51 protein-coding genes and 1 tRNA gene are annotated in these 57,671 nt (G+C 42.0%); 32 read left to right on the forward strand and 20 right to left on the reverse strand.

Translation table 11 applies throughout. The features are described from left to right. Positions 1-349: 349 nt before the first annotated feature. Both QA601_11845 and QA601_11850 read right to left on the reverse strand, forming a co-directional pair. Positions 350-434, reverse strand: a tRNA-Ser gene (locus QA601_11845). A gap of 59 nt (positions 435-493) precedes the next feature. Beyond that, positions 494-2,221, reverse strand: coding sequence for an Ig-like domain-containing protein (locus tag QA601_11850; protein ID MDG5815774.1), 1,728 nt, complete (start codon positions 2,219-2,221; stop codon positions 494-496). A 364-nt stretch (positions 2,222-2,585) separates the two neighbouring features. Between QA601_11850 and QA601_11855 the strand changes: the two genes are divergently transcribed. From QA601_11855 to QA601_11865, 3 genes are all read left to right on the forward strand, one after another. Further along, a complete protein-coding gene (locus QA601_11855; protein ID MDG5815775.1) occupies positions 2,586-3,911 on the forward strand; it encodes an ATP-dependent 6-phosphofructokinase in 1,326 nt (441 codons plus the stop codon). 35 nt (positions 3,912-3,946) lie between these two features. Then, on the forward strand, positions 3,947-4,186 hold the full coding sequence (locus QA601_11860; protein ID MDG5815776.1) for a hypothetical protein: 240 nt from the start codon (positions 3,947-3,949) through the stop codon (positions 4,184-4,186). 144 nt (positions 4,187-4,330) lie between these two features. Then, positions 4,331-5,374 (forward strand): hypothetical protein, encoded by a 1,044-nt coding sequence (locus QA601_11865; protein ID MDG5815777.1) that lies wholly within the window; start codon positions 4,331-4,333, stop codon positions 5,372-5,374. Between the two features lie 46 nt (positions 5,375-5,420). On the opposite strand, the gene QA601_11870 is transcribed toward QA601_11865, so the two are convergent. Beyond that, positions 5,421-7,211, reverse strand: coding sequence for a response regulator (locus QA601_11870; GenBank protein ID MDG5815778.1), 1,791 nt, complete (start codon positions 7,209-7,211; stop codon positions 5,421-5,423). A 145-nt stretch (positions 7,212-7,356) separates the two neighbouring features. On the opposite strand from QA601_11870, the gene QA601_11875 reads away from it, so the two are divergent. The 10 genes from QA601_11875 (at position 7,357) to QA601_11920 (ending at position 16,252) form a co-directional block, all read left to right on the forward strand. Further along, positions 7,357-7,866 (forward strand): hypothetical protein, encoded by a 510-nt coding sequence (locus QA601_11875; GenBank protein ID MDG5815779.1) that lies wholly within the window; start codon positions 7,357-7,359, stop codon positions 7,864-7,866. Next, positions 7,847-8,044, forward strand: coding sequence for a hypothetical protein (locus QA601_11880; protein ID MDG5815780.1), 198 nt, complete (start codon positions 7,847-7,849; stop codon positions 8,042-8,044). The genes QA601_11875 and QA601_11880 overlap by 20 nt, the downstream gene beginning before the upstream one ends. Before the next feature lie 197 nt (positions 8,045-8,241). Beyond that, positions 8,242-8,517: a (2Fe-2S) ferredoxin domain-containing protein gene (locus QA601_11885; GenBank protein MDG5815781.1), complete on the forward strand. Its 276-nt coding sequence runs from the start codon at positions 8,242-8,244 to the stop codon at positions 8,515-8,517. Position 8,518: 1 nt separating this feature from the next. After that, entirely contained in the window at positions 8,519-10,213 is a 1,695-nt protein-coding gene (locus tag QA601_11890) for a [Fe-Fe] hydrogenase large subunit C-terminal domain-containing protein (GenBank protein MDG5815782.1), read from the forward strand. Positions 10,214-10,221: 8 nt separating this feature from the next. Then, positions 10,222-11,397 carry a SpoIIE family protein phosphatase gene (locus tag QA601_11895; protein ID MDG5815783.1) on the forward strand — a complete coding sequence of 392 codons (1,176 nt, stop codon included), beginning with the start codon at positions 10,222-10,224 and terminating at the stop codon, positions 11,395-11,397. A 12-nt stretch (positions 11,398-11,409) separates the two neighbouring features. Continuing rightward, complete coding sequence (locus QA601_11900) at positions 11,410-11,661, forward strand: NAD(P)H-dependent oxidoreductase subunit E (protein ID MDG5815784.1); 252 nt, start codon at positions 11,410-11,412, stop codon at positions 11,659-11,661. A gap of 18 nt (positions 11,662-11,679) precedes the next feature. Then, entirely contained in the window at positions 11,680-13,125 is a 1,446-nt protein-coding gene (locus tag QA601_11905; GenBank protein ID MDG5815785.1) for a monomeric [FeFe] hydrogenase, read from the forward strand. A 780-nt stretch (positions 13,126-13,905) separates the two neighbouring features. Then, the gene (locus QA601_11910; protein ID MDG5815786.1) at positions 13,906-14,853 is read left to right on the forward strand and encodes a hypothetical protein; all 948 of its coding nucleotides are present in this window, start codon (positions 13,906-13,908) and stop codon (positions 14,851-14,853) included. A gap of 8 nt (positions 14,854-14,861) precedes the next feature. Further along, positions 14,862-15,614: a hypothetical protein gene (locus tag QA601_11915; GenBank protein MDG5815787.1), complete on the forward strand. Its 753-nt coding sequence runs from the start codon at positions 14,862-14,864 to the stop codon at positions 15,612-15,614. 146 nt (positions 15,615-15,760) lie between these two features. Continuing rightward, positions 15,761-16,252: a YchJ family protein gene (locus tag QA601_11920; protein MDG5815788.1), complete on the forward strand. Its 492-nt coding sequence runs from the start codon at positions 15,761-15,763 to the stop codon at positions 16,250-16,252. A gap of 55 nt (positions 16,253-16,307) precedes the next feature. Here the strand turns inward: QA601_11920 and QA601_11925 are convergent, their stop codons facing one another. Next, entirely contained in the window at positions 16,308-16,478 is a 171-nt protein-coding gene (locus QA601_11925; protein ID MDG5815789.1) for a 4Fe-4S binding protein, read from the reverse strand. Between the two features lie 272 nt (positions 16,479-16,750). Here QA601_11925 and QA601_11930 point away from each other — a divergent pair, with 272 nt between their 5' ends. The 4 genes from QA601_11930 (at position 16,751) to QA601_11945 (ending at position 22,664) form a co-directional block, all read left to right on the forward strand. Beyond that, positions 16,751-19,411, forward strand: a complete 2,661-nt coding sequence (locus tag QA601_11930) for a valine--tRNA ligase (protein MDG5815790.1) — start codon at positions 16,751-16,753, stop codon at positions 19,409-19,411. 107 nt (positions 19,412-19,518) lie between these two features. Then, positions 19,519-20,733, forward strand: a complete 1,215-nt coding sequence (locus QA601_11935) for a hypothetical protein (GenBank protein ID MDG5815791.1) — start codon at positions 19,519-19,521, stop codon at positions 20,731-20,733. Positions 20,734-20,836: 103 nt separating this feature from the next. Then, the gene (locus QA601_11940) at positions 20,837-21,613 is read left to right on the forward strand and encodes an HAD-IIA family hydrolase (GenBank protein ID MDG5815792.1); all 777 of its coding nucleotides are present in this window, start codon (positions 20,837-20,839) and stop codon (positions 21,611-21,613) included. Position 21,614: 1 nt separating this feature from the next. Then, positions 21,615-22,664, forward strand: coding sequence for an iron-containing alcohol dehydrogenase family protein (locus QA601_11945; GenBank protein ID MDG5815793.1), 1,050 nt, complete (start codon positions 21,615-21,617; stop codon positions 22,662-22,664). Positions 22,665-22,724: 60 nt separating this feature from the next. On the opposite strand, the gene QA601_11950 is transcribed toward QA601_11945, so the two are convergent. Continuing rightward, a complete protein-coding gene (locus QA601_11950) occupies positions 22,725-23,669 on the reverse strand; it encodes an OmpA family protein (protein MDG5815794.1) in 945 nt (314 codons plus the stop codon). Beyond that, the gene (locus tag QA601_11955) at positions 23,666-24,064 is read right to left on the reverse strand and encodes a hypothetical protein (GenBank protein MDG5815795.1); all 399 of its coding nucleotides are present in this window, start codon (positions 24,062-24,064) and stop codon (positions 23,666-23,668) included. Before QA601_11955 ends, QA601_11950 begins: the two co-directional genes overlap by 4 nt. A gap of 259 nt (positions 24,065-24,323) precedes the next feature. Between QA601_11955 and QA601_11960 the strand changes: the two genes are divergently transcribed. Genes QA601_11960 through QA601_11980 form a run of 5 tightly spaced genes read left to right on the forward strand, consistent with a single transcriptional unit; the run spans position 24,324 to position 29,968 of the window. Further along, positions 24,324-25,007, forward strand: coding sequence for a DUF4956 domain-containing protein (locus tag QA601_11960; GenBank protein MDG5815796.1), 684 nt, complete (start codon positions 24,324-24,326; stop codon positions 25,005-25,007). A 35-nt stretch (positions 25,008-25,042) separates the two neighbouring features. Next, positions 25,043-26,053, forward strand: a complete 1,011-nt coding sequence (locus QA601_11965) for an efflux RND transporter periplasmic adaptor subunit (GenBank protein ID MDG5815797.1) — start codon at positions 25,043-25,045, stop codon at positions 26,051-26,053. A 32-nt stretch (positions 26,054-26,085) separates the two neighbouring features. Then, positions 26,086-27,381: a hypothetical protein gene (locus QA601_11970; protein MDG5815798.1), complete on the forward strand. Its 1,296-nt coding sequence runs from the start codon at positions 26,086-26,088 to the stop codon at positions 27,379-27,381. Beyond that, complete coding sequence (locus QA601_11975) at positions 27,378-28,175, forward strand: polyphosphate polymerase domain-containing protein (protein MDG5815799.1); 798 nt, start codon at positions 27,378-27,380, stop codon at positions 28,173-28,175. The genes QA601_11970 and QA601_11975 overlap by 4 nt, the downstream gene beginning before the upstream one ends. Positions 28,176-28,192: 17 nt before the next feature. After that, on the forward strand, positions 28,193-29,968 hold the full coding sequence (locus tag QA601_11980; GenBank protein MDG5815800.1) for a lamin tail domain-containing protein: 1,776 nt from the start codon (positions 28,193-28,195) through the stop codon (positions 29,966-29,968). Positions 29,969-30,246: 278 nt separating this feature from the next. On the opposite strand, the gene QA601_11985 is transcribed toward QA601_11980, so the two are convergent. Continuing rightward, positions 30,247-31,257, reverse strand: a complete 1,011-nt coding sequence (locus tag QA601_11985; GenBank protein MDG5815801.1) for a transposase — start codon at positions 31,255-31,257, stop codon at positions 30,247-30,249. Between the two features lie 243 nt (positions 31,258-31,500). On the opposite strand from QA601_11985, the gene recF reads away from it, so the two are divergent. The 5 genes from recF to gyrA all read left to right on the forward strand — a co-directional run bounded on the left by recF (position 31,501) and on the right by gyrA (position 38,267). Further along, on the forward strand, positions 31,501-32,595 hold the full coding sequence (gene recF, locus QA601_11990; protein ID MDG5815802.1) for a DNA replication and repair protein RecF: 1,095 nt from the start codon (positions 31,501-31,503) through the stop codon (positions 32,593-32,595). Next, positions 32,592-32,885 (forward strand): DUF721 domain-containing protein, encoded by a 294-nt coding sequence (locus QA601_11995; protein MDG5815803.1) that lies wholly within the window; start codon positions 32,592-32,594, stop codon positions 32,883-32,885. The genes recF and QA601_11995 overlap by 4 nt, the downstream gene beginning before the upstream one ends. 70 nt (positions 32,886-32,955) lie before the next feature. After that, positions 32,956-34,875: a DNA topoisomerase (ATP-hydrolyzing) subunit B gene (gene gyrB / locus QA601_12000; protein ID MDG5815804.1), complete on the forward strand. Its 1,920-nt coding sequence runs from the start codon at positions 32,956-32,958 to the stop codon at positions 34,873-34,875. Positions 34,876-34,905: 30 nt separating this feature from the next. Then, entirely contained in the window at positions 34,906-35,694 is a 789-nt protein-coding gene (gene surE / locus QA601_12005) for a 5'/3'-nucleotidase SurE (GenBank protein ID MDG5815805.1), read from the forward strand. 11 nt (positions 35,695-35,705) lie between these two features. Continuing rightward, entirely contained in the window at positions 35,706-38,267 is a 2,562-nt protein-coding gene (gyrA, locus tag QA601_12010) for a DNA gyrase subunit A (GenBank protein ID MDG5815806.1), read from the forward strand. Between the two features lie 88 nt (positions 38,268-38,355). Here the strand turns inward: gyrA and QA601_12015 are convergent, their stop codons facing one another. Continuing rightward, positions 38,356-39,204 carry an RNA polymerase sigma factor RpoD/SigA gene (locus QA601_12015; protein MDG5815807.1) on the reverse strand — a complete coding sequence of 283 codons (849 nt, stop codon included), beginning with the start codon at positions 39,202-39,204 and terminating at the stop codon, positions 38,356-38,358. Positions 39,205-39,753: 549 nt separating this feature from the next. Between QA601_12015 and clpB the strand changes: the two genes are divergently transcribed. Beyond that, on the forward strand, positions 39,754-42,339 hold the full coding sequence (clpB, locus tag QA601_12020; GenBank protein MDG5815808.1) for an ATP-dependent chaperone ClpB: 2,586 nt from the start codon (positions 39,754-39,756) through the stop codon (positions 42,337-42,339). 108 nt (positions 42,340-42,447) lie between these two features. Beyond that, entirely contained in the window at positions 42,448-42,732 is a 285-nt protein-coding gene (locus QA601_12025) for a hypothetical protein (GenBank protein MDG5815809.1), read from the forward strand. A 7-nt stretch (positions 42,733-42,739) separates the two neighbouring features. Here QA601_12025 and QA601_12030 read toward each other — a convergent pair whose 3' ends face one another. Next, a complete protein-coding gene (locus QA601_12030; protein ID MDG5815810.1) occupies positions 42,740-43,816 on the reverse strand; it encodes a hypothetical protein in 1,077 nt (358 codons plus the stop codon). Further along, positions 43,800-44,567 carry an HD domain-containing protein gene (locus QA601_12035; GenBank protein MDG5815811.1) on the reverse strand — a complete coding sequence of 256 codons (768 nt, stop codon included), beginning with the start codon at positions 44,565-44,567 and terminating at the stop codon, positions 43,800-43,802. Before QA601_12035 ends, QA601_12030 begins: the two co-directional genes overlap by 17 nt. A gap of 125 nt (positions 44,568-44,692) precedes the next feature. Between QA601_12035 and QA601_12040 the strand changes: the two genes are divergently transcribed. Further along, entirely contained in the window at positions 44,693-45,568 is an 876-nt protein-coding gene (locus tag QA601_12040; GenBank protein MDG5815812.1) for a M23 family metallopeptidase, read from the forward strand. 22 nt (positions 45,569-45,590) lie between these two features. On the opposite strand, the gene mutS is transcribed toward QA601_12040, so the two are convergent. The 5 genes from mutS to glmS all read right to left on the reverse strand — a co-directional run bounded on the left by mutS (position 45,591) and on the right by glmS (position 52,155). Beyond that, positions 45,591-48,272 (reverse strand): DNA mismatch repair protein MutS, encoded by a 2,682-nt coding sequence (gene mutS, locus QA601_12045; GenBank protein MDG5815813.1) that lies wholly within the window; start codon positions 48,270-48,272, stop codon positions 45,591-45,593. 8 nt (positions 48,273-48,280) lie between these two features. Continuing rightward, complete coding sequence (gene scpB / locus QA601_12050) at positions 48,281-49,048, reverse strand: SMC-Scp complex subunit ScpB (protein MDG5815814.1); 768 nt, start codon at positions 49,046-49,048, stop codon at positions 48,281-48,283. Further along, positions 49,045-49,869, reverse strand: a complete 825-nt coding sequence (locus QA601_12055; protein MDG5815815.1) for a segregation/condensation protein A — start codon at positions 49,867-49,869, stop codon at positions 49,045-49,047. Before QA601_12055 ends, scpB begins: the two co-directional genes overlap by 4 nt. Next, on the reverse strand, positions 49,860-50,240 hold the full coding sequence (locus tag QA601_12060; GenBank protein MDG5815816.1) for a Rid family detoxifying hydrolase: 381 nt from the start codon (positions 50,238-50,240) through the stop codon (positions 49,860-49,862). Before QA601_12060 ends, QA601_12055 begins: the two co-directional genes overlap by 10 nt. A gap of 79 nt (positions 50,241-50,319) precedes the next feature. Continuing rightward, positions 50,320-52,155 carry a glutamine--fructose-6-phosphate transaminase (isomerizing) gene (gene glmS, locus QA601_12065; protein ID MDG5815817.1) on the reverse strand — a complete coding sequence of 612 codons (1,836 nt, stop codon included), beginning with the start codon at positions 52,153-52,155 and terminating at the stop codon, positions 50,320-50,322. A gap of 362 nt (positions 52,156-52,517) precedes the next feature. On the opposite strand from glmS, the gene QA601_12070 reads away from it, so the two are divergent. Continuing rightward, positions 52,518-53,219: a YecA family protein gene (locus QA601_12070; GenBank protein ID MDG5815818.1), complete on the forward strand. Its 702-nt coding sequence runs from the start codon at positions 52,518-52,520 to the stop codon at positions 53,217-53,219. Between the two features lie 7 nt (positions 53,220-53,226). On the opposite strand, the gene rimI is transcribed toward QA601_12070, so the two are convergent. The 4 genes from rimI to QA601_12090 all read right to left on the reverse strand — a co-directional run bounded on the left by rimI (position 53,227) and on the right by QA601_12090 (position 56,287). Continuing rightward, on the reverse strand, positions 53,227-53,673 hold the full coding sequence (gene rimI / locus QA601_12075; GenBank protein ID MDG5815819.1) for a ribosomal protein S18-alanine N-acetyltransferase: 447 nt from the start codon (positions 53,671-53,673) through the stop codon (positions 53,227-53,229). An 8-nt stretch (positions 53,674-53,681) separates the two neighbouring features. Continuing rightward, positions 53,682-55,100 (reverse strand): MATE family efflux transporter, encoded by a 1,419-nt coding sequence (locus QA601_12080; protein ID MDG5815820.1) that lies wholly within the window; start codon positions 55,098-55,100, stop codon positions 53,682-53,684. Between the two features lie 273 nt (positions 55,101-55,373). Further along, positions 55,374-55,700 (reverse strand): 4a-hydroxytetrahydrobiopterin dehydratase, encoded by a 327-nt coding sequence (locus tag QA601_12085; protein MDG5815821.1) that lies wholly within the window; start codon positions 55,698-55,700, stop codon positions 55,374-55,376. Positions 55,701-55,783: 83 nt separating this feature from the next. Beyond that, positions 55,784-56,287, reverse strand: coding sequence for a hypothetical protein (locus QA601_12090; protein ID MDG5815822.1), 504 nt, complete (start codon positions 56,285-56,287; stop codon positions 55,784-55,786). Between the two features lie 210 nt (positions 56,288-56,497). Between QA601_12090 and QA601_12095 the strand changes: the two genes are divergently transcribed. Then, positions 56,498-56,686, forward strand: coding sequence for a hypothetical protein (locus QA601_12095; GenBank protein MDG5815823.1), 189 nt, complete (start codon positions 56,498-56,500; stop codon positions 56,684-56,686). Here QA601_12095 and QA601_12100 read toward each other — a convergent pair. Continuing rightward, positions 56,677-57,429: an SDR family oxidoreductase gene (locus tag QA601_12100; GenBank protein ID MDG5815824.1), complete on the reverse strand. Its 753-nt coding sequence runs from the start codon at positions 57,427-57,429 to the stop codon at positions 56,677-56,679. The two genes, QA601_12095 and QA601_12100, sit on opposite strands and share 10 nt — an antisense overlap. Between the last annotated feature and the right edge of the window lie 242 nt (positions 57,430-57,671).

Consider the following 57,671-nt stretch of genomic DNA (forward strand, 5'->3'; position numbering starts at 1 on the left):
ATCAAGGCCGCATTTCTATCTCCCTTCCTTCCCGCGATAATAGCCCAAGGGTCCCCCCAAACGGATCCTCCCACGCTTTCACCATTGACGCCCGGGGGTGACCCAGTCAATCGCCTTTAGCCCCATAAAAATCCTTCTATTCACATCCTAGTCCGGGCACCACAAAGCCTGCTCATATAATAAAGGGACACCCTAAAAAGACAGGGTATCCCTTTATTATACGGAGAGGCAGGGATAGGCTGCGCCGCTGCCTCACTGCCGTTCGGCGGTCGAAAGGTCCGGGCACCACAAAGCCTACTCATATAATAAAGGGACACCCTATAAAAAGATCGGGTGTCCCTTTATTATACGGAGAGGCAGGGATTCGAACCCTGGGTACCTTACGGCACAACGGTTTTCGAGACCGCCCCCTTCAACCACTCGGGCACCTCTCCTGAATATCTATTTTGCTGCCCGGTCTTTTAGCCGCCCAACGGCAGTGCTGTAACCATCATCAATCAACACTTTCCACGTCATCCTCAATTTTCATAAACTGCTCTATCGGTACTTCTTCGGGGGGACATACAGTGCACGCATCAACCGGGATGTTTTCTACTTCCCAGCGCGCCCGTGCTTCAATGGTATCCCGCAGCTCAAACAGTGGCTCCGGTGCTCGCCAGGGAGAAAGCTTTCCGGCATCATGCTTACTATTGTCATTATTATCGATAAAAAAGGAGATGGTGCCCCTTGACGCGGGCAGGGAATCGAAACTGAAAAACCCTGCAGAATCGGCTGAATAGTACTTTTGGCTGCTGTTTAAGGGGCTGTAGATCCAGATTCTGTTACTGTCGGGATCAAGACAGGGAGAACCACCATGCATCTTAAAAGCGATACTGTCTGAATGAATCGAATTGAAAGTAACGATCACTGTACTGTCGTTTTCTTCATCACCGCTATCAAGGAGATTACCGGAAAGATCCCTGACCGATGAAACCGGTAAGGTGAGAGTATATTCGGCAGATGGTTTCAGATTTCGGGTCGTTGTGAGCTCATGTGTTCTGGCTACATCATACAATAGCTTCAATCCAACCGTATCCTCAAGGGTCGAATCAATGAGCGTAAGGCCTGAGGGTTCAATCCTGACGGGTTTGCTAAACGTAAGTGATAGGGCAGGGCTTAGATCTGCCTGTTCCTGTGGTGCTGTTCTTTGGAGTACAGGGTTAACTGTGTCAGGGCGTGTTACACCATTAAATCGTACAGAATCTTCAACTTGTCCATAGGAATAGGTAAGCTGATACGCTGCGTTGGTGAGCGAATCCTTTAGTTTGATGATGAAATTCTTCTTATCCTGCATCATATATACCGACTCTATCGCTATCTCCTCTATTGATGAATCGGTGGCCGTTTGGATTTTAAAGCTGGGCTGATAGCTTTGGGTATTAAAGGGGCGGTTCCATGCGCCCTGAATAATTGAGGTGGAAAGAGCGGTGACAGAGGGAATCTGTGCAGATGCTGTATCTGAAGAGACAGGAAAGAGCAGGTGATAGGGTTGCGTATCGTTGGATAGATAGATTATTGAATCAACCGGAGCGTAGGTTTTCTGCTCAGGAATAAGCCTGCCTGTGTTGTTTCTGTCCTCAAAAGCCAAAAGTCTGTATGAACCGGACTGCAGGTGAGACAGTGAGAACCGGCCCGCACTGTCGGCCTGGGTCAGGTAGTCAGGGGCAGAGAAGAAGAGTGAATCGTGCCATTCTTCATTGACCCTAAACAGTCCAATTTTGGGGAAGGTTCCCCAAACATTTGGTTCGATGATACACCCTGAAACCGTGGCACTGTCCAGTTGTGCGCCGGTTGAGAAGATGAGGTTGTAGGCGTTGGAGAGATTATTGCCTCGGATACACCGAAGGGTATTGTTGATTACTACATGATAGGTTGTAGAATCTTTGAGCGGCTCGGGTAAAGCGATCTCTAATCTCTGACGGTTGGTATTTACTCTGATGTTTTCTGAAAGGGGTGGATAGATCGAAACGCTTCGGGGCGCACTTGCCGGGGCGATCCATTTGGAAAAATCGATGTGTATCGTTTTGAGCTCACCTACGGCAGTTTGTCCCTGAGCCGGGTAGGTGGAAATGATTACCGGTGGTGTAAGGTCTTCGGGACCACCACCCGGGGCACTCTGATGGGCACAGGAGACGATTAAAAGCGTACATAGAAGGAGAAATCTAAGAAAAAAAGAGATCACAGGGTTCAATTTTTAGGTCCTTTAAAGGTTATGGAATAAAAAGAGAAAAATACTGTCAGGGATAGTTATATTCAAGGAAACGGGATCTTTAAGCTTTTTAATGAATCCCTTTGAGAATAAGTGCTGGTGTAAACAGAGCCGATTTTTCATACAGATTTTTTGTTACCAGTAACCCTGTTATATTTTGTACATAAGTACCTTTGCTTGTATTTAAAACGAAACAAGAAGCAGTGATCTATGGCATGGTGGTGATGTTCGATCCCGAAATGCAAAAAAATTTAATTCTGATGTTGTCTTTGGGTGCGTTCAGTAAAAGAAATGAAACAGAATACTCAATCTCCAAAAAAACTAAAGGGGAGTATAGATGAGACAGGAGTTTGATTTCACGGTAACCAGACTTGGTGAGTGTCGTTACAAATCACCTGTGATGCTTTCAAAGAGAATTGGTGATTTGGTGGCCAATTATGTCAGAGATGATGAGTATTTGATATTCGATACCACCATTCATCCCGGTGAGACAATAACCTTTAAAAAAGAGCAGCTTATTGAGAAGGCCGGGCCCAGAGAGCATATCTATTTTGATCCAACGGCGGTACATGCTGCGATAGTTACCTGTGGAGGGTTGTGTCCCGGGCTAAATGATGTAATACGTTCGATTGTGATGTCGTTGTGGTATCAGTATGGTGTGCGCAGAATATCGGGGGTGCGTTATGGTTACCGGGGGTTTATGCCAGAGTACAGTGATCCCTTCATGGAGCTGACTCCCGAGAAGGTGAGCTACATTCACCGTATGGGCGGGACAATCCTTGGCTCATCACGGGGGCATGGTCAAAGAACCGGTGAAATAGTGGATTCTCTTGAGAGAAACGGTATCAACATGCTTTTTACCATAGGGGGGGACGGAACCCAGAAAGGGTCTTTGAGTATTGCAGAGGAGGCCCGGCGCAGAGGACTCGAGATCTCCATAATGGGGATTCCAAAGACTATCGACAATGATCTGAGCTTTATACAAAAGTCGTTTGGATTTGAAACTGCAGTGAGTGAAGCAGTAAAAGCGGTTCATGGCGCGCATGTTGAGGCCTATGATGCCCCAAACGGGGTGGGGCTGGTTAAATTGATGGGCAGGGAGTCTGGTTTTATCTCCGCATACACCGCTTTGGCTTCAAATGATGTGAACTTTGTACTTATTCCGGAAGTGCCGTTTGACCTTGAAGGCGAAAAGGGACTGTTAAATCAGATAAGAAATCGCCTCGAAAGGAGGAGCCATGCACTTATTGTGGTTGCTGAGGGGGCAGGGCAGGATCATCTTAAAGCTGCTACTCAAAAGGATGCTTCGGGGAACATAAAGCTGGGTGATATAGGGGTATTTTTAAAGGATAGGATCAAGGGGTATTTTGATACCCTTGGGTGGGATATTAATCTTAAGTACATAGACCCAAGCTATATAATTCGCAGCACACCGGCAAATCCCATCGACTCTGTTTATTGCACCCGGCTTGGTACCAATGCTGTTCATGCAGCGATGGCCGGTAGAAGCGAGATGCTCATAAGTCTGGTCAATAATAACTTTGTGCATATACCTATCACTCTGGCCGTTGCTGAGCGAAATCGGATAGATCCGGAAAGTCCGTTGTGGCGTGATGTGATAGAAACAACCGGCCAACCACCGTTGATGAAAAACGTTAGCTGAATCAGAGTAATCAAAAACACTTTCGGAGGATATGGGTGAAAAAATCCGGGGTACTAAAACTATTTAAACCTTTGCTATCACTGCTGGTTAAGGCAGGATCTGTTTTTCTTACTGCGTTACTCATTTTCAGAAAAAGAGAGAAATTACGAACCTTTTTCAGTCACAGGAATGTAATAGTTGCAAGCATGTACGGGATTCTTGTTTTTCTGATAGCATTTTGTTTCAGAATCATTTTGGCTCTTAACTGGATTCTTCAGCAGGCTGCAGGGCGTTAGGATACTCTGCACCTATTGGTAGTGATTTGAGAGATTAGAAAAAGGTTGTACACTATCTCTATTCCCTGAGTATAATGTAGTATAGGTACTTTTATGGAGTATTGAACAGGTGTAATACGTTTAATCTGAAACGAGAATCAGAAGATGCATACAGAACAGTTACGACCAAAGCGGAAGTCTCAAAGCGATCCGTTTGCCTCTTTTGAACCGGTTAAATGGAGGGTAACGCGGCACGGGGATGCTGCCTTGGGCGATGAAATCTACTCTCTTAAGCGTAACCATGGAATCCCGGGCGCTTATAAGCTTCATAACCTCAATGACGCGATAAATGATGATCGTAACCCGTTTGAAAAAGTGCTGGTAGAGTATCTGATAAATGATTGCAGGTATGAGGTTTTTACCGTTTCTGATCTGCTTAATTCTCCCTATCCTTTCGATAAAGCTGCTTCAGGTAATATACTGGGTGAAATTGCAGAGAGGATCGCCCGCAGAATCACCAAGTATTTTCTTAAGCACTGGAGCAAAAAGGGACGTACCGGAGGGATCTTTGACAAAAGCTTTGACCCTCAAAACAGAGATGATTTCATTGTTGCAAATACCGATAACTATGTTTTAAAGATTCAGCACTACCCTAATCTCATTATTCTGAGATGTTCGGGAAGGGGAAAGTATGGGTACGAGAACATAAAGGAGTTGGATGGTTTTTTCGATTACAGGTATATGGGGCAGCGTCACATCCTTGTTCTGGAGAGTAAGCTTGAAAAGATAAATGTAAACTGTGATGACCTGACAAACAATCTGTTTTCACCGTTGGCTCAATTGTTTCCTGAAGCAAAATTTTCGTATGTGTTATTTACCGACAGACATTCTGTTTTAACCAGAAATTGTCCTTGTAAGCGTCAAATTAAGCATATGCCATTAAAGATCTACGAGCACCTAAAAGCCCATGGAATCGGTACTCTGTTTTTCACTTTCAATGAAACACGGGATGACTTCGAGCGTATAAAGGATTTTTTAATCACTCAGTACAGAGCTATCATGAACCTTGGAGTGACTTTCAGGGGGAAAACCGTACTTACGGACAGAGAGCTTATGGTTTTTGATGGAGGGGAGACACCACACATAAAGCTGCTTAAAGATTTGGAAACGGGTATGTGGAGAGAGGTGCCACTACGTCATAAACGCTGACAGGCCTAATGAAACAACTTTTTTCTGTACCGCTGTCTTCTGTTTATCAAGAACCAACTTTCCCAAAAAAGGTATCAAGGGTGTGGATCAGAATTCTAAGATCAAGATTGTTTCGCTTCATAAAAACCATATCAGAAAGATTAAGGTCCTGATTGTACTTTGCTTCAGAATCCAAAGGGACAAGAAAAATTTTCAGGGTTTTATCACTCTCTTCATCACTTAAATCATCTTCATAGAGCATTATCTCCGGTGGCAGGCCTTTTTGCGGGATTGAAATGATTACTTTTGCATCGGTTTTAGATTCGGGCAGCTTTGCTGTCACTTTCACATCAAAACCGTTGCTGCGCAGGGCCGTTACTACCGGATGAAAAACCCTGGTGTCCTGATATACCACAAGAACCTGATGAGGTTTGTCATTTTCATGCACTGGAAGATTTCTGCTGAAGTGGAGATTCATAAACTGACAGAATTTTTTGACCTCATTAAAAACCGCGTGAATGAATCGTTCGGTCGGGCCAACATTTAACTTCAGAGCTCGTGTGATTTCCGTTGGAACCTCCTCAATCACTTCATCACAACTATGGCCGATTCCTATGGCTTTTGCAAGGATATTAGCAACAAACACCGAACTCTGTATCAGGCGCTCTTCACTACTTGAACTTTGGAGAATTCTGTCGCTTTCGTGATGATTCAATATCGCTCCGGTGATAATTGAGGGAAGATTCCACTTTGTTGTAAGGTAATGTCCAAGCTGTGCGTGTGTAAAACCCATCAGGCGCTCTTCTGTGCGGCAAAAAGGACCAAAGCAGGAGATGGTTTCATCAAGGAGACGGGGAAAAACGTCTTCGAAGTTATTGTCAATAGGAATTTTACCCAAATCATGCAGCAGTCCGGAAATAAAGGCATATTCTGGTTTCCTGAATTTGCACTCTACACTTAGCCTTTCTGCTATCAGTGCTACAGCAAGGGAATGAAGCCAGAATTCCCTGCGCTCAAATCCACTCAGTTTATGAACCCCAGGCGTAAGATTGATAAGCGTCAAGCAAGCCATTATATTTCTTGTTTCTCTGAAACCAAGTCGCACAACGGCATCTTTTATATGGTTGATACGCCCGTGCCTGCCTGCGTAAAATACTGTGTTTACCACCTTTAACACTGCAGATGATACTGCCGGATCACTTGAAATGCACTTGCCAAGTTCACCGCAGCAGCTCTTATTTGATTCAAGAATTTCAAATGCTTTAACCACGGTAAAGGGAAATGCCCATTGTTTGTGGATAAGAGAGTCTATCTCTTCAAGTTTTTGAGATGCCGGTATGGAGAGATCAAAGATCCGCGCGGCTATCCCTCTATTTGTGTCTGGTAGCGCGTTTTTTGTTGCGGTATCCTTAGGCTCATCAGATGGAGCAAGCACCTTTACTGACTCCAAAAAGTCCGAAAAAGAAAAGGGGTAGCCAATGGTGCAGATTCTTTTTTGAGGAAAGAGTAAATTTTCGTGCTCAAGCTCTGCAATACATTGAATTATGAATTGGTGGGGGTTTTTAGGCAGTATTACAAGTATAGCGATATCCTGAGTTCTCTGAGATTTGCGTAATCGCCTGGTAAGAATGATATCTGCAGGATTTCCTTCAGCCAGATCTGCCACTACGAGGTCTGGCAATATCTGCGTGGCTTTGAAAGTTGCAAGAAACGATGTTGATGCCTGAATTACACGATAATTACATTGAACCAGACCGACTGAGAGGATCTCTCTGACCTTTTCCCGGCAGGAAAAAAGAAGAACCAGCGGACCATCATTGCTGCCCCCAAGGACACCTGGTACTCTTTTTTCGTTCACTCTATGCTCCAATGCGGCTTTTTGTTTACCATCTATTATACCACCACTTTCTACATTATTCAATCTTTGGGTGCTAGTGATCGGTGAGAAGGCGAAGGTGGTTTGGGGCAAGTTTGGGGGGAGAAGGCACGCCTGTGGGGGGGGGTTGTTTAATAATGTCTGGGGAGAGTTATTAAGTCATGGCTGGGGAGAGTTATTAAGTCATGCCTGGGGAGAGTTATTAAGTCATGGCTGGGGAGAGTTATTAAGTCATGGCTGGGGCAAGTTGTTAAGTCATGCCTGGGGCAGGTTATTAAGTTATGGCTGGGGAGAGTTATTAAGTCATGCCCGGGGAGAGTTATTAAGTCATGCCCGGGGCAGGTTATTAAGTCACGCCCGGGGCAGGTTATTAAGTTATGCCGCGGGCAGGTTATTAAGTTATGGCTGGGGAGAGTTATTAAGTTATGGCTGGGGAGAGTTATTAAGTCATGGCTGGGGCAGGTTATTAAGTTATGCCTGGGGCAGGTTATTAAGTTATGGCTGGGGAGAGTTATTAAGTCATGGCCGGGGAGAGTTATTAAGTCATGCCTGGGGCAGGTTATTAAGTTATGCCTGGGGCAGGTTATTAAGTTATGCCTGGGGCAGGTTATTAAGTCATGCCTGGGAGAGTTATTAAGTCATGCCTGGGAGAGTTATTAAGTCACGCCTGGGGCAAGTTATTAAGTCACGCCTGGGGCAAGTTATTAAGTCACGCCTGGGGAGAGTTATCAAGTCACGCCTGGGGAGAGTTATCAAGTCACGCCTGGGGAGAGTTATCAAGTCACGCCTGGGGAGAGTTATCAAGTCTGCCCTGAAGTATACCTCAATTGACTCAATATCTATCCTTCTTAAAAAACTATTTGCAAACATAGTAAAAGGGGGTTATATTTAGAGTATCTTTTATCGATAAAAAAATAACGATTGAGTGTGCTGCTATCCAGGCGGATTGGCAATCTGCTCTGTGTCTGTTTAAAAACAGTACAAGCTTAAAAAGCGGAGAACATAATCAGAGATGGAAAAAGAAAAAATGTGCAGTATTGATATAACTATTTGCATGGGCAGCTCCTGTTATTCCAGGGGTAATGGGAAAAACTATGAGGTGATCAGGGAGTTTTTTGCTGAAAAGGGTATTGAAGAAGAGGTGAAAATTAAGGGATGCCGGTGTGGTGGACAATGTATGAATGGGCCAAATATATGGGTTAATGGTGAACATTATTCAAACATTGACCGGGGAAGTGTACTGGATATTCTCGATTACAGTCTCACTAAAGCTACTAATGGAGAGTAATATGCATTATTTAAACCCCATATACAGCGAAGAGACGCACTGCAGGGACTGTTACAAGTGTATAAGGGAATGTCCGGTGAAGGCTATCAGGGTTGTAAATGGTGAAGCAGAGGTGATACCCGAATCCTGTATTTTGTGTGGTCATTGCGTGGATGCCTGTCCTGTAGGGGCCAAAAAGGTAAGGGATGATCTGCGTCGCTCTATTCACTTAACAAAAAGAAAGAAAAAAAGCATACTTTCCCTTGCTCCATCGTTTGCGGGTGAATTCACCAATACAACTACAGGGCAGCTTATACATGCAATAAAGCGTCTGGGGTTTTATGGCGTAAGTGAAACAGCACTGGGGGCACAGGAGGTCTCTTACGCAGTTGGTGATATGATTAATAAAGAGAGCGGGCTCATCCTTTCCTCTGCATGTCCAGCTGCAGTAGATCTTATCACTAAGCATTTGACCAAATTTTCGCAATATATATCACCTGTTTTATCGCCGCTTCTTGCTCACAGTATCATGCTTCGTCACCTGTATGGACAGGAGCTCGGTATTGTATTCGCAGGGCCCTGTATTGCAAAAAAGCAAGAAGCGGATAAATTCTCTGATTTACTTGATATTGCAATAACTTTTGAGGATCTTAAAAAGTGGTTCGATGCCAACGGAATCAGGTCATCAGAGCAGGAGTGTGATGAAACAGATGTTTTCATTCCACGAAGTGCTCAAAACGGATCGGTCTATCCGGTTGAGGGTGGTATGATTTCAACAATCAGGAACAGAGTGCGGGATAGTGATGCGGTATACCTGACATTATCGGGGGTGAGTAACATTCGCACTGCACTTGAGACGCTCGATGATAAACTTACAGGTCGAAAGATGTTTGTTGAGCTACTTGCGTGTGAGAATGGATGTGTAGCCGGACCGAAAGCAACCAACAGGGCCACAATCGATTCCCGCCTGTCTGTTCTTGATTATGCATCCACTAAATCAGAATCATGTACGGGGGATTTTCGGGAAAAAATTGGTTACACTTTTGGTGCAAAACAGATTGCTGCGAGTAATGTGACACATGAACAAATTTGTGATACTCTTGCATCTGTAGGTAAATCAAATCCTGAAGATGAGCTAAACTGCGGATCTTGTGGATACGGCACTTGCAGGGAATTTGCCATTGCTATGATAGAAAAAAAAGCTGAGCAGTGCATGTGTGTTTCCTTTATGAGATCACTTGCTCAGAAAAAAGCAAATGCACTCTTAAAAACTATTCCCTATGGGGTTGTGATAGTAGATAGAGAGCTTAGAATTATTGAGTGTAATGATAATTTTGCAAAGGCTCTGGGTGATGATGTGTGTGATGTATTTAAAATTTGTCCGGGGCTTCGTAATGCTGATCTTAAGAAAGTTTTACCATTTCATGGTTTGTTTTCGCAGGTTCTGACAACGGGTAATGATATAACGCAACATTTTGTGAAAACTCAGGAGAAAACGTTTGCACTTACGATTTTTACCGTCGAGCTTCATCAGGTCGCCGGTGCTTTGATACGTGATGCCACAAAAACTGAATTACGACGGGAACAAATAATAGAAAAAGCACAGGAAGTGATTCGCAATACCTCTGCTACGGCGCAGGAGATCGCCTTTTTGATGGGTAAGAATGCAGCACAATCGGAGAAAATTTTAAACTCTTTAACTGAAAGTTTCTCCTGAGGTGCAAAATGATACAAAACCAGGAAGTGTTTATTGAGATTGGTAGTCTACATTATTCAAAGCACAAAAAAAAAGCATCGGGAGATGTTCAACTTACAAGAAAACTTGAGCAGGGAAGGGTGGTGTCGATTCTTTGCGACGGGCTTGGAAGCGGTGTAGAGGCAAACGTATTGGCCAGTTTTACTGCTTCTATGGGGCTTGAATACATGGCCTCTGATCTTAAAATAAAGCGGGCCGCTGAGATCATTATGGATGCGTTGCCCCTGTGTCCTTCACGCAAAATAAGTTACTCAACATTCAGTATTGCGGATGTAAGTCTTGCTGGTGAGATGCGTATCATTGGTCATGGCAATCCACCATTTCTTTTCTTTAGAGGAGCACAAGCCATAGAGCGTGAGCAGACCGAACTTTTAAGGCCACGGTGGAAAAACAGATCACTTCATTATGCCCGTTTTGGTGTAGAAGTAGGTGACAGATTAATAATGATGTCTGATGGAGTAACGCAGTCGGGAATGGGGAGTGACAGCTGGCCAATGGGCTTTGGGATAGAGCGGGTGAATATAATTGTAGAAGAAGCTGTGCGTAAGAACAGGGAAATCTCTGCAGATGAGCTTGCAGAGATAATCTGCAATGTCGCTCTTGCCAATGATGGAAACAGGGCCGGTGATGATATCTCCTGTACCGTTATTTATATGAGAAATCCAAGGCGAATGCGTGTGCTTACGGGACCACCGTTTGATCCTAAAAGAGATCAGGAGTATGCATCACTTATAAAGAATTTTTCTGGAAAATGTGTGTTGTGTGGAGGTACTACTTCCACTATCGTTGAGCGGGAACTTGGACTTGAAGCAGTGATGGATTTCTCATACATGGATCCGGTTGTACCAGCGGTTTCCCATATGAAAGGTGTTGATTTAATCACCGAAGGTTGTATCACACTCAGTAATCTTGCCGGCCTGCTTGAAAAAGGTGAGCGGGGAGGGCGAAAAAACGGAGCTACAATGCTTAGAGATCTGATGTTGAGCTGCGATATAATCGACTTTTATGTGGGTACCAGAGTCAATCAGTCTCACCAGGATCCGGCTTTACCTATAGAACTTGACATAAGAAGGAATGTGATAAAAAAAATAGCGTCTCTGCTTGAAACTAAATATCTTAAAGAAACCACAGTCCGATATTATTAGAAAGAGAAAAATATGGAAAAGGCAATTGTAAAGGTATGTCTGGGAACAACATGTCACCTGATGGGATCATCACATCTTCAGACTCTTGAACAGGACCTCCCTGAGCACCTGGCTACCAGAACTACTGTCAAGTGGTCGCGTTGTCTGGGGCTTTGCAAGGATGATAATTACGGAAAAGCGCCTTACGTGATAGTAGGTGATAAAGTCATAAGCGAAGCAACAATTTTTAAAATTGTTGATGCACTTGAAGCTGTGCTTAACTGAAAATAGGTGGGGTAAAAGATGCAGTATGATAATAACGCTACACGTACCAGAAGAACTATCTTAGTTCGTATCGCCCGCCTCTTCATGGAGGATAAGCTGGAGGGGTTAGCTGATAGGATACCACTTGAGATGAGACCCAAAGGGAGCAGTTCATTTAGATGCTGTGTATATAAAGACAGAGCGTTAATTAAATACAGAATTATGGCAGCTCTTGGTTTCAGTATGGATGAAGAAACTGATGAGCTTGAAAAGCTTGAAAGCTACAGCATCCGGAGTATAAAAAGAGCGGCGGCACCCCAAGGCGAACCGCTGCTTCTTCTCGATGAAGCATGCAGTGCCTGTGTAAAGAGCAAATATTTTGTGACAAATGCTTGCAGGGGTTGTATGGCGCGTCCCTGTATGTTAAACTGCCCCAAAAAAGCTATCGCAATAGATGAAAAGGGGCAGGCGGTTATAAATAGCTCAAAATGTGTTAACTGTGGAATATGCATGAAAGTATGCCCATACCATGCGATCATTAGAATCCCTGTTCCGTGTGAAGAAGCCTGTCCTACAGGGGCAATTGTAAAAGATGGTGAAGGAAGAGCTCAGATAGATTTCGATAAGTGTATCTATTGCGGAAAATGTATGCGTCAGTGCCCGTTTGGAGCGATTATGGAGCGCTCACAAATGATAGATGTGTTAAAAGCGTTAAAGAGCAAAAAGCGGGTAGTGGCAATAATTGCGCCCGCTTCTGCCGCACAATTTGTAGCAGGATATCCACAGGTAGTTACAGCTCTAAAAACGCTTGGCTTTGAAGATGTACTTGAGGTTGCATCCGGTGCGCTCACCACAGCAAAGATGGAAGCTGCTGAATTTGAGCAGCGTATCTCTGAAGGCGCTTCCTTTATGACAAGTTCATGCTGCCCATCATTTGTTATGGCTGTAGAGAAGCATGTGCCTAAATTAAAGGAAAAAGTATCTCATACCCCAACTCCAATGCATTTCACTGCAGAGGCAATAAAGAAGGAGGATTCAGATACAGTGGTGGTGTTTGTCGGGCCATGTGTAGCAAAGAGAAAAGAAGCAGAGAATGATCCACTGGTTGATTATGTGCTGACCAGTGAAGAGATTGCTTCCATGATGGCTGCGGCACAGTTAGATGTTTCACAGTGTGATGAAGACCTTTGCTACCAGCAGGCGGATCCAAGTGGGCGTAGGTTTCCTCTGATTGGTGGTGTAACAAATGCGGTGGCAGCGCAAATGGAAAGCCCTGAAACTGTAGAAAGAGTGTTAATTGACGGCTTAAGTAGAAAATCAATGAAAATACTTAAAATGTATGCAAGTAAGGGGATCCCCGGGAACTTTCTGGAAGCAATGGCCTGTGAGCGGGGATGTATTAATGGACCTTGTACAACCGAAAATGTCGCACCTGCAACTGCCAGAATAAAAAATATGGCCGATTCTTTAATCAGTACCCCTTGAAGAGCGCCGTAAGCAGTAGATTAGTAAAAGAACTTCTTCTGTGAGAAATCAGGACAGTGTTGGTTAAAGCCATTACTACTGTCCTGATTTTGTGGCTTAAAGATTGCGGCAAAGTGTTTCTTACCAGATAAAGAAGGGCTCTAACCAGTTCAGTTCTGCGTGTATCCTTTAGGTCATCATAAATGCCCGTCTCGCTGATAGGTGACCGAATATGGTTTTATTGATAGCATAAGAATAGGTTTTTTTTCTACTATTGGGGACAATGAGAGGTTTTTTGAATAGTCCCAACTATTGTATTCTTGGGAAATACTATCTTAAAACCTTAACATCCCCCAAAAAAAGAGCATACTAGCACAAAGTAGATCAACTCCTTAGAATAGGAAAAGCTAAATACTGCTCGGGAGTAAAACCGCTTAAACAGTGGTAAGTATTAGGTTTGCTAAATTCTAGATTAAAAACTAAGTCTGTTTCTTTTCAATTTTGCCGGTGACTATTCACTTTTAGAGCGTATGTTAGTATTTTTCTTTGAGTTACTGTTCAAAATTGTTTAAACAGGGTATAATAGGTTAAAGGAAGTTTTTTCAGAAAAAAAGAAATATGTTAATTGAGTTACTATATCAGCATACAGGTATTTTCCTTCTAAACAGTCGTTTGTTCGCCACCAGTATGGCGACCTTGATCTCATTTATTTTGGCGATTCTTCTATTTCCTAAATATATACGGTTTTTGCAGAAATTTCAGGTTTCATCGGAATTTGAAAAAGGCTCAGGTGGCCCGGTGATGCCAGCAGGTGTTCTTTTCATGTTTATAATCGTCTTTACTACTTTAGTTGCAGTAAGGATGAACAGTTATGTGATTTCGGCACTTATAATTTATGTCTTTTTCAGCATCATTGGTGCAGTTGATGACATAGCAAAGGTAATAAATCAGAGAAAAATTGCTAAGGGATTGATATCAAAACAGGATTATCAATACAAGGCAGACGGGATATCTGCCGGGTTGCGATTGTTTCTTTATATGACTATATCGTTACTGGTAGCTATGGCTGCGTACAAATATATCCCCAATATTAATGGTGATATTAATCTGCCCTTCATTAGCATAGTGAAGCGATTCCCATCATTGCCTTTTTGGCTTTTTATACCCTTTATGACATTTACCATAGCAATTTTTGCCAATGGAGTAAATTTCACCGATGGTTTTGATACTCTTGCAACGGTTCCTTCAATATGCTGTTTTGTTTTTGTGGGAATTATCTCTTTTATTTCCAGTAACAGTATCTGGAGTAATTACCTTCTTATACCCCATATTGTTGGGCTTCAGGAGATATTACCTCTTATCGGTGCGGTAATTGGAACACTTCTGGCTTATTTGTGGTTTAATTCACCACCTTCTACGATTATAATGGGTGATTCTGGTTCTGTTGGGTTAGGTGGATTAATCGGTATTCTCTTTATTTTCACCAAAGCTGGCTTTTACCTGCCGCTTGTAGGATTTATCTTTTTTATGGAATTTGCTTCCGTAGCTATTCAGATCGGATACTTTAAACTAACGGGTAAGCGAGTGTTTCTTATGGCACCGATACACCACCATTTTCAGATAATGATGCGTAAAAGCGGGCTCTATAAAGGCGAATTTCAGATAAAATCGAAAATAGCCTGGCGCTTTCATATCCTCTCAGTTGTTTGCCTTGTTTTAGGGCTGGCTCTCTTTTTAAAGATTAGGTAAGAAATGATATGCTTATTACAGGGATAGAAGGGCTTAACAATATGGTAACGGATCGTAGTTACAACTATCCCTCTCCCTCCGGAACTGAGATGATACTGGCTGCAGGACGCTTTGCTGGTATCAATCCCGGAAGCACGGTACTGGATTTCGGTAGTGCATTCGGTGAGGGGCCATGCGTTTTAGCGTCGCACTTTAGATGCAAAGTTATGGCATTTGAAACTGCATATGATAAACTCTCCAGTGCCATTACCTTATCGGTTAATAGAACTGTAAGCCATTTGATCGATTATCATAACGAAGATCTGCTTAAATCGCCTCCCGAAGAAAATCTCTTTGATTTGGCCATAATTGAAGGGGGTTCGTTAAAAAGCAGGATTGCAGAGCCATTGTTTATAAAAATGTGGGATTTGCTCCAGGATAGGGGGTGGTTTTCTTTTAGTGCGCCTGTTTTGCTTCAGCAATCCTTACCACCCAAACTTCTCTCTGTGTATGAAGCTGAAGGGTTACTGGTGGCCAATGAAGAGGAATTACGGGATCTTGCCCATCGCTGTGGTTTTGATGTACAATTCACTGCCCTTATTCCAAGAAGCGGATGGGATAACTACTTTGCGCACCTTGCTATGCACCTTGAAGATTCTTCCGGATATTACGCAGATTCGCAGAAAAAAATGGCATCACACAACCAAATAGATCTATTTTACAGGCTTGATGCTTTCAGGTATATTGGCTACCTCTTCTGCATTACCAGAAAAAGAGATTGATATTTTCGGGAATTTACCATCAACCTTTTTAATATTATTTGAGCTTTGTTGTTTCACATAAAATATTTTTTTTACCACTTCATAATATTCGATGAAGTTGAGAAAAAGAGCTAATTTGTAGAGAAGGGGTACTACAAGGAGGATAGATGGAGAAGTGTTCGTGTAATTCCGGACTTGAGTATAAAGATTGTTGTGAACCATGTATAAAGGGAACGGGACCAGCCCAGACTGCAGAAGCGATAATAAGGGCACGGTATACAGCTTATGTAAGAGGGGCTGTGGATTTTATCCTTTCCTCAACCCATCCTGACAGGCGCAGTGAGTGTGATGAAAAAGCTATCAAAGAATGGTCAGCTAATTCTCAGTGGGAGGGACTAAAAATCATCTCCACTAGTAAGGGAGGGGTAAATGATGAGGAAGGTGAAGTAGAGTTTATTGCAAGTTTTTCCGAAAACAGGATCAAAAAGGACCTGCATGAAACAGGCATGTTTAAACGTATCGATGGAGCCTGGTACTATTTAGATGGCAAAATTCACCCCCAAAAACCCTTTATTCGCAAGGAATCTAAAGTTATGCGCAATGATCCTTGTACTTGTGGCAGTGGAAAAAAATTCAAGAAGTGCTGTATGGTGGAATAAAAAAAGGGCCTCTGAAACCAGGGCCCTTTAAAAGCTAAAAAATGTGGTGCATTTCTTATGCTGGTTTGATAGCATCCGTTGGGCAGGAATCAACACAAGCACCGCAGTCAGAACATTTTTCTGCATCAATTGTATAAACATCATCTCCTTCAGCGATTGCGTCTACCGGGCATTCGGGAAGGCATGAGCCGCAAGCGAGACATTCATCTGTGATTTTATGAGACATAACTCCTCCTGTGAAAAAAATCGATATGGTACAAGAAATTTATTTTCCAACAACACAATTATAATATTCGCACCTCCTTCTCAACCAGTCCTTTTGAAAAAAAAACAAAAAAGAACTGAGTAATTGAGTGATGGTAAAAGTGAGAATCATTCTCATGCACAGTATCACTAACAAAAGCGATGAAAACAGAAGGTTACTGCGGTGTTCAAATTGTATATTAATGGGCTTGGTTAATTATTGTAAGTCGGATATGATTTTGACAGAAAGAGATTATGGAAAAACAGTATAATCCAAAACAGGTTGAAGATAAGTGGTATAAAAACTGGATGGAAGCGGGCTACTTTCACGCTGATGAAAAGAGTGATAGGCCCAGATACTCAATTGTAATACCCCCGCCTAACGTTACAGGTGTGTTGCACATGGGTCATGCTCTTAATAATACTATTCAGGATATTCTTATCCGTTATAAGCGGATGAGTGGTTTTGAGGCATTATGGATGCCGGGTACAGATCATGCTGGTATAGCAACCCAGAATGTGGTTGAGAAGCGTTTAGCCAAAAGTGGAAAGAGCAGATATGATCTTGGCAGGGAAGCTTTTTTAAATGAGGTGTGGAAGTGGAAGGATGAGTATCACAAAACAATATCTACCCAGCTTAAAAAGCTTGGGTCATCCTGTGACTGGGCACGTGAGCGTTTCACCATGGATGAGGGCCTTTCTCTTGCGGTTCGCCGGGTTTTTGTAAAACTGTACGAGGAAGGTTTGGTCTACAGGGGCAAATATATTATTAACTGGTGCCCAAGGTGTAAAACTGCTCTTTCTGATGAAGAGGCAGAGCATAAGGAACTCAATGGTAAGCTATATCACTTTCGCTATCCCTTCTCTGATGGATCGGGTTATGTGACTGTTGCTACAACCAGACCTGAGACTATGCTGGGAGATACGGCCGTTGCGGTGAATCCAACAGACCAGCGGTATAAAGACTTACTGAAAAAGTTGATTAAACTGCCTCTTGTGAACAGAGAGATACCACTAATAACCGATGAGTTTGTTGACAGTGAATTTGGAACAGGGGCAGTAAAGGTTACTCCCGCTCATGATCCAAATGACTTTGCCATGGGTCAGAGACACTCTCTTGAGCCTGTCGTTATAATGGATGAGACAGGACATATGACCGGGCCTATTCCGGAGAAGTATATCGGTATGGATCGTTTTGCCTGCAGAAAGGCAATTGTTGAAGATCTGGATGCTTTGGGGCTTTTGGAAAAGGTTGAGGATCATTCTCATTCGGTAGGCCACTGCTACCGGTGCCATACGGTTGTTGAGCCTTATTATTCTGATCAGTGGTTTGTAAAAATGAAACCATTGGCTCAGCCGGCACTAAAAGCTGCTTATGAGGATAAAATACGGTTCTATCCCCAGCGCTGGAAAAAAACGTATATCGAGTGGATGGAAAACATAAGAGACTGGTGTATATCCCGTCAGATTTGGTGGGGACATAGAATACCGGTCTGGTATTGTGAGTGTGGTGAAATAATTGTTGCGGAAAATACACCTGAAGTGTGTTCAAAGTGTAAATCTTCCTCTTTGCAGCAGGATGAAGATGTTCTTGATACATGGTTTTCATCCTGGCTTTGGCCTTTTTCAACAATGGGCTGGCCGGAAGATAGTGAATTGATGGACAAGTTTTACCCTACAGATACTTTGGCCACAGCACCTGAAATTCTATTTTTCTGGGTTGCACGTATGGTTATGGCGGGCGTTCATTTTACAGGGAAGCTTCCCTTTACAGATATAATTTTACATGGAACCGTCAGGGATAAGAGTGGCAGGAAAATGAGTAAGTCTCTTGGTAACTCCATAGATCCTCTTGAAATTATTCCGGTATATGGTGCTGATGCTCTTAGGTTTTCGATGATTATGATAACAGCACAGGGTGCTGATGTTTACCTTGGTAAGGATACTTTTGATATTGGAAGAAACTTTGCAAACAAGCTGTGGAACGCTTCAAGGTTTCTTCTTGGAACCGTAAGCGAAAAGATAAATTTTAACTCACTTCCTGCAAAAAACAGGCTAAAGGCTGAGGATCTATGGATTTTAAGCAGACTTCAGCAGCTAACTGAATCAATGAATGATGCGATTAGCTCTTTTAGATTCAACGAATCCTGCCATCTTATGTATGATTTTACCTGGCATGAGTTCTGTGACTGGTATATAGAGGCTAAAAAGGCAGATCTTTATCAAGATGAAGATTCGCAAAGAAGAGAAGACGCAATAGCTGTATCAACCTATGTACTCTCTTCTGTCTTAAAACTTCTTCATCCGATCATGCCTTTTATTACTGAGGAGATATGGTCTTATATACAGCAAAAGATCGACTTTCCCGAAATAATTGATCAAACTTCAATAATGGTATCAAACTACCCGAAACCAAAGAAAGAACTATTGGATGAATCGGTAACAGAAAAGTTTGATTTACTTCGGGAGGTCATTACTGCTCTTCGTACGATTCGGTCCGAAAACAATGTACCACCGGACAAAATAGGTACAGCAGTTATCGTTCCTTCAGATAAACAGAGTGAAGAATGGTTAAAGTCACAAACATCACTTATAAACCAGTTTGTAAAACTTTCAGATACAGTGGTGAGCAGTGATGCTTCAAAGCCGGACTTTGCTGGCTCCGCAGTTGTGCTTGGCAATCAGGTCTATATAAGCCTTGAAGGGCTTATAGACAGGGAGGTTGAGATAGAAAGACTTACAAAAGAGATGAAAAGAATTCGCTCTCTTGTTGAAAATACAGAAAGGCGCCTTTCAAATGAAAAATTTATTTCAAAGGCACCTTCCCATGTTGTAGAAAAAGAGAAAGAAAAGCTGGATGGATTAAAGCTTAACCTTGAGAAGCTTGAAAAAGATCTCACAGAATATTCAAAATAACATCTACTCAGTTATTTTTACCTTTTTGGAGGCAGGGGATCTTCTATTCACCTGCCTCTAAACTATTTCTCGATAAAAACTATATAACACTCCAAACTACCTTAAATATGCCCAAGTTCAAAAGCGAATCGCGTCTTCTTTATTTTAATGCACTCTTTGATCTTAACCTTGGTGAGCACAAAACGGAGAGATTAAAGAGGGCAACAGATGAAATGAGTTTGCTTTTCCTTCCCTTTGGGAGAGAAAATGATTCGGTTATTATAAAGGTCGGTATTGAGGATCATTACTTAGACTACCTTAAGGAGTGTGGGTTAACTGTCCCTCAGATAGCAAACAAAAAAACTATAACCGGCGAAAAAACTATTGGTGAACCCTGGGGCTGGGATAAGGATGCGGTAGCTACTTTTAGTTCCATGGGGGCTCTTAGGGCCGGTCCATCTTTAGAAAGTGTAAAGATGGTAAACTCACGTAGTTTTTGTAATGCGTTATCTCTGGATCTAAACTGTGGAGTTCCTGGCTCAAAGTTTATCAGTAATTATGTTCAGTTTCAAAATCTGATAAAACGTGGTGCACAAAACTTTCCTGCAGTAATTAAACCTGCATTTGGAAGTAGCGGGTATGGTTTTGTTCATCTAAAGACTCCTGTCATTAATAAGGAATTGTCTTTAAGGCTGGAGAAAATGATAAATAAGGGTGGGGCAATAATAGAGCCATGGTACAGAAGAGTGGCTGACATTTCAAGTACTTTTGAGATAGACAGTGCAGGGGCTGTTATAAGGAAAAATCATTATCAGTGCTCTGTAAACTCAAAAGGTACTTTCAGTGGAGTATATTTGCCGCCTCAAGGTTATGAATGCTACGAAGAGTATGAACTTCAGTTATCTGAAATTGTAGACAAGGTTTCATCCAGACTTTTTAATGCAGGTTATTTTGGCCCTGCAGGTATAGATTCCTTTATATATAAAAGGGATGATGATGAGGAACAACTTGCTGCTGTTATAGAGATTAATGCCCGCCATGTGATAAGTGATATAGCCAGGAGCATTCAAGAGAAAGTAGCTTCCCACAAGCATTGTTTTTTCAGACTTGCAAGCAGTAAGAAGGTAATATTACCCGAAAATTATCCTGAGCTTATTAAGAAACTCGGTCAGTTGTCATACTCTCCTGTAAATAAAAAAGGGGTCATTGTTATAACACCACTGAGGGTTGGTACGAAAAATATGATTCAGCCTTTCAGGAGTGCGTTTTTTCTCTGCGCAGATTCCAAAGATGATCTTTTCAGGCTTGACTCAAAAGTCATAAAACTATTATCACGCGCTTAGTTTCAATAAATACCCGTTCTGATTTTTTAGGGACATTAGTTATATTTAACGATATACTTTTAGCTGAACCAGGTACTTGAAACCATGGAGATGGTAAGAAACAATGGCTATTAAGAGTATTATTTCAGATATGGATGGTGTTATTTATAGAGGAAAAGAGCTTGTTCCCGGGGCACTTGAATTCGTTGCTCAGTTACTTGAAACCAGAACACCGTTTCTTTTTTTGACTAATAATTCAGAGCAGACACCACTTGATTTAAAGCGAAAGCTTGAAGGATTTGGAATACATGGGGTTGAGGAGAGAAACTTTATCACCTCAGCAATGGCCACTGCAGAGTTTTTGAAGCAGCAAAAACCGGCAGGTACAGCGTATGTTTTGGGTGGTGGTGGTATCATAAGTGAGCTTTACAAAGCAGGGTTTTCTATCACTGAGACTAATCCTGATTATGTTGTGGTTGGTAAAACCAGAACGCTAAACTATGACATGCTTAAAAAATCGATCTCTTTAATAATGAATGGAGCAAAATTCATTGGAACGAATCCCGATGTAATAGATCCTGCAGAAACAGGGTTTGAGCCTGCGTGCGGAAGCTTTCTGGCCGCTATAGAGATTGCTACCGCAAAGAGTCCTTATGTCATAGGAAAGCCTAACTCTTTGATGATGACTATAGCATTAAAGCAGCTTGGGGTACTTGCCAACGAGACTCTCATGATAGGGGACAGGATGGATACTGACATAGTTGCTGGAATGGAGGCAGGCATGAAAACCTGTTTGGTGTTATCTGGAGTGAGCGATGAGGCAAAGATAAGTGAATTTCCCTATAAACCAGATTATGTATATAAAAATGTAGGAGAACTACAACTCAACAGGTTGGATTAATATGGAGATATCGATTCCCACACTTTTACGTATAAAGCCAAATGCGCTTCATAAGATTGGTAAATACCTGCGCAAAGAAAATTTTACGCGTATAGCCATATTTTACGGTACAGGGCTTAAGGAAATTTTTAATGTGCAGCTAACTATTTCATTTGAGTCTTCTGAAATATCGGTATTACATCAGGAAACGGTAGCAACAAATGAAGTAGAATCGATTTATAAGAGTGCGTATAAAATCCCTGACAGAGTACAGGCAATTATTGCTATTGGTGGAGGAAAGGCTATAGACTATTGTAAATATGTTGCTTTTATTCTTCAGTTGCCCATAATAAGTGTTCCAACGTCTATATCAAACGATGGGTTTGCTTCTCCAGGGGCTTCTCTTCTTATCAATGGAAGGAGAAAGTCGCAAAAAGCAAAGATCCCTTATGGGGTAGTTATAGATACCGAAGTAATACGTAAGTCACCTGATATGTTTACCTACTCTGGAATCGGAGACCTGCTCTCCAAATACACAGCAATATACGACTGGAAACTAGCGTTTAGAGTTAATCAGGTACCGGTAAATGACTTTGCTGTTCTCATTTCAAGTAATGCGGTAGAAATACTTGTAAATTACAAAAATAAAAATGTGAAAGATCTTGAGTTTTTAAGAATGATATGCGGCAGTCTTGTTATGAGCGGTATTGCAATGGAAGTAAGTGGTTCAAGCAGACCTGCAAGCGGAAGTGAACATTTAATTTCTCACGCTTACGATATGGTTGCAAAAAAACCATCACTTCATGGAATTCAGGTTGGTGTTGCTACCTACGCAGTCAGTTGGCTTCAAAACAATAAGGCACATAACACCATAAAAGAAGTTATGGAGCAGACCGGTTTTGTTGAGTATGTTTCTAATAACCCACTGAACAGAGATGATTTCATTGAAGCGATCCTTCAGGCACCGACCATTAAGGATAACTATTACACTATACTTTCCGAAAAGAAAAACATCGATCTTTTAATTGATTATGTGAACAATGATTCGTATTTGGGGCAATTTTTAAAATAGGAGTTTTTGGTAACAACCATTCTCAAATAGGATAAATGAGAATGGTTGCTTTTAGTAAGGTTAATTTAATCTTGAGTCCTGAATGATAAGATCGACTCTGCGATTCTTTGCCCTGCCTTCTTCTGTTGAATTGTCTGCTACAGGCCTGTGAAATGCATGGCCAACATAGTCAAGTCGGCTTTCATCAACACCCTGTGTTACTAAAAACACTTTCACATTTTGTGCTCTTTCTTCTGAGAGTTTTTGATTGAATTCTTCGCTTCCAACATTATCAGTATGTCCTTCAACGATAACATCGATATCCCTGTATATTGCAAGGATTCCGGCGATTCTCGCCAGGTTGGTCTTAAGGTTGGATGTAAGGGTCGATTCACCAGTATCAAAGAGTATATCAGACATGGAAATGATGGTCCCCCGGGCATCCTCTCTGACGTCGATAAGTTCGCTTTGCAGCTCAGAAAATCGTTGCTGGGCTTCTTCCATTAATTTTTGAGCAGCTTCGCGTTCCTCATCAAGTAGTCTTTGTGTTTCTTCCAACTGATCCCTAAGGTGATAGGCTCGACTTCTTTCGAGGCCATTAATAGTTTCGTGCAAATTATGAAGATGGATCAGCAGGGAATCTTTGATATATTCAACAGAATCGGCTCTGTATAGATTTGTAGCCGTTTGCATCTCTATCAACGCTATTTGAGTAAGTAGTGAGCAGATATCAAAAGCAGAATGGGCGCTAAAGCTAAGTGAGTCTTCTTTAAAGAGATGTTGGGCAGATTCTATTGAAGAGAGCGCTCTGTTAAGAGTGGGAATAAGAGTTTCTGATCCCAGGTTGGTTAGTTGAGAGTGATTATCTTTCAGGTCTGAGCGAAAACTTTCAAGTTTTTGGGTTCTGCTAAGGGGCACAGGGGTACTTGGATTTTGCTCTTCTTCCCACACACTTTGGGCTGAATTGTTAGCCAATAAGGGTAAGGCAAAACAAAGAGCTATATAAATAGTGAGTTTTAAGTTCATGGATTCCTCGACTTTCTAATATCAGAGAGAATTTGTTCATACATTTCGACCTTTTGCTCTGCATTGTTTTTTCCGTCGATGGTTTTATTGAGTTTGGTTCGGCTGGCGAAAAACTCTTCTCGTACCAGAGTCAGATGATATCGTGCAGCTGCCATATTGGCGTGCATAATAGCGCTTTTATCTTCACCTTCTGAGGATAGCCGCTGCGCTATCGAAAGAAGTGAATCTGCCTCACTGATACTTGGATCCTGGATATTTCTCCTGCTACACTCTTCCTTAAGCAGGACTGCTTCGCTAATGGCAGTGTTTCTGATAAAAAAGAAATTTGGGCCTCCACAGGAGAAGACAAAAAATGCTATGATTATAAGAATCAATGACCTTGTTAGTTTGATCATAAAAACTCCTTAGAGCGGCAATGGAACGAAGAACACAGTACTGAACCATAAAATAGTATTGTTCACTATATAAATAATATAGAATGAGAGAAAAAAATAACGATAAAAAGAATAAAACACTAAAGAGAGCAGGTAGTACTCGGTTTTGTTTTCTGTAGTGAACGTATTTTATTTAAATTCTTTGATTGCACAAGATAATGAGGTAGTTTAAAAACACCTCCGAAATTAGTTAGACGCTTAAATTGGAAAGGTATATACTGTGCTGGATTTTTTTACACTCCAAACAGCCTCTAGTGTTCCTACAGTGATGACGGTTTTTTACACCCTTATCCTCGCTATAGTACTATCGACAGCTATAGGTATTACCTATGTAAAAACATTCAAGGGGCTGTCTTATTCAAAAAACTATGTTCAGGCTTTGATTTTAAGCTCTGTTGTTGCGGCAATTATCATGCAGTCGATAGGAGACAGTCTTGCACGAGGCCTTGGTATGATTGGGGCTTTGGCAATTATTCGGTTTCGAACTAATTTCAAGGATCCAAGGGATATAATTTTCATGTTTGCTGCTCTTTCGGCGGGTATTTCAAGCGGTGTTTACTCCTATGCAGTAGGGGTATTTGGAACGATTATGTTTTGTGCACTTAGCTTTGTTCTCTATTATTCACCAGTCGGTCAGGCAGGTTTTTTTGATGGAATGCTGCGTTTTAATGTATCTGTGAATTCAAAAGATAAGGTTCATATTGAAAAGTATTTAAAAGAGCACTGCAGGCATTTTGCGCTCATTACTTTACGTGAAATGGCGCAGGGGCTTAGGTTTGATTATGCTTATCATGTTAAATTGAAAGATGTAAAAAATCGTGCATCCCTTCTTGAATCTCTTCGCACCGTTGATACCATCGAAGGGGTCAGTCTTATGCTTCAAGAATCTACTATTGAACTTTAATTTGTGAAAATAGAAAAGGTGTGGTTGATCAAGGTATGAGAAATCTTTATTTATTATTTATAGCTGGTGTAATTCTTCTGTTTATAATATCTGTATCATTGAATCGTGAAGTGGTTTTTTTCTATGGGGTTGCTGATTCAAGAGAGATTGTTGTCAATAGAGAGAAGCCGGTAGAGATTGGTGCAATCCATGTAGTGCCTGGGCAGAGTGTGATGGTCGGAGAGATCATGGTTGAGCTGCACAGAACAGATCTTGAGATGCGTATAAAAGAGATCGGCTACAGGCTTAAGGAGCTCAAAGCACAGAGAGAAGCAGATTCTTCCTATGCCCTGTCTCAGGTTCGTCAGCTGAGAGCACAACGAGCAGCAAGGGTAAACAGTATCAATTCTGAAATTCAGGAACTAATGGCAACCTATACATTTAATACAGAGCTGACCTCTGAGCTTAAGAGTATACGTCCGGTACTTGCTGAAAATCCAAGAAATACAGGTATTATGCAGCTTCGCATTGATAACCTTAATAAGGCATTAAATTTAGTGAATAATGAGTATAACTTACGTATAGCTCATTACAATGGTTTATCACAAGAGCCTATCTTTATGCAGATAAGAAGTCTTGAAGAGGAGATAAAATATCTTGAAAAGGAGAGGGAAAAACTTTTAATTACTGCTCCTATAGAGGGCATTGTAGGCGAGGTAAATTTCATAAGCGGTGAAAAGGTTGCTCCATTTAGTCCCGTTATGACCCTGCATACCAAAGCGCCTTCTTATGTCAGTGGTTTTATATATGAGAATAATCATAACGAGATAAAAGTTGGTGATAGCGTTGATGTGAAATCGATTGCGGATAAAAGAAATATTATTAAGGGTGAAGTTGTGGGTGTTGGATCAAGAATAGTGGAATTTCCCGAGCGGCTTAGGAGAAGACCAGATGTGAAACTTTGGGGAAGGGAGGTTCAGATTCGTATTCCGGATAGTAACCACCTACTCTTAGGTGAAAAGGTTTTTATCTCTTCATCCGGTTCAGGTCTCTTAAACTGGTGGTAAAAAGGATTATACAAATTGTGTTAGGAAAGAAAATGGTTAAGGTTTTAGTGGTAATCATAACTTTTGCCTGGTCTAAGGGATATTCAGATCCTATTCCAATTAATGCGTTTCTGTCTACAGTAAGAAATGATTATAACCTTGAATCTCAAAAAGAAGGAATATCGTTTCTGGAAAGCTCGCCAGTTAGGGCCTCTATACTGGATAACGTTGAGTTTAGAATAGATGACAGGGCACTTTTTTCTGATCAGAAATCATTTCCTGAACGGCTGCGTTATTCTTTACGATTAAGACCTACAGGAATCCGTAATGCATTTGCTGCACGCCAAGTACATAATACACTGCTTGATTACAATGTTCACAGAAAGAAAATAGTTGTTAACCAATTATTAAAAGAAAGATATATGCTTATTTTTGAGCTTCTGTATCAAAGAGCTCGCCTTGAAAACTATCTGAGATTATCAGATCTATATCAGGACAGAATTCGAATTCTTAAAAGAAAAATTAATTACATAGATTTTGACTATAACGCTCTTATAAAATCTGAAAGAGAGTATACAGATGTACAATTATCTATCGTGGAGCAGCGCAGTAAAATAGAACTAATAGAGAACAAAATTCGCAACCTTTTCCCGGGTGCGATTCAAATTGAGTTTGATACCACTAATATAGTAAGTATCGAAACAGTGTACGAAATGATGAGCGGATCTTCTATTCACATTGATTCCACTAATATGTATCTTATGGAAAGTAGATTAAAACTTCGCTCTGAGGAAAACAGGTATCGTTATGAAAGTGGATCAAACAAGCCACATATACGATTCATTGAATTTACCTTTGCCCAGGATCACTTTCATGATCAATTAGATAACAGAAGGGCAGATCAAACATATGATTTCTCTAACGCATTTCAACTTGAAGTTGGCCTATCCTTTCCTACCGGAGGGCCAAACAGATTAACTGAAAATCGAAGAAAAATGGCACTAATCAGTGAAAGAAACCGGTATGGAGAGATTAAAAAAGCTCTTGAAGACAGGGTCTCGGACTTGAAAGCAGATGTAAAATCTCTCTTGGCTCAGTATACTATTCTCACAAGGAGAAACGAGGAAATAGCAGCCGAATCATCTCTAAGGCATTTTACGCGTTTTGAGGGTGAGAATCCTATATATCTGCTACAAATTAAGGAAAGCATAATTAAGAATGAAATACAAGTAGAAAATTTAAAGTATCGTATCTTTAAAATGTTTATCGAAACTATGGACCTTACCGGTAAACTTTCTGAAAAACCATTGAGAAATGTAATTTCTGTAAACCAGGAGCTGATACCATGAATCAGGATCCAATTGCTCCGGTATTGTGCAGATATGAGCTTAAGTTTGTTATACATGAATCTCTGATAGAGCCTATCTCCAGGTTTGTTTCATGTTATTGTTCTTTGGATAAGTATTCGGAGATAAAAAGCGATAATTTTTACATGATTAACAGCTTGTACCTGGATACGCCCGATTACCTGTTTTTAAGACGTAGAATAGCCGATGAAGACGGCAGATATAATATGAGAGTAAGAATGTACTCCGAAGACCCTGCAGACTTAAATTTTCTTGAAATTAAATACAAAACCGGAAGTATTTTGAAAAAAATCAGAGCAAAAATACATGGCAACGACTGGCCAGCCGTAATTCTTGATCCTTCGTATGAACCGGATCTGGCACTTGGAATACAGGAATCGGAAAACGCGGATAAATTTATACGCCTTGCTATAACAAACAATATAGAACCTAAAGTGATCATAAGATACAGAAGAAAAGCCTATATTTCAGACTATGATGACTATGCCAGAGTGACTTTTGATAGAGAAATACGTTGTGCTGTTCCTCATAACTGGGGTACCGTACCTCAACCCGGTTCACTTCATTACCTAGATCATGAAAATCTTTTTGCAGATGATTCTAATGTCGTTCTTGAGCTGAAGTGTTATACTAACAGTGTACCACTGTGGATGATCGACCTTATAAGAACATTTGATCTCCACAGATGCAGTTTTTCAAAGTACCTTTCCGGTATCAGGGAAGCAAATACATTGATTGATTATGACTGTAATGATAGAAAATCTATTTTAGTGTAAAGAGAGGAGGGTGCCTTGTGGGGTTGAAAAAATCAGATAATTTAATTGTTAGCTTTCTGTTTTGCTTCCTGTTGGTATTTGCGGCTTCCGGCGCAAACGTTATTGTTTCAGAAATTCACTATCACCCACTTGAAGGTGATCCTGATGTAGACAGAAATGATTATGAGTTCATAGAAATCTACAATCGAGGTTCATCACCAATATGTCTTACCGGGGTTGCTTTTACCGATGGGATCGGAGGGGGATTTCAGGAAGGAGACACTCTCCACCCTGAGGAGTTTCGTGTTCTTGCAAGTGATTTAGATCTGTTTAGAGAACGCTATGGTTTCGATGCTGACGGTGTCTTTGAGAGACGGTTAAGTAACAGTGGTGAGCGGGTAACACTGGAAGATACCCTGAGAGGTGAAGAACTTTTTTCCGTCAGATACAGAACACACCATCCCTGGCCTGTAATTGCAGATGGTTCAGGACACTCGCTGGTTCCTGTAAATATGTACTCCGAAGAAGATCCCGATGATCCCTTATGGTGGAGGGCATCAGCAGAGGTACATGGATCACCGGGAAGAGAAGATCCTGAAGCCATGCAGATTGACCCTATTTACATTAATGAGGTTCTTGCCACTACTAGTTATCCTGAAGTGGATTGGGTGGAGATCTATAACCCCAATGAATTTCCTGTGGATATAAGCTACTGGTTTATTACTGATCAAAAACGCAGGCCCAGGCGGTATCAGATTCCCGCAGGTACAATCATTGAGGCCCATGGCTACATGATTTTTGATGAATATGATTTTGAAGACGGTGCAGATCCATTCGCTTATAGCAGAAATGGTGAAGAACCCTATATCTTTTCCGGAAATGAAGCCGGTGAGCTTACAGGCTACAGCCATGGCTTTGAATATGGACCTATTGAGGAGTTTGTTACCTACGGACGTTATGTTACTTCCACAGGACAAGAGCACTTTGTACCTATGGCTGAACCTACTCCAGGAGCCCCAAACAGTGCCCCAAGAAGCGGCCCTCTTGTTATCACCGAACTCCACTACCAGACACAGGCAGGTGTGCGCTATATTGAGATCAGGAATATTAGCAATGAAGCTGTGCGATTGTATAATCCCGATAGTCCCGAAGACACCTGGCGGGTAAGCGGGGTAGGGAGTTTTGAATTTCCTGATATGACGGTTGCTTCAATAGGGCAGATTATTTATCTGGTAGATGAGGTGGTTGATACCACTACCTTTAGAGTGCTTTATAATATTCCCGATGATGCTATGGTGTTCAATTTTGAAGGAACACTTTCCAGAAATGGAGAACTAATACGTATAAGAAAGCCGATAGAGAATGATGATGGTGATGTTTATCGTCAGCTGATAGATGCTGTAGACTACCAAACAGAGGACCCCTGGCCGGTAGTCGAGGACAACTGGTCAATAGTTCGAATCGATCCTACAGCCTATGGTAATGACCCAATAAACTGGGAAGCCAGGCCTGGTCGGGGCAGCTCTGCTTCTGTTGCACGCAGAAACGTCTTCTCCGGCGCAAGTATGTTAGGAGCTATTCGTAACGGGACTGATTTAAGGGTAAGCTTTTCGGTAAAATCGGGTGAGGAGCTGCGCTTTAATCTGTACGATCTTCGTGGTCGGTTAGTGTTTAGCAGGGACAAGCAATTTTTTGATAAGGGTAACCACGTTGTGGATATGAATTTGGATATTCTGAGTTCTGGTAAGCATGTATTGGAGATGGTAAATGCTAGAGGTAAGAGTTATGAGATCGGGGTAGGAGTTGTGAAGTAGGGTCCTTTTGGTGCCCCGGGGGTGAATTAATGCCTTCGGGGTTTTTACTGTTTTTACCAAGCTGTTTCAATTTTTTTATTCTCCCCAGGCGTGACTTAATTCTTGAGAAAAAAAATGGGGTACGAATGCCAATTTTTGCATAGGTTACAATATTTTTAAGGAAAACTTTTTTGGAGAGGGATTTTTTTCATAAAAGATTTTTAAGATGTCAGCAAAAAAATAATGAGGCATGTATACCTTAGATTTTATCAATAAGGGTGGAGTACCAGACTCTAAGATTAGATTACAATAGCGGTTTCTATGGGACCTGCTCGGACCTCTATATTACATAATTTGCTCACAATGGCATCTTTTTTATCGTTGCCATTGGCTTTCCATACCAATTTGGAAACAGAAGAGCTGCTTACGTTCAGATAATCAGCTATAGACTTGCAAGAGAAGTCGAAAAACATCTTTCCTATATGTGCAAAAAACTGTCGAGCTTGGCTTCTTGAGTTAAGCCTACCCTTAAAAAAGAGCTCCTCATCTGAAAGTTGCATACAATTCTCTATGCTTTTCCTTAACAATTCTAAACTCATGTTTCCGTTTGCATGTCTGGCTAGTCGCAACTTTCTCAGTCGATCTTTTTTTAATACAGATTGAATGAATTGTGAATCTCCAATGATCCAGGGAAGAGCATTCGAAAAGGATTGTTTACCATTGTTTGCTTCTCTAAGCAGTTTTATAAATTGATTACTGCCCGTCGTATTCTGAGTGGATGTAATAAAACTTTCATAGGCTTCTGTTTTGTTAGGTTCACTAAAATAGCTTAAAACTTTGTCTTTATTGATTAAGGGCTCAGATTTGTTGCCCAGAATATCGCCATGCCCGCTCCACTTATAGGTGTTTAGCCTCTCAAGACTGCATTCTCCTGATCGTACCGGATTGAGGTGGATGTGTCTGATAAGCTCTTTAAGGTTGTTCTCCTGCACGATCACAGAGGAAAAACGGGTTTTTAGAACAACACCTTCTCGTTTATTTATTCGGTTATAATTTTTAGCTAAAACGGTATTTAGCCTATGCATGAAAGTAGAAATAGAGAAGTGGCTTGATAATAAAACCAGGTGATAGTGGTTATCTACAATAGACCAACTGAATAAGCTGTAAGAATATTTTTGCAAATTTTTTCTTAGTTCCTGGAGAAAAAAATCTCTGAAAGTTTCATCCCCAAAAACCCTTAACTCAGGAAGGCACCTTGTGGTGACTTCATAGATAACATCCTGGGCAATAACTCGGGGCTTGGTGCACATAAGCATACCTTATTTCAGTGTAGGGGAGAGATATAGAAGGTACAGAAGCAAATATCGGGCCCATGACAGGTGGTGTTAGAATGATAAAGAAAGCCCGGGGCATTTAAAAGATCCTTTCAACGGGCATAAAGTCATCCCCGGGGACCACCCCAAAAACACTCACCCTCAATCCAAACTAAAACCAAAACAATTTCCTACCTTATCCGTAATACCTATTCATTATATATAGTATATTATCTCTCTATGCATTTAAGTTACTTAAGACTAAATAACTTCAGAAACTATCCCTTTCTGGAATTAGAGATACCTCAAACAGGAGCCCTTCTGGAAGGGCCAAATGGCGCAGGAAAAACTAATCTCCTAGAAAGTATACATCTGTTATGCATCGGAAAATCCCAAAGAAAAGCAAAGCGTAGCGCTATGATCAAACACGGGCAAAATGAAGCTTTCATAGAAGGGGTATTCCAGTATCCAGATTCAGACTCAGTTAAGGCTTCTCTGGGCTTTGGACGTGATAAAAGAGTCTCTATGATCATTAATGAGTGTACTGTTAACAGCTTCTCGCAGTGGTTTGGTCAAAGGCCTGTTATTTCGTTTGGAATTAATGATCTGGAAATAGCATATGGCGCACCTGAAAACAGGCGCAGATTTATTGATATGCTGATCTCACAGCTCGACAGGGACTACTTTCAGGCCCTTGGGATCTACAAACACTCTATGCTTTGCAGAAACAGCCTGATGAGAGAAACAACCGATCCTATTCAGTATGAAATTTACGAGCAAAGGATGGCTGAGAGTGCAGCCGTAATGGTTTTTAAACGTAAGGAAATAGTAGATCAGCTAAATGAATTGGTGTGCTCTTTTTACAGGGAAATTAGTGATGATAAAGAGTGTGCGGAGCTTATATATCAACCTTCTGCAGGTAGCGAATATAGTAGAATAGATGAGTGGAAAAATGTATTTTATGAGGCTCTGGCAGCGCGCAGGAAAAAGGATATAGAGGCAGGGTTTACCTGCACAGGGCCTCATAGAGATGAACTGGTATTTCTCCTTGATAAAAAAGTTGCCAAAGTATTTGGATCACAGGGACAATGTCGCTCCTTTGTTCTCTCGCTGAAGCTTGGTTCTATACTTTTAATAGAGCGTTACAGAAATCAGGGGATGATTTTTCTAATAGATGATGCACTGTCAGAACTTGATAACAAGAGAACTTCTAGAGTTTACCCGCTCTTAGAGGATAAGGGGCAGGTCTTCATTGCAACACCTTCACTTGATGTCCCTCTCAATGGTCCGGTTTTACACTGTAGGGTTTGTGATGGAAAGGTTAGTGTGCAGTGAAAAAAAGAAAAGAACTGGAACAACTGGGAAATATTCTTGGTTCTTTTTTAAAAGAAAAAGGGTATGCTACTATATGCGCAGAGTATGATGTTGTGGCGAGGTGGAATAGTATTGTTGGTGAACGCATAGCGGCCCAAACTGAATGCTGCCGCGCAGAAGAAGGTAAATTATATGTTAAAGTATCCTGTGCTGCCTGGAGACAGGAGCTTACATATATGAAAAAAAATCTTATTAAAACAATCCGGAAAGATACCGGATGCAAAACAATTTGCGATATAATTTTCTATTAAGTGGGGATTATCGACTTACAGCCATTAGTATGGCACTGTCTGTTTTATCCTGTAACGGAGAAAAAATAGTATGAATGAACAGCAATACACCGCTAACAGTATAAAGACCCTAAAGGGTTTGGAAGCGGTTCGTAAACGTCCGGCTATGTACATTGGAAGCACAGGTTCTCCGGGGCTTCATCACCTTGTATATGAAGTGGTGGATAACTCTATTGATGAAGCATTGGCTGGACACTGCACAAAGATAGATGTAGCTATCCATAAAGATAACTCAATCACTGTCTCTGATGATGGTCGTGGTATCCCGGTTGATTATCATGAAGAAGAACAAATGTCTGCATTACAGCTTGTAATGACTACGTTACATGCGGGAGGAAAATTTGACAACTCCTCATATAAAGTCTCAGGCGGACTCCATGGTGTTGGTGTTTCATGCGTTAATGCGCTTTCGACTTATCTGAAGGTGAATGTATACCGCGAAGGAAAAAAACACTACCTGGAATTCAATAAAGGGGTTCCGCTGGGTGATGTACAAATGCTTGGTACTACAGAAAAACAAGGCACAGAGGTTACGTTTCTTCCAGACCCAGATGTCTTTGAAACCGTTGAATATAGCTTTGATATACTCTCAAAAAGGCTTCGGGAATTAGCCTTTTTAAATAAAGGGATAACTATAACCATAACTGATGAAAGAACGGAAGGAAAATTTCACGAATTCTGTTACCCTGGAGGACTTTCTTCATTTATACTTTATCTGGATGAAAATAAAACACCACTGCATGCTGACCCAATCTGTTTTTCGCAGAATAAAGAAGGGGTTGAAGTTGAAATTGCAATGCAGTACAATGATTCCTATAATGAAAACCTGTTTACGTTTGCCAATAACATAAATACTGTTGATGGTGGAACACATCTTTCAGGTTTTAAAAAAGGACTTACCCGTTCGATAAACTCCTATATTTCAAAAAATAATCTATTGAAAAATAACAAGGTGGAAATAAAGGGAGATGATCTCCGAGAAGGCCTAACTGCTGTAGTAAGTGTTAAACTGTCCAATCCGCAGTTTGAAGGGCAGACCAAAGCTAAACTTGGAAATTCTGAGATAATGAGTATCGTTGAGTCCTCAGTTGTTGAGATGCTTGGAGACTTCCTTGAAGAAAACCCTTCAACTTCTAAAAAGATAGTAGAAAAATGCATCAATTCGGCGATTGCAAGGGAAGCTGCAAGGAAAGCCAGATTGCTTGCAAGACGGAAAACTGTTATGGATGGCGGCGGTCTTCCCGGTAAGCTGGCTGACTGCTCGGAGCATGATCCTGATAAATGCGAGCTGTTTTTGGTTGAGGGTGACAGTGCGGGTGGAAGTGCTAAGATGGGCAGAGATCGTACTTTTCAGGCTATCTTACCTCTAAAGGGAAAAATTCTAAATGTCGAAAAAGCACGAATAGATAAAGTAATATCCCACGAAGAAATTCAAATCATAGTTCAGGCTCTGGGAACTGGGTTTGGCTCCTCTGACAGTGAAGAGGAAGGATTCAACCTTTCTAAATTACGCTACAGTAAGATAATTATTATGACTGATGCTGATGTGGATGGATCGCATATCAGAACCCTGCTGCTTACTTTTCTTTTCCGTCATATGCCTGGACTCGTTGAAAACGGTAACGTTTATATCGCTCAACCACCACTTTATAAACTAAAGGCTGGTAAGGAAGAGAGATATGTTTTTAATGACGAACAAAGAGATGAAGTGCTTAAAGAATGGGCCGGCCGAAAAATAGGTATTCAGCGTTATAAGGGTCTTGGTGAAATGAACCCGGATCAGCTTGCAGAAACAACTATGAATCCTGAATCCAGAAGAATGCTTCAGGTTAAACTAGAAGATGTAGTTGAGGCTGATAGAATTTTTACTATGCTTATGGGTGAAGAGGTTGAGCCCAGAAGGCGCTTTATCGAAGATAACGCAAAAAAGGTTAAAAACCTTGATGTCTAAAATTGTTTTATTCAGGGTGGAAAATTACTAATGAAAAATGTGCTACTTACAAATGATGACGGATATTTTGCTCCCGGTATCAGAGCTCTTCAAGAAGAATTGAGAGCTCACTACAATGTTGTAGTAGTTGCTCCCGAAAAGGAGCAAAGCGGAGTAGGGCATGCCTTCACATTCCATAACCCTCTTCATTACAGAAAATTTGGTGAAGAAGAAGGTGCGGAGGGGTTTTCTGTAAGTGGGTCACCGGCTGACTGTGTCAAATTTTCATTAAGTTATCTGCTTTCTTCAAAACCAGATATCATTGTCTCAGGAATGAATATTGGAGAAAATTCCGGTCTCTCTGCCTTCTATTCAGGCACCGTTGCAGCTGCACGGGAAGGTGCATTTTGGGGAATACCAAGCTTTGCCTTCTCTTTGTGTTCGCAAGCCAAAGAGTATGCTAAAGAGTATGCTAAAATGGTACCTTCAATAATAAACAAAGTATTAGATTCAGAACACCAGCAAATACCTTTGGATACAAAGGTGTTTTATAATGTGAATTTCCCCCCTTGCTCCCCGACTGAGATTAAGGGGACAAGGGTAACTTACCAGAGTATGGCTTTCTTTGATGACAGGTATGAAAAAGTTGAAGTCCTGACTCATCATACCAAAGAAGGTTATATGATTTATGGAGAAAAAAAGGATATCGAAACCTGGAATACCTATGACTCCAGGGCTCTTATGAATAAATATATCACTATTACACCTCTAACTTTCGATTCAACAGCACATTGGTCCATGCCACATTTGCGCTGGCTCGAAGATTCCGGAAGTAAATAAAGGGAAGAGTAATGAACGAAAATGAAAAAATACTGCCGGTCTTTATTGAAGATGAGATGCAGAAGTCTTACCTTGATTATTCCATGAGTATGATAACATCCCGTGCATTACCAGATGTAAGGGATGGACTTAAACCGGTTCACAGGCGTGTGTTGTTTGGTATGGATGAACTTGGTGTCCACCATAACAGGCAACCCAAAAAGTGTGCTCGTGTTGTTGGTGATGTAATTGGTAAATATCACCCTCATGGAGATACCGCTGTCTATGATTCTTTGGTTCGAATGGCACAAGATTTCTCAATGCGCTACAAAATGGTTAATGGGCAGGGTAACTTTGGATCAATAGATGGAGACCCCCCAGCGGCAATGCGTTATACAGAATGTCGTATGGAAGCAATTGCAGAGGAAATGCTGGCAGATCTTGATAAGGAAACGGTCGGTTTTGTGTCAAACTATGATGACTCCCTTAAAGAACCCTCTGTTCTTCCGTCAAAAGTACCTTTCCTGTTAGTTAATGGTACAACAGGTATTGCCGTTGGGATGGCTACCAATATGGCACCTCATAACCTTAATGAAGTCGTTGATGCGATAAATCTTGTTATCGATGATCCTGAAACACCCATTGATGATATCTTTAAGGTGCTCCCGGGTCCGGATTTTCCCACAGGGGGAGTTATCTATGGCAGAAGTGGTATCTATCAGGCATATCGCACCGGAAGAGGTAAAGTAGTAATCAGGGCTAAAGCTCAGGTTGATAAAAAACCAAATGACAGAGAAGAGATTATTATATCAGAAATTCCCTATATGGTTAATAAGTCCAATCTGCTTGAAAAAATGGCAGATTTAGTGCGACAAAAAACTATCCCGGGGATATCGTTCATCAGAGACGAATCTGACAGAAGAGGTTTGAGAATCGTCGTTGGTGTTAAAAAGGACGATTATGCAGATGTAGTGCTCAATCAACTCTATAAATACACCAATCTCCAGACTACTTTTGGAATTATAAATCTGGCGCTTGTCGATCTTCAACCTAAGCTTCTAAACATAAAAGAGATGATATCACACTTTATCGAACATCGCCATGATGTGGTGGTAAAGCGTACGCAGTACGATCTCAATAAAGCAAAGGATAAAGCTCATATCCTTGAAGGCTTACGTATAGCGCTCGATCATATAGATGAGATTGTGGCATTGATTCGAGCATCATCATCCCCGGATGAAGCACAGCGTAAACTTCAGGAACAGTTTGGTTTAAGTGAAGCGCAGGCCAAAGCGATCCTTGACATGAGGCTTCATCGACTTACAAGTCTTGAAAGAGACAAAATTGAGCAAGAATATCAACAGCTGCTTAAACTTATCTCTGAACTCACCGAGATACTTGAAGATAAGGGTAAGCGTATGCAGATAATAAAAGATGAGCTTAAAGAACTCAAACAACGTTTCGGAGACCCAAGAAAAACAGAGATAAGTGATGCTACCAGTGACGTAGACATTGAAGATCTTATTGCAGAAGAAGACATGGTCATTACCATGACTCACGAGGGATACATAAAACGAACAGCGATAACCACCTACAGAGCTCAGGCAAGGGGAGGAAAAGGGGTAAAGGGTATGGAATCCAAAGAAAATGATTTCATATCAACTCTGTTTGTTGCATCTACTCATGCCTACATCCTCTTCTTTACTAACACTGGAAGGTGCTACTGGCTTAAAGTGTATAAAATGCCTGAAGCAGGGAGGAATTCAAGAGGCAAGCCTATTGTTAACCTGATCAATTTAAGGCCGGAAGAAAAAATTGCAGCATTCGTTCCGGTAAGAGAATTTGATGATAACCATTTTATTATTGCAGCTACAAAGATGGGTGTTATTAATAAGCAACCACTCTCGTCCTATTCTAACGTACGCAGAGATGGAGTCAATGCTATTAATCTCGATGAAGGGGATGCACTTATCGAATGTAGCCTGACATCTGGTGATAATGATATAATCCTGGGAACTAAAAATGGTCAGGCGGTAAGGTTTAACGAAAATGCCGCAAGGGTATTGGGAAGGAACACAAGAGGTGTAAAAGGGATTACTCTAAGAAATGATGATTTTGTGGTTGGAATGATTATTGTTAGTGAAGATCACAACGTACTTACAGTGACCAAAAAAGGTTTCGGTAAGTGTACTAAAGTTGCCGATTACAGAAGAACTAATCGTGGCGGTACGGGTATCATAAATATCAAAGTTAGTGAAAAAAATGGCCCGGTAGTTTCCCTTAAAGGCGTGCAGGGAGAGTATGACCTGATGATCATCACCAGGAAAGGTATAATAATACGCCTGGATGTTAATAAGATATCCATCATTGGACGTAATACCCAGGGAGTAAAACTCATTAGCCTCGATCAGGGTGATGAAGTGATAGATGTAGAGCTCTGTGAAAAGAGTGAAGATCAGGTATCAGAAACTCCACTCGAAACAGCATCTGAGGATCTGGACGAAAGTAACGAACAGTCAAACGTGGATAATCAGGAACACTCAGAGAATGATGAAAACTCCAAAGGAGATGAAAATCAGGATACTCATGAGTAATCTGTAAAAACAGTGACATTATACTAATAAAAAAGCCCGACGCAAAGTTCGGGCTTTTTTTATTAGCTTTGAAACAGAAAAACTGGTTTCAGGTACGATAGGAAAGCAACCTCTTACTTCGTGAAGAATGTTTTAATCTTCTTAATGCCTTTTCCTTTATTTGACGTGCTCTTTCTCGGGTCAGGTTAAACCTTTGACCGATCTCTTCTAAGGTATGGGACGTTTCTTCACCAATACCAAAATAAAGCCGAACAACTTCTTTTTCGCGTTCGGTAAGGGTTTCAAGTGTTTTGGTTATTTCGTTATGAAGCGACACATCCATCAGGCTATCGTCAGGACGTTCCTGATCGCCGTCCTGAAGTAAATCCATGAGCTTGGAATCTTCACCATACTGAAGAGGGGCATCCAGAGACATATGGCTGTTTCCGATTTTTATCGTTTCCTGCACCTCATTTTCATCAATCTGAAGTTCACTGGCTATCTCTTCAACATTGGGAAGACGTCGGTACTTTTGTTCTAGTTTGCTTTGGGTTTTGCCGATTTTGTGGATAGTACCCACTCTGTTTAAAGGGAGTTTAATGATACGGGACTGTTCAGCAAGTGCCTGCAAAATAGCCTGTCTTATCCACCACACGGCATAAGAGATAAATTTAAAATTCTTCTTCTCATCAAAACGTTTTGCTGCTCGTATTAAACCAAGGTTACCTTCATTGATAAGATCACTCAACGGAAGTCCCTGATTTTGATAGTTACGGGCAACACTCACAACAAATCTAAGGTTGGCCTTTACTAATACTTCAAGGGCTCGACGGTCCCCCTTACGTATTTTTACGGCCAGCTTCGATTCCTCCTCAAGGGAAAGACTATTGTTTTTCCCTATTTCTTTAAGATACAGAGCCAATGAGCCTTCGTCGGGCAGAAATTGAGTCTTTTCCATATTTCTTAACACACCTCTTCTGTTATTTTCCCAATCTGCAACTGCAAAAGTGCTTAAATATAGAAGATTGATCTACTCTTTGCAATGCAGATGGGTTAATCCCATTATACATCTAAAGCTTTGTTGCTTTCAATTTTTTGGTTACCTTTTAATCTTCGACAGCCAATAAGAATTGAGTCACTTCCTCTTAAGGTAATACTACTTATTCGGTTATCTGTCTAAGGGCGAAATGGAAATAAGTGAAACAACATACACACATCGAGGATATTTGGGACATTTTTTGGTTTATGAGTTCAATTTAAATGTGATTTAAATCGATTTGATGTGTGTAATAATTTATGAATGTTAAATTAAATAAAATGGATTGTACAATCAAGACCAAAGTTACACTGTTTGGTTTTAGAGCACCTCCCGTTCGGTTTTAAAACACTAAAACGCAAAAAAAACGTTGCACATCTCTCCTGGTAGCCTCTAAATCCATTCAAAAAAATGTTGGTATAGGCTTTGCACTGTTTGCAGCTCCAAACAACCGAATACAGGAGAAAATGTATGGATATTGAAAAATTTACCCGAAAATCACAGGAGGCACTAAGCAGTGCCAATCAGTTAGCTGTAACGTTAAATCATCAGGAAATTCTACCCCTGCACCTTATGCTTGCACTCATACGCCAGGATAATGGTTTGATACCTTCACTTATTAAAAAGCTTTCTGTTTCAGTTGAACAAACAGATCAAACGGTGAGCGATTTGCTCAAAAAACATCCGGCTGTAACTGGGCAGGGGCTCCAAACATATACCTCACGAGCATTAAGTGTGGTATTGGCTGAAGCACAGAAAATTTCGACTAAAATGAAGGATGAGTATATAAGTGTCGAACACCTGTTTTTAGCGTGCCTGGAAAAAGATACAGAATGTAAACTTCTTGCATCAAAACAGGGGCTTACCATTGATGCAGTGCAGAAGGCTTTAAAGGAAGTAAGGGGATTTCAGCGAGTCACCTCCTCAGATCCGGAGAGCACATTTGAGGCACTCGAGAAGTATGCCAGAAATCTAACAGAACTGGCCAAAAAAGGGAAGATCGATCCTGTAATTGGCAGAGATGAAGAGATAAGAAGAATCGTTCAAATTCTTTCAAGGCGTACCAAAAACAATCCAGTTTTAATTGGTGATCCTGGAGTGGGTAAAACTGCCATAGTCGAAGGACTGGCCTTAAGGATAGTAAGAGGGGATATACCCGAAGGGCTTAAAAACAAGGAAGTCGTCTCGCTTGATCTGGGGGCGCTTGTTGCGGGTGCAAAGTTTAGAGGCGAATTTGAAGAGCGGCTTAAAGCAGTACTGAAAGAGGTAGTGGAAAGTGGAAGTATAATCCTTTTTATAGATGAGCTGCATACAGTGGTGGGCGCCGGGGCTGCTGAAGGGGCAATGGATGCTGGTAATATGCTTAAACCAATGCTTGCAAGAGGTGAGCTGCATGCCATAGGAGCAACTACTCTTGATGAGTACAGAAAAAACATAGAAAAAGACAAGGCACTTGAGCGCAGATTTCAGACTGTTTTGGTAAACCAGCCCACTGTTGAAGATACCATTTCGATATTGCGCGGTTTAAGGGAACGGTACGAAGTTCATCACGGGGTAAGGATTAAAGACAGCGCTCTTATTGCTGCTGCAACACTTTCTGATAAGTATATCACCGAGCGCTTTTTGCCCGATAAGGCCATCGATCTTATCGATGAAGCAGCTGCGAAATTGAGAACAGAAATGGATAGCCGACCTACAGAGCTGGATGAAATACTTCGCAAACAGATGAGACTGGAAATTGAAATCGAGGGACTTAAGAAGGAAAAGGATCGCTCTTCAGAGGAGAAAATTTCAAGGTTACAGGCTCAGTTAGCCGAGATGAGGGAGGTCTCCGGTGAACTGAAAGCACGGTGGGAAGCTGAGAAAGAAGGAGTAGCTCGTCTGCAGAAATTAAGAGAGCAAATAGAGGCCGCTAAAGTAGATCTTGAAAGGGCTGAAAGGGAATACGATCTTAGCCGTGCAGCTCAACTACGCCACGGCGACATCCCAAATCTTGAAAGAGAGCTTAACGATACAGAGTCTGAGATAAAGAAGAGCAAAGGAGTTACTCAACTGCTCAGGGAAGAGGTAACTGAGGAGGATATTGCAGGAATTATTAGTAACTGGACTCATATACCTGTAAGCAGGCTTGTGCAGGGGGAACGGGAAAAACTTCTGCAGCTCTCAGAGCACCTTCACCAAAGAGTGGTAGGGCAAAATGAGGCGGTTGAAGCCGTTTCAGATGCAGTCTTACGAGCAAGAGCCGGGTTAAAAGATCCCGATCGTCCCATAGGAAGCTTTATTTTCCTGGGGCCAACAGGGGTGGGTAAAACTGAGTTGGCCCGTTCACTTGCATTTAATCTTTTTGATGATGAAAGAGCGATGGTAAGAATGGATATGTCCGAATATATGGAAAAATTTGCTGTGTCTCGTCTGGTAGGAGCGCCGCCGGGATACGTGGGGTATGAAGAAGGAGGGCAGCTTACAGAGCTCGTTCGCAGAAGACCCTATTCGGTTATACTGTTCGATGAAATTGAGAAAGCACATCCTGATGTTTTCAATATATTGCTGCAGATTCTTGATGATGGCAGGATAACAGACAGTCAGGGAAGAGTAGTCAATTTTAAAAATACGATAATAATCATGACCTCCAATATCGCCTCTCAGCTTATAACTGAATACGATGGTGGTGATTATGAAGCATTGCGAAAGCATGTAATTGGGGATTTGAAAAAATATTTCAGACCCGAATTTCTGAACCGTGTGGATGAAACAGTCGTTTTTCATCAGCTGGGCAAAGAGCATATAAAGCAGATCGCCTCTATTCAGATGCAACGGTTTGCACAAAGGCTAGCCTCGATCAATATCGCTCTAGAGTATGATGAAGGATCAAAGGATTTAATTGCTCAGAAAGGGTACGATCCTGTTTATGGGGCAAGGCCTCTGAAGCGAGTGGTACAAAAAGAGGTTGAAACACCCGTATCAAAAATGATAATCGCCGGAGAGTTAAAAGAGGGGCAGACACTTTCAATCAAAGGCTGGAAAGATGGCCTTCAAATGGAGGCAGGAAACCGGTGAAAGAAGAAAACGGGTGTAGTTAATTACAATGCTATTTGCAATACAGGGCGAAATCATTTAATTTAATAAAACTGCCAATTTCTAACACTTATAATGCGGAGTCAAATTATGGCCTCTAAGGTTGAAGACCTTACAATTAACTATGAGGAAGATGGCGTTCTTGTCGTTAAAGAGTTAGACAAATCCATACTGTCCAAAGGATCATGGGCGACTGTTCTTTTTAGGTATAAACAGTGGGAAAAGGCCAAAAATGATTATGGACCGGATCGCTTCTCAATACGTCGATATCGGAAAATTGATGACGAGTATCGTCAGCAGGGTAAATTCAATATTTCAAGTAAAGATCAGGCTTCAAAACTGATCGAAGCTCTTCAGAAATGGATTGAAGATTAAGATTTTCCTACGAGAGGGGAAAGGTTTTTAAACCAAACCTTTCCTCAAGCTCTCTGCACTCTTTTTCAGTAGGACAAAAACATGCCAGTTTGTGTTCTGGTATACCTTTTAGCAGGAAGTCACCACAAAATCTGTATTCCTGCTCACGCTTCCAGTCTCCTTTAATGCTGCTGTTTAAATATTTCCAGCGTTCATTTTTGTGCAGCTCTTTGCCGTACGTTTGGTACTTCACAGCACAAATTCCCAGTTTTTCCCCGAAGGTGCGCTCAACCCCTATGCCATAGGGTTCAAAAGACATCTCTCTGTACCGTTTTCGCCAGCGCATAAGAGAGCTAAACTGTGAAGGAGAACTGCTTGTGAAAGAAACACAACTAAAGGGTTTTGGCATATGACGTTTTGATGAAACAATCTTTCCACTGAGGATAATATTCTTTAATGTCTCAAATGCACAGCGGGGGTAGTGTTCATTATTTATTATATCGTTATAATAATCTATTAGCTTTTCAGTTGGCCAGGCAGATTTAAAACTTCTGGTCCAGTGAATGAAATACCTCCCTCTGAAGGACTCCGGGAGTTCCTGTAAGTGATAGCTTTTCAAACCTTTACGTTCGTTTTTAGGGTAACCTGTAAAAAAACGCCAATCGACTTTTTTCTTGTCGGTATTTAAAAGCAGTTTTTCAAAGGAGCCCTCAGGGCGAATCGAAAGTGGTAACAAAAGATCTGCCGATTCCACTGCGAATCTATCCCGAAGCTTTAAAAACTCTGTTGCTTTAATTGTTTGAGAAACAGGGATAAATTCTGTTAATTGTTCACTCAGGTCAAATTGAAAGCGAATCTGCATGGATTTATCGGTAAAGCTTTTCTTGTCACTTTCCGGAACTAACACTTTCATAGGAAGAGAGTATTGTCTGCCAAGAGCAGTTAAAAGTTCCCAGGTCTGCATTCCCGTAGAGGTTATTAGCGTGTAGCCACCATCTTTTAAAAACGAAACAGCCTTTTGGGCAGTGCTAACCCATGCAGTCTTTTTGTTGGGATAGAGAGGTTGTCTTGAAATCAGGCAAACAGCACTACCTGCAGCACTCATTTACATACTCGGTGGCTAAGTTGCAGATCGTACTGATTTCTTCCTCTGGGGGAAGAAAGCTTTGCAGTTTTTTGATGTAATTTCTTTTTTGTATTACCTTAAAAGAGTGGGGGAAATTTATATCATAAACCCATCCAATAAGAAGAAGTTTGAAGTCATTGACACTTTCAAGTGATTTTATTGAAGATAATTTGCGACTCTTAATCGATTCTACAACTTTTTTTGAGTAAGAGGGGGTATCGGGTAAATTAAGCTCAATAGCTTTTTTTTGTTTTGCATCCGGTTTTTTGAAATAGTCGATAACTACTTTCCAGATATCGATTTTATCTGCATCTCTCAGCATTTTCGAGAGCCTTAAGCACTCTTCACTATCAGGCAGAGTTGCTCTGTTATGGTAGGATATAGCCATAAGTATCTGCTTGCGGACATCTGGATTGAAACGATCGAGTGCAGATGAAGCTTTAATAACATTAACACCAACTTCTGCATGATTCACCGATTTTATATCAAGAAAAGTACGATATTTTTTGTACTGCTCAAATCTGCCAACGTCATGTAATAGCCCTGCAGCTGCACAGATGGCTATTTCGCTCTCCGGGAGTTTTAGTGAATCGGCCAGCTTTCTCATCTCATGAGAAACCCTAAGGCAGTGCTCCTGTTTAAGCACCAGAGGCGCTTCAATAGAGGGGTTAGAATTAATAAAGGAGGTCGTGTAGTCATCAAACCAGATATGTTCTTTTTTCTCTGTCATAGAAACTTCTCAAATTAAATAAGTGGTCTTAGAATTGCTTTATTAAGGTCTTCCCTAAAAGGGATCGCTTGAGTTTAGGACTTAATGAAAGATAATACATAACTGGTCTTCAAATTCAGGATTTTATGAAAAGAAACTACTGGACATTTTTCCTTATCTCTTCTGATAAATCAGCCTGTAAGCGAATAGCAACCAGTTCTTTTTTACGATTTTGTGTTCTTTTTATTCTTATACTCTCTATCAGTGGTTATATCCGCATGGGATATTTGGCATGGATGTATCATTACCAGACACATGTATCAAAATACGAAGTTGATAGACACCTCAGGCTTGTTAAAAAAGATGAGATACTTACAACATGGCTTCGAAAGATGGTGTGTAATCTTGAATATGACGATCGGGTTACTGAAATACTGGATCAGAGCACAACTCACAGGGTGAAGAATAAAATCATACCTGTTCACAATCGGTATACTCCTGATTTGGAAAACACTTTTGGTAACTATTGTAGTAATTCTATGACCGTAGATTCATTGCCCTATGGGTACAGAGACACGATATCCATTACCATACAGAGTGAAAAGTCACCCTATCTACCATCCATTGTTCCTGCAATGGGAACTATTACATCATTTTTTGGTAAAAGGAGTGATCCTCTGGTTAGCAGTAGTTCATTTCACAATGGAATTGATATAGCTAGCAGTGTGGGGACTCCAGTACGAGCAACGGCTAAGGGTGATGTGATCTTTTCGGGCTATTTTGGTACATTTGGTAAGACGGTTATGATCGAGCATAAACAGAGCGGTTATAAAACCCTCTATGCTCATCTTCACAGGACATCAGTAAAAAAGGGCGATGGAGTGAAAAAGGGAGAGCAGATTGGGCTGATGGGATCAACGGGAAGAAGTACCGGACCTCACCTTCACTATGAAGTTCACTTTCAGGGGAACATTGTTGATCCGCTTGAATTTATGCTCCCCAGGGATGTGATTGTAGACTGAGTTCTCCCTCTCAGGGTTGTTTTTACACCTCAGAGTTAGACTTGGCTTTTAGCTCAGAAAGGATGTTTAAGGCATCAAGAGGCGTGAGTCCGTTAATATCCAGAGAGTGTAGCGTTGCCATTATTTCAGCTGTATGGGTATCCATAAGATTAAGCTGCACCCCATCATCGAAAAGATCAGTCTGCTCAGAGGAGTTTTCGGGTTCATCTTTGGTTCTTTTTCTCGCCAGAATAGGCTTATGGTCAGGCGTAAGTTCCATATTTTCAAGATTGGTTAATATCTCTCTGGCCCGGTTAATAACTACCTGTGGAACGCCTGCAAGTCTTGCAACCTGAATGCCGTAAGAGTGATCACAGGAGCCATTTTCGATCTTGCGCAGAAAGATAATTTTATCGTTCCACTCTTTAACTCTGATGTGGAGGTTTTTAATTCTGCTGTAAAGAAGAGGCATCTCGGTGAGCTCATGGTAGTGGGTGGCAAAAAGTGTTCTGCCTCGTCGTGAATCGGTTTCATGCAGAAATTCAGCTACCGCCCAGGCTATACTTATGCCATCAAAGGTAGAGGTACCCCGACCGACCTCATCGAGAATAATAAGGCTTCTGTTGGTGGTGTTGTTTAATATATTTGCCACTTCTATCATTTCGACTAAAAATGTACTTTGACCACGGGCCAGACGATCTGATGCACCGACCCGGGTGAAAAACTTATCGACTACACCAATCTGAGCATGCTGTGCAGGAACAAATGACCCCAGCTGTGCCATGATTGTAATCAGTGCATTCTGACGAAGATAGGTTGATTTACCAGCCATATTGGGCCCGGTAATAAGAAGAAGCTGTGATTCGCCCGAAATGATTTCTGTATCGTTGGGGACAAACTGCTCAGAATCGTTCATCCGCTCTACCACCGGATGGCGCCCTTCTTTTATGATTATATCACAATCGTTGGTAATAACCGGTCGCGTGTAGGCATAATCTGCGGCAATTCTTGCAAGCGATACATACACATCCAGGGTTGCAAGAGCTGATGCGGCCTTTTGGATACGTTCACAATGGGTTGAAACCTCTTTTCTAAGCGAGGTAAAAACTTCAAACTCAAGAGCATTAAGTTTTTCCTGTGCTCCAAGCACTTTTGCTTCCATATCCTTAAGCTCAGGAGTAATGAAGCGCTCTCCGTTGACCAGTGTCTGTTTTCTGATATAGTTATCCGGCACAAGCTCTTTATTGGCCTTTGAAACCTCTATATAATAACCAAATACCTTATTGTACCCGACCTTAAGAGAGGATATTTTGGTTCTTTGGCGCTCTGTTTCCTGAAGGGAAGCGATCCACTGTTTACCGTTAAGTGATGCATCCCGTATCTCATCAAGTTGCTCATTTATTCCCTTTTTTATTATTCCACCCTCTTTGACCGACAGAGGTGGGTTTTCCTCTATAGTTGAGCTGATAAGCTTGGAGATGGTTGCAAAGCCGTGGAGTTTAGAGCAGATAAGTGCCATTTGCTCTACGGGTGACTGTTCCAGTACCTTTATAAGTGATGGTAACACATCAAAGGACTGAGCAAGAGAAAGAAGGTCCCGTGCATTTGCCCGCTCAAACATAACCCGGCTTATGAGGCGCTCAAGATCGCATATACGTTTAAGCAGAAGCTCTGTTTCTGATCTGACATAGATATCGTTTTTGAGCCATTCGACACAATCCAGACGACCGTTTATGGCATTTAAATCCTGCAGAGGATGAGTGATCCAGGTTCTGAGCAGTCGCGCTCCCATTGCAGTTCCAGTGCGATCCAGTACTGAGACCAGAGTGGTATCTTTATCATCGGTTTGCATGGGCTTGAGCAGCTCAAGGTTTCTGATTGTACTGGGATCAAGCTCTGCATACTGACTCAGGGCTCTGGGCTTGAGAGAGGAGATATGTTTGAGATCGCTTTTTTTCTGCTCTTTTAGATAGGAAAGCAACGCTCCGGCAGCACATACTCCTTCATTGAACCCTTCGAGTCCCATAGCCTGAACGGAAGCAATATTGAAATGAGAACAAATCGCTTCATTGGCACTTTCAAAGGAGAATTTCCAGGAGTCGAATTTTGAAATCAGGCACCTTTTATAACTTTGAGCCACACACTGTGGTATGGAAACGTCGTTAGCGTCGGATAACAGCAGTTCACTTGGATCTATTCTTACTATTTCATACTCAAGTTCGCCAGTATCGATCTCCTCCACTTCATACAGTCCGGTAGAGAGATCACAGATTGCCACACCCGTTTTTTGTTCTGAGCTAAAAAGAGAGAGAATGTAATTATTTGCGCGCTCTTCGATAAAGTTATCTTCAGTGGCAGTACCTGCGGTGATCACCTCAACGACATCACGTTTTACAATGCCTTTTGCAGCCTTGGGGTCTTCGGTTTGCTCACAAACGGCGATCTTGTAGCCTGCTCTGACCAGGCGGTTTGCGTACCGATCGAGGGCATGGTAGGGAAAACCGGCAAGGGGGGTACTTTGTGCACCGCCATGGTTACGGCTGGTTAGAGTGAGCCCAAGTACATTGGCGGCGATCTTGGCGTCCTCAAAGAAAAGTTCGTAAAAATCACCCATGCGGTAGAGCAGAATTGTGTCGGGATTGCGCTCTTTAATTTCCAAATACTGACGCATGAGGGGGGTAAGATCATTAGATGGTGCAGAATATGAAGTGGTAGATTTTTTCATAGTAGCACTTACTCCTGTGCGCTGTCGTTAGAAGACTGTTGGGGTTTCTCTTCAGAGACGCTTTGTGGCTCCTCTGAACGGGGGCTGTTAAGTTCCTGCTGATCCTCCTGAGGCTCTGGGTCAGAGTCCTGGGGGGTATCATCTAAAGAGAATTCGTCCATCTTCTCCTTTGCCAGGGCTTCAAACTCCTCGATTCGTGGAAGATCTGAGATTTTATTCAATCCAAAGTATTTAAGAAAATGGGGGGTAGTGCTGTAAAGGAGTGGTCTTCCAGGCTTTTCACTTCTTCCCGAAATGCTGACCAGGTGTTTTTCCAGCAGTGTTTTCATGGCGCCATCTGAGATTACTCCTCTTACCGCCTCGATCTCAGCTTTGCTTATGGGTTGTTTGTAGGCTATTATCGCCAGGCATTCAAGAGCCTGCAGTGAGAGTTTTTTGGCAGCCTTTTCTTTAAATATTCGCTTTACCCAGGGCTGGTAGAAGGACACGGTACGAAACTGATATCCTCCGCCAATCTGTACAATCTCAAAGGGGTGAGCTTCTTTTTGAAGCTGGGCGTTTATTTTATCGACCATTTTACGCAATTTTCTGGCATCGGGCTTACCGGGCAAAATGGCTTTAAGCCGTGCGGGGGTAAGTAGATCGTCTGATGCAAACAGAAGTGCTTCAAGGATTCGCAGCTCATCGGTCTGAACTTCTGCTTTGTCTAGTTCACCTTTTTGCATCGATTCCTGCTCCTGCAACGTAATTTCCTCCTCCATGTAGTTTTCGCTCACTTCCCTTCTCCTTCAGTGCTCTGATTGTGCTCTGAAACCTCCTGCCGGGTACCGTTTTCCCCCTCGGTATCTTTACGTCTGGCAACAAATATGGTGCCAAAGCACTCCTCCTGGCGAAAAGTGATCTCCCGCATTTTGACCAGCTCAAGAATGGCCATAAATGTTACGACCAGAACAATTTTCCTCGCCTCAGATCTTTCAAACAGCTCATCGAATCGCACCTCATCTCTCTCGCTTAAACTGGAGAGGATGACTTCTATTCGGTCGTCGATTTTTACATTTTCAAGCTCTACGGTGTGCCTGTACTCTTCATCCTCCTGGTGGGCAGGACGTTCAAGCACTCTTTTAAAGGCTGAAATAAGATCAAAGATGCTTATAGAGCCCAGATTAACTTCCTGCGTTTCGGGGCAGCTCTCTATCTCTTCAGCTTTTCCTCTGGTGTACGCGCCGATCTGCTCTGATTCAAACAGCTTAAGTGTATTGGCTGCCTCTTTATACTTTTTATATTCAAGCAGCTGTGCTATAAGCTGCTCTCGGTTGAAGATACCGTCCTCATCACCAAGATCCTCATCGTCAGCGCTTTCCGGCAGGAGCTCACGTGCCTTAAGCCGAATAAGCTTGGATGCCATATGGAGATATTCACTGGCAATGTCGATATTGAGCTCACGCATCACATCCAGATATTCAAGATACTGGGTGGTAACCACCGACACCTGTATCTCTGTGATACTTACTTCCGATTTATGCACCAGATACAGTAATAAATCAAGGGGCCCTTCAAAGAGCTCAAGATGCACTTCATATTCTTTTTTTACCTGCACGCTACCGCCTCTATCTTCACTCTACCATCCATAGGAAGTGAGGATACCTCCACTACACTGCGGGCAGGTTTAGCACCCTGCAGTTCCTTTTCATACACGCTGTTAAAGGATGGAAAATCTGCCATATCTTTCAAAAAAACAGTAGTTTTAACCAAAGAAGTAACCTTCAGGCCCTGGGAGTGAAGGATCGCCCTGAGGTTGTGCATAACACAACGGGTCTGCTCCTCTGTGGTGGTGCCACAGATCGTACCTGAATGTGGATCCAGTGCAATCTGTCCTGAAATGAACAGAAAATCGCCACATGAAACAGCCTGACTATAGGGGCCGACCGGAAGAGGTGCCTTGTCTGTTCTGATCAAACGGGAATTCATACCTGTCCTTGTAATTTAAGCTTCTCTTTCCCTTAAAAGGGAGCCACACCTTTTAAGGGAAAGAGTGAATTTCAAAACGCTATTCTACAGTGACGCTCTTTGCCAGGTTTCTTGGCTGATCTATCTCACAGCCCCTGAACGCAGCTATATGGTACGCCAGAAGCTGCAGAGGAATAACAGAGAGCAGCGGGCTGAGCATCGCCAGTGTTTTTGGAATATAAATCACGTGATGCACAAATTTTTCAATTTCCTTATCTCCTTCGCTGGCGATCGCTATAACCTTGCCTCCTCTGGCATTGATTTCCTGGATATTGGAGATAACCTTGTCATAGACACTGTCCTTTAATGCCAGTACCACGCTTGGCATATCCTTGTCTATAAGGGCAATAGGGCCATGTTTCATCTCTGCTGCCGGATAGCCCTCGGCATGTACGTAAGAGATCTCTTTAAGTTTAAGAGCTCCTTCCAGAGCTACAGGAAAGTTATAGGAGCGCCCCAGATACAGGAAGTTATTGTGGTTTGCATAGATATCTGCAATTTGGCGAATATGATCATTCTGTTTTAGTATTTTGGCCACCTGTTTGGGGATATTTTGTAATGCCCGTGCAATGGTCATCCCTTCGGAATGAGAGATACGCCTCATGCGCCCCAAAAGGAGTGTAAGGAGACTGAGGATAGTAAGCTGTGAAGTGAATGCTTTGGTTGAAGCCACCCCTATTTCGGGTCCGGCATGAAGGTATACGCCGCCCTGAGTTTCCCGTGCAATAGTTGAGCCCACAGAGTTGCATATCCCAAGAACCGTAGCTCCCTTGTGGGCAGCTTCCCGAAGTGCTGCAAGGGTATCGGCGGTTTCACCTGACTGGCTTATCACAAATACCAGGGTATGAGAGTCTATGATGGGGTTTCTGTAGCGAAACTCTGAAGCGTATTCAACTTCTACAGGAATTCCGGTTAACTCCTCAATCATGTATTCACCCACCAGTGCAGCATGCCAGCTTGTGCCACAGGCCACAAAGATGATTCTGTTTATTTCCCGAAGCTCCTGGAATACCAGATTAAGCCCATCGAGGCGGGCGATGCCGTCATCAGCCAGTATACGGCCTCTCATGGCGTTTTTTATTGTTTCGGGTTGCTCAAAAATCTCTTTTAACATGAAATGCTCAAATCCACCCTTTGCCAGGGCATCGGCATCCCACTCCAGGCGGTGGATTTCCGGCTTAATCTTCTTGTTGTCGAGGGTCGTAGTGTTGTACTCGCCATTTTTAAGCTCTATAAGGTTGTTGTCCTTTAGGTAAATAACCTTTTTGGTGTGGCGTACAATGGCGGATGCATCGGAGGCAAGAAGAAGCTCCTCTTCACCCACTCCGACCACAAGCGGAGAGCCGCGTCGTGCACCTACCAGCACGCCGGGATTGTCGCATGCAACCACTGCAATGCCAAACGTCCCTTCCACCTCTGAGAGTGCACGTCTGACCGCTCTAACAAGATCACCGCTGTAGTATTTACCGATTAGTTGTGCCAGGACCTCGGAGTCGGTTTCTGAGACAAACTCAACCCCCTCTTTGATCAGTTTATCTTTAAGGTAGGAGTAGTTTTCTATTATACCATTATGTACCATGGCGATACGATTTTGGCAGTCTGTGTGTGGGTGTGAGTTAATGGTTGATGGCGCCCCGTGAGTTGCCCAACGGGTGTGGGCAATACCGGTAAAACCTGGTTTAGGGCAATCTGAAGTCAAAGTTCTTAGATTATCCACCTTACCCTTATCTTTGTGCACATTGACCATTCCGCAGTCAACCAGTGCAATGCCTGCACTGTCATAACCTCTGTATTCAAGGGCACTTAACCCTTCTATGAGTATGGGATATGCTTCTCTGTTTCCTATATAACCAACGATTCCACACATGTAGACCATCCCCTCTTGTTTTTATGGTGAGCACAAGCGTTTCTTACGATTCGTTATTAAAATAATGGTTAAAAAATAATCGCTGCAGGGGTGTTTATACCAGTTTTTGTACATAACTCTTTGGGTTAAACCATACAGCATCTTCCAAACTAAACTTAGTAAACCATAGAGAAAGCAATTGATATGCCTTTTATGTACGTTGTAGGGTTGTATGGCATAAAACAGGTCATCGCTTTTGGATAGTCTAAAAGGGAATGAGGGCTTTAGAAGAAAAACCCTGCGCTACCCAACCGAAGTACTATCTACTATATTTAGGAGTAGTTGGGTTGGTGTTTTAAAAAAGCTGGAATTTGCAATGAAATGGATAAGAGATGATTATTAGTGACCTGAAAAAACTTGAGTACGCCCTGAGTGAGATACCAGGCGAAGAAGTGTATAACCTCGAGCAGGTTCACGGTATGCTTACTGCCATACTCACCGGTCCCTCGGTTGTCATGCCAAGCGATTGGGTACCGTACGTTTTTAGCTCTGAAGGCAAGATGCCAAATCTTGAGCACGAAAAGACAGAAAACCTCATCTCTTTGCTAATGAAACTGAATAACCATATAGCATCTCAATTAGATTCCCGTGATTTTGTACCCCTTATAGGATGTGAAGAAGAGGGGGGTAAACCCTATCCAGATCCCCACCCCTGGTGCTTAAGTTTTCTTGAAGGAATGTCTCTTTGGGGGGAAGAGTGGGTTGAGGGTGAAGACGATGACAGTGTGCTGATCGATCTGCTTACTCCTATTGTGTACTTTGCTGATATTAAAGACAAAAGAGAGCTGCGCACTAAAAAGAGCAAAAAAGATATCGAGAAGATTGAACTTGATCTGATTGAAGACATTCCAAGATGTGTCTGGAACATACGGGAGTACTGGCGTAAACGGGTCTGCGGTGAAGATCCCGAGATGGACAATGAAGAATATGAGGTTTTAGAATTCAGTAAAGAAGACTTTTTTGCCAACGGGTTGTGTTTATGCGGAAGTGGTAAGCAATTTGACCGGTGTTGCTGGAAAAACTCACACAACTAAGGGCTTTTTAGATGATTTTTGCCAAAACCAGTGCATCTTCGCCGTCTCTGTAGTAACGCTTTCGCCGGCCTTTTTCCCTGAAACCACACCTCTTATAGAGTCTGCGGGCTGCGAGGTTAGAAACCCGTACCTCAAGCCATGCTTTATGCATGCCCCTCTTTACCGCCAGGTCGATTGTTTTGCAGAGAAGCTTTAGGCCAATCCCTCTGCTTCTAAATATTGGAGATACCCCAAGAGAGTGAATCTCAAGCTCATCCATTAGAAGCGTGGTACAGGTATAGGCGATAATCCTTTCACCGGTGCCGATTACGGTAAAAAGAGAGTAGGGGGATGAAAAATCACACAAAAGCTGTTCTTTTAAACGGGGTGTTTTATGACACAAGGACTCAAGCCGGGCTATTGAATCAATATCCTCACCACGTGCTTCTCTGAAGAAATAGTGACTGTTGTTCATAGAAGGTGTTATTCAGGAAAAGTGTTACTCTGCTTTACTCGTACGTTTTTTGAGTGCCATTTTCCACTCCTCCATCTTAAAATCATAACACCACCTCTTATCCATTCATCCATGGCAAGAGCTATCCATACGCCAAGAAGCCCCCATCCTAAAGCTATTCCAAGCATATATGCTAAAAATACCCCAATTCCCCACATGAAAACAATACCTGCACATACCGGAAACTTTACATCACCGGCTCCCTTTAGTGCCGGGACGATTATCACATTAAAATTCCTCCCGGGTTCCATAAAGAGCGCTACAATGAATACACTTGAGAGCAGGTGAAGAATGTCAGGGTTATCGGTAAGCATGTTCATAACCGGAGATCTGAACATAAAAAGAACAGAGACCAAAACAGCTGAGAGAGAAAACCCTGTAAGAAAGTAGCCGTAGACTTTCTGTTTGGCCTGCTCAAACATCTTTGCTCCAACGTAATAGCCCACCTTTATCTGAGTCGCTATTCCAATAGAAATGGAAGTTATAAACACATATCTCAGTACCGTCATGGCATAGACCGATGCAGCCATCGCTTCTGTACCGATGTGGGAGAGCATACGCATGATCGCTATTTGCCCCAGATTGTAGGAGATGTTTTCTCCTGCAGTCGGGACTCCAATAGCAAGGATCTGTTTATACACAGAAAAAGGGGTAGAGAGCATTTTGCGCCAGGGAAGGTTAAGGTTTTTATGAGCCTTAATTAACGTCAGGAGTACAATGGTTGCCACCAGATGACTAAACACTGTAGACAGGGCTACTCCTTTTACCCCAAGTACCGGCATCCCCCAAACACCAAACAAGAAAAGATAGTTGCCAAAGATATTTAGAAGCATAGCAAAAACGTTAGTAAACATCGGCGCTTTACTGTATCCGTAAGATCTTAGTATATTTGCAAATATCATACTTGTGGCAATAAAAACAGAGCCACTGCTAAAAACAACCATGTACTGAAGTGCGTAGGTGTGAACCTGGGGTTCAAGATTAAAAAAGCCTACAACTACCGGAGACATTAGGGTCAGCAGCAGGCCAAGTAAAAGGGCAGAAACAGTCCCCAGGGAGATGCTGCCCACGGCAAACTGTGCAGCCCTTGCATGCTCTCGCGCTCCAAGACTCTGTGAAATAAGAATAGAAGCCCCTGAAGTAATCATGAGAAACAGAAGCTGCACAAAAAAAGCAAACTGAACAGTAAGGCCTGCTGCCGCAACTGCGTTTTCATTATAATACTTAAGCATGAAAACATCTGCACTCGATATGGCAACTCGTAAAAGATGCTCTATCATTATTGGCCAGGCCAGGTGAAACAGAGGGATGCTGGTGTGCTTACCTTCTAACGATTCTTCCAGCGTCTCTTGTGAAACACTATGTTTACTATGACTTTTAGTACTCATTATCTAAGCTGTCAGTTTTCTATGTCTTTTTTCTGTAGTAAAGAAAGTTCGAGAGTTAATTTTACGTTACTTTTTGCCCAAGTTCTTATTACACGGATACCCCTTCTAAACCCGTACCTGCTAGTAGTGAGCTAAAGGGTGTTATGAATAGTTTGGGAAACGATTTGTTTTTAGAAGTGGTAACAAGGCTCTACAATATACTGTTTTTATACGATAAACAGTAGCTATTTTTAAACAATGAAACGAGCTGCGATTCCGGCCCACAGTTACCTGTTAGCTTAAAAGCCCTTTTTTATTAAGAAGCTCATCAATTCGTGCTGCCAGGATGAAATCCTTTTCACTAAGCCCAAATACTTCAGGAGTATAGAGGGTAAGAACAAGAGTTTTAAAAGAAAGGTAAAAGTTGGGGTAATGACCTTCCGTTTGCGCCAGATGGGCAATATCATTAAGGAGTACCAGGGCATCATTGAACGTTTCCAGCTGTACGTTTTTTTTAAGCGTATGCGGTTTTATGTAAAGAAGTGCCCAGCCGGTGAGATTTCCCATCAGCTCCTCTTCGTCTTTTTCACTGAGTGGATAGTTGTTTCGTTTTTCACTCATAGAACGCTCTCCATCTTAGTAATTAAAGCCAGGAATGCTTTTTGAGCACCCCCGGCTATCTTAGAGGTTACAGGTAAAGCATGTTACTGCCAGTTATTGTTTTCCCCGTTTTCCTCTTCCTCGTAATCGTAGTCGTTATCCTCTCTTGGTCTTCTTCCGTTCTCTTCATCGTATTCTTTTTCGCCATTTTCTTCCTCAGGTCTTTCACCGTTATGTTCTCCATTGCCGCCAAAGACATCGTTATCTGTTGGTTCGATAAAGGTGGCAATGTTTCTGTCCATCTCATCGGTGTAGTATTCAACCCTCAGCTCAGCACCCTCAGTAATCATTTCTTCATCATGATCAGGAGCAAACATTGTCTGATCATCCCAGAAAATGGTGTCTTCTCCAACGATCTGGTCAAGGACAAACATCTCTTCATCCTCATCCACATAGATAACCGTTCCTTCAACTTCCGTTGTATCCATAACGCCATTTTCTTCTTCCCAGGGCTGAACGCCATTTTCCTCTTCAGGAGCAGGCCTTCCACCTGCCAGTACCAATGCAGAAGCAGAAAGCGCAATTAAAAGGAAATTACGCACAAACATAGAATACCTCCTGAATTAAGTTCACAATCACGATCACACACACATCCCGGAAACAGTTCTCCGATGCGCTTGTCATTTAATCAAAACAAAAGGTGTGCCAAAACCAATTTTTACGATTGAATAGAAGGCTTAATCGCTTGTAAAATAGTGAGTTGTCGGGGTAGTCTCATTTACATTCTCAAATTGAGAGCAGTGACAGTGAGACAAAGGATGGATTTGAAGGGTGGCCAGCTTGAGGTCGTCGGCAGGGTATTAGGTTATGCCTGGGGAAGGTTAGTAAGTTATGCCTGGGGAAGGGTATTAGGTTATGCCCGGGGCAGGGTATTAGGTTATGCCCGGGGCACGTTATTAAGTCACACCCGGGGTATGCGCAGTTCAGAATACCCCAATCATACATAGACCATCTTTCTGCTCATCCCACCATCGATAACAAAATCCTGTCCGGTGATAAAGCTGTTTTTATCGTCCAGAAGAAACAACACTGCGGAAGCCACATCACCCGGAATGCCGACTCTCCCTGCGGGGTGTTGGTTTCGATCCTCATCAGAGTGAATCACATCGACTCTTTTGCTTTGCTTTTTCCAGTTACCCGTTTCGATCCAGCCTGGAGAGATACTGTTTACCCGTATTTCAGGGCCAAGGCTTACGGCCAGTGCATGAGTGAGAGCTGATACACCACCCTTGCTCGCTGAATAGGATTCGGTATCCCGTTCAGACATCATAGCTCTGGTTGAGCTTATATTTAGTATTGACCCTCTTTGTTTTCTGATATGAGGAACACAGGCTTTTGCACAGAGAAAATACCCGGTCAGATTTACCCCAATAACAGTGTTCCATTCATCCAGTGACAACAATTCCAAAGGCTTAAACAACACCACTGCAGCATTGTTGATTAAAACATCTATACGTGAAGTTATAACCAGCGTTTTTTCAATGAGATTATTCACACTGGTTTCATCTGAAGTATCAGTACTGATAAACTTTACATTACCAATTGATGAGTATTCCTCTTCACATTCCAGTCCGGCCTCGGTATCCTTCTCTGCCACTACGACATTGTAATCACTGTATAGCAGCTCACGCACGATACACTTTCCAATCCCCTGACCTCCACCGGTAACAATAGCTGTTTTATTTGCCATCACCCCTCCAGATCAAATTCACCAATTACTAGTTGTTTGTACATCGTATTTTGCACCGAGCCTCGAATATGCAGTGAACCGAAGAAAAAGAAAATCATTATCCGTTTTGATCAAAAATAATTATCGCTTAACCAGGCCCACTATCTTGGCTCTGTCTAAACAGCAGAATGGTACTCTCTTTTTCTGCTGTTTAGCTTCTAATAAGCCGCCAGATAAAACAGGATCTGGCAAATAACTTTTTA

Source organism: Chitinispirillales bacterium ANBcel5, assembly GCA_029688955.1.
Classification (GTDB): Bacteria; Fibrobacterota; Chitinivibrionia; order Chitinivibrionales; family Chitinispirillaceae; genus Cellulosispirillum; species Cellulosispirillum alkaliphilum.

Coding starts and splice junctions, on each gene's coding strand:
- QA601_11950 (MDG5815794.1), bottom strand. CDS start 23,669: ATGAACTTAAAACTCACTATTTATATAGCTCTTTGTTTTGCCTTACCC.
- QA601_12015 (MDG5815807.1), bottom strand. CDS start 39,204: ATGGAAAAGACTCAATTTCTGCCCGACGAAGGCTCATTGGCTCTGTAT.
- QA601_12025 (MDG5815809.1), top strand. CDS start 42,448: ATGGCCTCTAAGGTTGAAGACCTTACAATTAACTATGAGGAAGATGGC.
- QA601_11970 (MDG5815798.1), top strand. CDS start 26,086: ATGGTTAAGGTTTTAGTGGTAATCATAACTTTTGCCTGGTCTAAGGGA.
- recF (MDG5815802.1), top strand. CDS start 31,501: ATGCATTTAAGTTACTTAAGACTAAATAACTTCAGAAACTATCCCTTT.
- gyrB (MDG5815804.1), top strand. CDS start 32,956: ATGAATGAACAGCAATACACCGCTAACAGTATAAAGACCCTAAAGGGT.
- QA601_11890 (MDG5815782.1), top strand. CDS start 8,519: ATGCATTATTTAAACCCCATATACAGCGAAGAGACGCACTGCAGGGAC.
- QA601_12060 (MDG5815816.1), bottom strand. CDS start 50,240: ATGAATTCCCGTTTGATCAGAACAGACAAGGCACCTCTTCCGGTCGGC.
- QA601_11940 (MDG5815792.1), top strand. CDS start 20,837: ATGGCTATTAAGAGTATTATTTCAGATATGGATGGTGTTATTTATAGA.
- QA601_11925 (MDG5815789.1), bottom strand. CDS start 16,478: ATGTCTCATAAAATCACAGATGAATGTCTCGCTTGCGGCTCATGCCTT.
- QA601_11945 (MDG5815793.1), top strand. CDS start 21,615: ATGGAGATATCGATTCCCACACTTTTACGTATAAAGCCAAATGCGCTT.
- QA601_11885 (MDG5815781.1), top strand. CDS start 8,242: ATGGAAAAAGAAAAAATGTGCAGTATTGATATAACTATTTGCATGGGC.
- QA601_12085 (MDG5815821.1), bottom strand. CDS start 55,700: ATGAGTGAAAAACGAAACAACTATCCACTCAGTGAAAAAGACGAAGAG.
- clpB (MDG5815808.1), top strand. CDS start 39,754: ATGGATATTGAAAAATTTACCCGAAAATCACAGGAGGCACTAAGCAGT.
- QA601_11895 (MDG5815783.1), top strand. CDS start 10,222: ATGATACAAAACCAGGAAGTGTTTATTGAGATTGGTAGTCTACATTAT.
- QA601_11865 (MDG5815777.1), top strand. CDS start 4,331: ATGCATACAGAACAGTTACGACCAAAGCGGAAGTCTCAAAGCGATCCG.
- QA601_12035 (MDG5815811.1), bottom strand. CDS start 44,567: ATGACAGAGAAAAAAGAACATATCTGGTTTGATGACTACACGACCTCC.
- QA601_11955 (MDG5815795.1), bottom strand. CDS start 24,064: ATGATCAAACTAACAAGGTCATTGATTCTTATAATCATAGCATTTTTT.
- QA601_11915 (MDG5815787.1), top strand. CDS start 14,862: ATGCTTATTACAGGGATAGAAGGGCTTAACAATATGGTAACGGATCGT.
- QA601_11965 (MDG5815797.1), top strand. CDS start 25,043: ATGAGAAATCTTTATTTATTATTTATAGCTGGTGTAATTCTTCTGTTT.
- QA601_12100 (MDG5815824.1), bottom strand. CDS start 57,429: ATGGCAAATAAAACAGCTATTGTTACCGGTGGAGGTCAGGGGATTGGA.
- QA601_12030 (MDG5815810.1), bottom strand. CDS start 43,816: ATGAGTGCTGCAGGTAGTGCTGTTTGCCTGATTTCAAGACAACCTCTC.
- glmS (MDG5815817.1), bottom strand. CDS start 52,155: ATGGTCTACATGTGTGGAATCGTTGGTTATATAGGAAACAGAGAAGCA.
- rimI (MDG5815819.1), bottom strand. CDS start 53,673: ATGAACAACAGTCACTATTTCTTCAGAGAAGCACGTGGTGAGGATATT.
- QA601_11920 (MDG5815788.1), top strand. CDS start 15,761: ATGGAGAAGTGTTCGTGTAATTCCGGACTTGAGTATAAAGATTGTTGT.
- QA601_12040 (MDG5815812.1), top strand. CDS start 44,693: ATGAAAAGAAACTACTGGACATTTTTCCTTATCTCTTCTGATAAATCA.
- QA601_11985 (MDG5815801.1), bottom strand. CDS start 31,257: ATGTGCACCAAGCCCCGAGTTATTGCCCAGGATGTTATCTATGAAGTC.
- QA601_12080 (MDG5815820.1), bottom strand. CDS start 55,100: ATGAGTACTAAAAGTCATAGTAAACATAGTGTTTCACAAGAGACGCTG.
- gyrA (MDG5815806.1), top strand. CDS start 35,706: ATGAACGAAAATGAAAAAATACTGCCGGTCTTTATTGAAGATGAGATG.
- QA601_11910 (MDG5815786.1), top strand. CDS start 13,906: ATGCCAGCAGGTGTTCTTTTCATGTTTATAATCGTCTTTACTACTTTA.
- QA601_11855 (MDG5815775.1), top strand. CDS start 2,586: ATGAGACAGGAGTTTGATTTCACGGTAACCAGACTTGGTGAGTGTCGT.
- QA601_12090 (MDG5815822.1), bottom strand. CDS start 56,287: ATGTTTGTGCGTAATTTCCTTTTAATTGCGCTTTCTGCTTCTGCATTG.
- QA601_11880 (MDG5815780.1), top strand. CDS start 7,847: ATGCCTGGGAGAGTTATTAAGTCATGCCTGGGAGAGTTATTAAGTCAC.
- mutS (MDG5815813.1), bottom strand. CDS start 48,272: ATGAAAAAATCTACCACTTCATATTCTGCACCATCTAATGATCTTACC.
- QA601_11975 (MDG5815799.1), top strand. CDS start 27,378: ATGAATCAGGATCCAATTGCTCCGGTATTGTGCAGATATGAGCTTAAG.
- surE (MDG5815805.1), top strand. CDS start 34,906: ATGAAAAATGTGCTACTTACAAATGATGACGGATATTTTGCTCCCGGT.
- QA601_11905 (MDG5815785.1), top strand. CDS start 11,680: ATGCAGTATGATAATAACGCTACACGTACCAGAAGAACTATCTTAGTT.
- QA601_11900 (MDG5815784.1), top strand. CDS start 11,410: ATGGAAAAGGCAATTGTAAAGGTATGTCTGGGAACAACATGTCACCTG.
- QA601_12095 (MDG5815823.1), top strand. CDS start 56,498: ATGGATTTGAAGGGTGGCCAGCTTGAGGTCGTCGGCAGGGTATTAGGT.
- QA601_11930 (MDG5815790.1), top strand. CDS start 16,751: ATGGAAAAACAGTATAATCCAAAACAGGTTGAAGATAAGTGGTATAAA.
- QA601_12070 (MDG5815818.1), top strand. CDS start 52,518: ATGATTATTAGTGACCTGAAAAAACTTGAGTACGCCCTGAGTGAGATA.
- QA601_11935 (MDG5815791.1), top strand. CDS start 19,519: ATGCCCAAGTTCAAAAGCGAATCGCGTCTTCTTTATTTTAATGCACTC.